Source organism: Variovorax sp. KK3, assembly GCF_001984055.1.
Classification (GTDB): Bacteria; Pseudomonadota; Gammaproteobacteria; order Burkholderiales; family Burkholderiaceae_C; genus Variovorax.
This window is the reverse complement of the sequence record NZ_LYVO01000009.1, coordinates 1-55105: the sequence shown is the minus strand read 5'-3', so window position 1 is coordinate 55105 and position 55105 is coordinate 1. Positions and strand designations below refer to the sequence as shown.

The 55105-nt window shown below is 64.7% G+C and carries 58 protein-coding genes and 1 tRNA gene (1 of these 59 cut by a window edge); 31 read left to right on the top strand and 28 right to left on the bottom strand.

Features of this window, described 5'->3' with window-relative positions; genetic code table 11:
* The 8 genes from B0W80_RS06670 to B0W80_RS06635 all read left to right on the top strand — a co-directional run.
* Positions 1 to 1193, top strand: the 3' portion of a protein-coding gene (locus tag B0W80_RS06670) for a porin (RefSeq protein WP_076998335.1). 52 nt of this gene lie to the left of the window's left edge; 1193 of the gene's 1245 nt are visible here — the last part of the coding sequence; its start codon lies beyond the left edge, outside the window; it ends in the stop codon at positions 1191 to 1193.
* Between the two features lie 186 nt (positions 1194 to 1379).
* Complete coding sequence (locus B0W80_RS06665; protein ID WP_076998334.1) at positions 1380 to 2960, top strand: ABC transporter substrate-binding protein; 1581 nt, start codon at positions 1380 to 1382, stop codon at positions 2958 to 2960.
* A 116-nt stretch (positions 2961 to 3076) separates the two neighbouring features.
* On the top strand, positions 3077 to 4057 hold the full coding sequence (locus B0W80_RS06660) for an ABC transporter permease (RefSeq protein WP_076998333.1): 981 nt from the start codon (positions 3077 to 3079) through the stop codon (positions 4055 to 4057).
* Positions 4057 to 5310 carry a M20 aminoacylase family protein gene (locus B0W80_RS06655; RefSeq protein WP_076998332.1) on the top strand — a complete coding sequence of 418 codons (1254 nt, stop codon included), beginning with the start codon at positions 4057 to 4059 and terminating at the stop codon, positions 5308 to 5310. The genes B0W80_RS06660 and B0W80_RS06655 overlap by 1 nt, the downstream gene beginning before the upstream one ends.
* A gap of 26 nt (positions 5311 to 5336) precedes the next feature.
* Positions 5337 to 6932, top strand: coding sequence for an ABC transporter substrate-binding protein (locus tag B0W80_RS06650; protein WP_076998331.1), 1596 nt, complete (start codon positions 5337 to 5339; stop codon positions 6930 to 6932).
* 61 nt (positions 6933 to 6993) lie between these two features.
* Positions 6994 to 7905 carry an ABC transporter permease gene (locus B0W80_RS06645; RefSeq protein WP_076998330.1) on the top strand — a complete coding sequence of 304 codons (912 nt, stop codon included), beginning with the start codon at positions 6994 to 6996 and terminating at the stop codon, positions 7903 to 7905.
* 132 nt (positions 7906 to 8037) lie between these two features.
* On the top strand, positions 8038 to 9036 hold the full coding sequence (locus B0W80_RS06640) for an ABC transporter ATP-binding protein (RefSeq protein ID WP_076998329.1): 999 nt from the start codon (positions 8038 to 8040) through the stop codon (positions 9034 to 9036).
* Positions 9033 to 10028, top strand: coding sequence for an ABC transporter ATP-binding protein (locus B0W80_RS06635; protein ID WP_076998328.1), 996 nt, complete (start codon positions 9033 to 9035; stop codon positions 10026 to 10028). Before B0W80_RS06640 ends, B0W80_RS06635 begins: the two co-directional genes overlap by 4 nt.
* A gap of 28 nt (positions 10029 to 10056) precedes the next feature.
* Here the strand turns inward: B0W80_RS06635 and zwf are convergent, their stop codons facing one another.
* Positions 10057 to 11526 carry a glucose-6-phosphate dehydrogenase gene (zwf, locus tag B0W80_RS06630; protein WP_076998327.1) on the bottom strand — a complete coding sequence of 490 codons (1470 nt, stop codon included), beginning with the start codon at positions 11524 to 11526 and terminating at the stop codon, positions 10057 to 10059.
* Between the two features lie 147 nt (positions 11527 to 11673).
* Between zwf and B0W80_RS06625 the strand changes: the two genes are divergently transcribed.
* Positions 11674 to 12309 carry an HAD family phosphatase gene (locus B0W80_RS06625; RefSeq protein WP_076998326.1) on the top strand — a complete coding sequence of 212 codons (636 nt, stop codon included), beginning with the start codon at positions 11674 to 11676 and terminating at the stop codon, positions 12307 to 12309.
* On the opposite strand, the gene B0W80_RS06620 is transcribed toward B0W80_RS06625, so the two are convergent.
* Complete coding sequence (locus B0W80_RS06620) at positions 12285 to 12962, bottom strand: lipocalin family protein (RefSeq protein ID WP_256856507.1); 678 nt, start codon at positions 12960 to 12962, stop codon at positions 12285 to 12287. The two genes, B0W80_RS06625 and B0W80_RS06620, sit on opposite strands and share 25 nt — an antisense overlap.
* A 107-nt stretch (positions 12963 to 13069) precedes the next feature.
* Between B0W80_RS06620 and tal the strand changes: the two genes are divergently transcribed.
* The 3 genes from tal (at position 13070) to B0W80_RS06605 (ending at position 15989) form a co-directional block, all read left to right on the top strand.
* Complete coding sequence (gene tal, locus B0W80_RS06615) at positions 13070 to 14023, top strand: transaldolase (RefSeq protein ID WP_076998324.1); 954 nt, start codon at positions 13070 to 13072, stop codon at positions 14021 to 14023.
* The gene (gene pgi, locus B0W80_RS06610) at positions 14020 to 15573 is read left to right on the top strand and encodes a glucose-6-phosphate isomerase (protein ID WP_076998323.1); all 1554 of its coding nucleotides are present in this window, start codon (positions 14020 to 14022) and stop codon (positions 15571 to 15573) included. The genes tal and pgi overlap by 4 nt, the downstream gene beginning before the upstream one ends.
* Before the next feature lie 77 nt (positions 15574 to 15650).
* A complete protein-coding gene (locus tag B0W80_RS06605) occupies positions 15651 to 15989 on the top strand; it encodes a DUF805 domain-containing protein (RefSeq protein WP_076998322.1) in 339 nt (112 codons plus the stop codon).
* A 74-nt stretch (positions 15990 to 16063) separates the two neighbouring features.
* Here B0W80_RS06605 and groL read toward each other — a convergent pair whose 3' ends face one another.
* Together groL and groES are read right to left on the bottom strand one after the other, a co-directional pair.
* Positions 16064 to 17716, bottom strand: a complete 1653-nt coding sequence (gene groL, locus B0W80_RS06600; RefSeq protein WP_076998321.1) for a chaperonin GroEL — start codon at positions 17714 to 17716, stop codon at positions 16064 to 16066.
* 32 nt (positions 17717 to 17748) lie between these two features.
* A complete protein-coding gene (groES, locus tag B0W80_RS06595; RefSeq protein WP_076998320.1) occupies positions 17749 to 18039 on the bottom strand; it encodes a co-chaperone GroES in 291 nt (96 codons plus the stop codon).
* A gap of 298 nt (positions 18040 to 18337) precedes the next feature.
* Here groES and B0W80_RS06590 point away from each other — a divergent pair, with 298 nt between their 5' ends.
* Positions 18338 to 18856, top strand: coding sequence for a YgjV family protein (locus B0W80_RS06590; protein WP_076998319.1), 519 nt, complete (start codon positions 18338 to 18340; stop codon positions 18854 to 18856).
* Positions 18857 to 18869: 13 nt separating this feature from the next.
* On the opposite strand, the gene B0W80_RS06585 is transcribed toward B0W80_RS06590, so the two are convergent.
* A complete protein-coding gene (locus B0W80_RS06585; protein ID WP_076998318.1) occupies positions 18870 to 20459 on the bottom strand; it encodes a phospholipase D family protein in 1590 nt (529 codons plus the stop codon).
* Positions 20460 to 20670: 211 nt separating this feature from the next.
* On the opposite strand from B0W80_RS06585, the gene B0W80_RS06580 reads away from it, so the two are divergent.
* The 3 genes from B0W80_RS06580 to B0W80_RS06570 are packed head-to-tail and all read left to right on the top strand — an operon-like array spanning position 20671 to position 24171.
* Entirely contained in the window at positions 20671 to 22713 is a 2043-nt protein-coding gene (locus tag B0W80_RS06580) for a TonB-dependent siderophore receptor (RefSeq protein ID WP_256856506.1), read from the top strand.
* Positions 22714 to 22753: 40 nt separating this feature from the next.
* Positions 22754 to 23959, top strand: a complete 1206-nt coding sequence (locus B0W80_RS06575; RefSeq protein WP_076998384.1) for a PepSY domain-containing protein — start codon at positions 22754 to 22756, stop codon at positions 23957 to 23959.
* Entirely contained in the window at positions 23956 to 24171 is a 216-nt protein-coding gene (locus B0W80_RS06570; RefSeq protein ID WP_076998316.1) for a hypothetical protein, read from the top strand. The genes B0W80_RS06575 and B0W80_RS06570 overlap by 4 nt, the downstream gene beginning before the upstream one ends.
* 55 nt (positions 24172 to 24226) lie before the next feature.
* Here the strand turns inward: B0W80_RS06570 and B0W80_RS34765 are convergent, their stop codons facing one another.
* From B0W80_RS34765 to B0W80_RS06480, 17 genes are read right to left on the bottom strand one after another with little or no spacing between them, the layout of a single operon-like run.
* Positions 24227 to 25345, bottom strand: coding sequence for a hypothetical protein (locus tag B0W80_RS34765; protein WP_143684509.1), 1119 nt, complete (start codon positions 25343 to 25345; stop codon positions 24227 to 24229).
* 2 nt (positions 25346 to 25347) lie between these two features.
* Positions 25348 to 27288 (bottom strand): GNAT family N-acetyltransferase, encoded by a 1941-nt coding sequence (locus B0W80_RS06555; protein WP_076998313.1) that lies wholly within the window; start codon positions 27286 to 27288, stop codon positions 25348 to 25350.
* A complete protein-coding gene (sctC, locus tag B0W80_RS06550; protein WP_076998312.1) occupies positions 27285 to 28958 on the bottom strand; it encodes a type III secretion system outer membrane ring subunit SctC in 1674 nt (557 codons plus the stop codon). The genes B0W80_RS06555 and sctC overlap by 4 nt, the downstream gene beginning before the upstream one ends.
* Positions 28959 to 28972: 14 nt before the next feature.
* Positions 28973 to 29374 (bottom strand): CesT family type III secretion system chaperone, encoded by a 402-nt coding sequence (locus B0W80_RS06545; protein WP_076998311.1) that lies wholly within the window; start codon positions 29372 to 29374, stop codon positions 28973 to 28975.
* Positions 29371 to 30432: a type III secretion system export apparatus subunit SctU gene (gene sctU / locus B0W80_RS06540; protein ID WP_076998310.1), complete on the bottom strand. Its 1062-nt coding sequence runs from the start codon at positions 30430 to 30432 to the stop codon at positions 29371 to 29373. Before sctU ends, B0W80_RS06545 begins: the two co-directional genes overlap by 4 nt.
* Positions 30429 to 31232 carry a type III secretion system export apparatus subunit SctT gene (gene sctT / locus B0W80_RS06535; RefSeq protein ID WP_083745224.1) on the bottom strand — a complete coding sequence of 268 codons (804 nt, stop codon included), beginning with the start codon at positions 31230 to 31232 and terminating at the stop codon, positions 30429 to 30431. Before sctT ends, sctU begins: the two co-directional genes overlap by 4 nt.
* Before the next feature lie 7 nt (positions 31233 to 31239).
* Positions 31240 to 31509, bottom strand: a complete 270-nt coding sequence (sctS, locus tag B0W80_RS06530; protein ID WP_076998309.1) for a type III secretion system export apparatus subunit SctS — start codon at positions 31507 to 31509, stop codon at positions 31240 to 31242.
* An 8-nt stretch (positions 31510 to 31517) separates the two neighbouring features.
* Entirely contained in the window at positions 31518 to 32165 is a 648-nt protein-coding gene (gene sctR, locus B0W80_RS06525) for a type III secretion system export apparatus subunit SctR (RefSeq protein ID WP_076998308.1), read from the bottom strand.
* A gap of 43 nt (positions 32166 to 32208) precedes the next feature.
* Positions 32209 to 33231: a type III secretion system cytoplasmic ring protein SctQ gene (gene sctQ / locus B0W80_RS06520; protein WP_083745223.1), complete on the bottom strand. Its 1023-nt coding sequence runs from the start codon at positions 33229 to 33231 to the stop codon at positions 32209 to 32211.
* The gene (locus B0W80_RS06515; protein WP_076998306.1) at positions 33228 to 33782 is read right to left on the bottom strand and encodes a hypothetical protein; all 555 of its coding nucleotides are present in this window, start codon (positions 33780 to 33782) and stop codon (positions 33228 to 33230) included. The genes sctQ and B0W80_RS06515 overlap by 4 nt, the downstream gene beginning before the upstream one ends.
* Entirely contained in the window at positions 33779 to 34267 is a 489-nt protein-coding gene (locus B0W80_RS06510; protein ID WP_076998305.1) for a YscO family type III secretion system apparatus protein, read from the bottom strand. Before B0W80_RS06510 ends, B0W80_RS06515 begins: the two co-directional genes overlap by 4 nt.
* A gap of 13 nt (positions 34268 to 34280) precedes the next feature.
* Positions 34281 to 35672 carry a type III secretion system ATPase SctN gene (gene sctN / locus B0W80_RS06505; protein ID WP_083745222.1) on the bottom strand — a complete coding sequence of 464 codons (1392 nt, stop codon included), beginning with the start codon at positions 35670 to 35672 and terminating at the stop codon, positions 34281 to 34283.
* Entirely contained in the window at positions 35659 to 36282 is a 624-nt protein-coding gene (locus B0W80_RS06500) for an HrpE/YscL family type III secretion apparatus protein (protein WP_076998304.1), read from the bottom strand. Before B0W80_RS06500 ends, sctN begins: the two co-directional genes overlap by 14 nt.
* Positions 36249 to 36905, bottom strand: coding sequence for a SctK family type III secretion system sorting platform protein (locus B0W80_RS06495; protein ID WP_076998303.1), 657 nt, complete (start codon positions 36903 to 36905; stop codon positions 36249 to 36251). Before B0W80_RS06495 ends, B0W80_RS06500 begins: the two co-directional genes overlap by 34 nt.
* Positions 36902 to 37744, bottom strand: coding sequence for a type III secretion system inner membrane ring lipoprotein SctJ (sctJ, locus tag B0W80_RS06490; RefSeq protein ID WP_076998381.1), 843 nt, complete (start codon positions 37742 to 37744; stop codon positions 36902 to 36904). Before sctJ ends, B0W80_RS06495 begins: the two co-directional genes overlap by 4 nt.
* Before the next feature lie 8 nt (positions 37745 to 37752).
* Positions 37753 to 38169, bottom strand: a complete 417-nt coding sequence (locus B0W80_RS06485; protein WP_076998302.1) for an EscI/YscI/HrpB family type III secretion system inner rod protein — start codon at positions 38167 to 38169, stop codon at positions 37753 to 37755.
* A 53-nt stretch (positions 38170 to 38222) separates the two neighbouring features.
* Complete coding sequence (locus tag B0W80_RS06480; RefSeq protein ID WP_076998301.1) at positions 38223 to 38816, bottom strand: RNA polymerase sigma factor; 594 nt, start codon at positions 38814 to 38816, stop codon at positions 38223 to 38225.
* 357 nt (positions 38817 to 39173) lie between these two features.
* Between B0W80_RS06480 and B0W80_RS06475 the strand changes: the two genes are divergently transcribed.
* The 4 genes from B0W80_RS06475 (at position 39174) to greB (ending at position 40879) form a co-directional block, all read left to right on the top strand.
* Positions 39174 to 39632, top strand: a complete 459-nt coding sequence (locus tag B0W80_RS06475) for a hypothetical protein (RefSeq protein WP_143684508.1) — start codon at positions 39174 to 39176, stop codon at positions 39630 to 39632.
* Positions 39604 to 39855 (top strand): hypothetical protein, encoded by a 252-nt coding sequence (locus tag B0W80_RS34760; protein WP_143684507.1) that lies wholly within the window; start codon positions 39604 to 39606, stop codon positions 39853 to 39855. Before B0W80_RS06475 ends, B0W80_RS34760 begins: the two co-directional genes overlap by 29 nt.
* Positions 39856 to 39862: 7 nt before the next feature.
* Positions 39863 to 40219 (top strand): hypothetical protein, encoded by a 357-nt coding sequence (locus tag B0W80_RS06470; protein ID WP_076998299.1) that lies wholly within the window; start codon positions 39863 to 39865, stop codon positions 40217 to 40219.
* Positions 40220 to 40309: 90 nt separating this feature from the next.
* The gene (gene greB, locus B0W80_RS06465) at positions 40310 to 40879 is read left to right on the top strand and encodes a transcription elongation factor GreB (protein ID WP_076998298.1); all 570 of its coding nucleotides are present in this window, start codon (positions 40310 to 40312) and stop codon (positions 40877 to 40879) included.
* A 9-nt stretch (positions 40880 to 40888) separates the two neighbouring features.
* Here greB and B0W80_RS06460 read toward each other — a convergent pair whose 3' ends face one another.
* The 4 genes from B0W80_RS06460 to B0W80_RS06445 form a co-directional block, all read right to left on the bottom strand.
* A complete protein-coding gene (locus tag B0W80_RS06460; RefSeq protein WP_076998297.1) occupies positions 40889 to 43144 on the bottom strand; it encodes a bifunctional (p)ppGpp synthetase/guanosine-3',5'-bis(diphosphate) 3'-pyrophosphohydrolase in 2256 nt (751 codons plus the stop codon).
* A gap of 93 nt (positions 43145 to 43237) precedes the next feature.
* Entirely contained in the window at positions 43238 to 43441 is a 204-nt protein-coding gene (rpoZ, locus tag B0W80_RS06455) for a DNA-directed RNA polymerase subunit omega (RefSeq protein ID WP_076998296.1), read from the bottom strand.
* A 22-nt stretch (positions 43442 to 43463) separates the two neighbouring features.
* Positions 43464 to 44084 (bottom strand): guanylate kinase, encoded by a 621-nt coding sequence (gmk, locus tag B0W80_RS06450; RefSeq protein ID WP_076998295.1) that lies wholly within the window; start codon positions 44082 to 44084, stop codon positions 43464 to 43466.
* A 15-nt stretch (positions 44085 to 44099) separates the two neighbouring features.
* Complete coding sequence (locus B0W80_RS06445) at positions 44100 to 45014, bottom strand: YicC/YloC family endoribonuclease (protein ID WP_076998294.1); 915 nt, start codon at positions 45012 to 45014, stop codon at positions 44100 to 44102.
* A gap of 92 nt (positions 45015 to 45106) precedes the next feature.
* Here B0W80_RS06445 and B0W80_RS06440 point away from each other — a divergent pair, with 92 nt between their 5' ends.
* The 8 genes from B0W80_RS06440 to B0W80_RS06405 all read left to right on the top strand — a co-directional run bounded on the left by B0W80_RS06440 (position 45107) and on the right by B0W80_RS06405 (position 51683).
* Positions 45107 to 46114: a serine/threonine-protein kinase gene (locus tag B0W80_RS06440; protein ID WP_076998293.1), complete on the top strand. Its 1008-nt coding sequence runs from the start codon at positions 45107 to 45109 to the stop codon at positions 46112 to 46114.
* Positions 46115 to 46196: 82 nt separating this feature from the next.
* A complete protein-coding gene (locus B0W80_RS06435; protein WP_076998292.1) occupies positions 46197 to 47102 on the top strand; it encodes a PP2C family serine/threonine-protein phosphatase in 906 nt (301 codons plus the stop codon).
* A 28-nt stretch (positions 47103 to 47130) separates the two neighbouring features.
* Positions 47131 to 47859: a ribonuclease PH gene (gene rph, locus B0W80_RS06430; RefSeq protein ID WP_076998291.1), complete on the top strand. Its 729-nt coding sequence runs from the start codon at positions 47131 to 47133 to the stop codon at positions 47857 to 47859.
* Between the two features lie 22 nt (positions 47860 to 47881).
* Entirely contained in the window at positions 47882 to 48481 is a 600-nt protein-coding gene (gene rdgB / locus B0W80_RS06425; protein ID WP_076998290.1) for an RdgB/HAM1 family non-canonical purine NTP pyrophosphatase, read from the top strand.
* Between the two features lie 5 nt (positions 48482 to 48486).
* Positions 48487 to 49749 carry a radical SAM family heme chaperone HemW gene (hemW, locus tag B0W80_RS06420; protein WP_076998380.1) on the top strand — a complete coding sequence of 421 codons (1263 nt, stop codon included), beginning with the start codon at positions 48487 to 48489 and terminating at the stop codon, positions 49747 to 49749.
* 10 nt (positions 49750 to 49759) lie between these two features.
* Positions 49760 to 50446, top strand: a complete 687-nt coding sequence (locus B0W80_RS06415; protein ID WP_076998289.1) for a TetR/AcrR family transcriptional regulator — start codon at positions 49760 to 49762, stop codon at positions 50444 to 50446.
* 39 nt (positions 50447 to 50485) lie between these two features.
* Positions 50486 to 50573 (top strand) — tRNA-Ser (locus tag B0W80_RS06410).
* Between the two features lie 12 nt (positions 50574 to 50585).
* Complete coding sequence (locus B0W80_RS06405) at positions 50586 to 51683, top strand: branched-chain amino acid aminotransferase (protein ID WP_076998288.1); 1098 nt, start codon at positions 50586 to 50588, stop codon at positions 51681 to 51683.
* A gap of 25 nt (positions 51684 to 51708) precedes the next feature.
* On the opposite strand, the gene B0W80_RS06400 is transcribed toward B0W80_RS06405, so the two are convergent.
* Complete coding sequence (locus B0W80_RS06400) at positions 51709 to 52725, bottom strand: 1-aminocyclopropane-1-carboxylate deaminase (RefSeq protein WP_076998287.1); 1017 nt, start codon at positions 52723 to 52725, stop codon at positions 51709 to 51711.
* Between the two features lie 157 nt (positions 52726 to 52882).
* Between B0W80_RS06400 and B0W80_RS06395 the strand changes: the two genes are divergently transcribed.
* Positions 52883 to 53413, top strand: coding sequence for an Lrp/AsnC family transcriptional regulator (locus B0W80_RS06395; protein ID WP_076998286.1), 531 nt, complete (start codon positions 52883 to 52885; stop codon positions 53411 to 53413).
* A gap of 188 nt (positions 53414 to 53601) precedes the next feature.
* On the top strand, positions 53602 to 53820 hold the full coding sequence (locus tag B0W80_RS06390) for a hypothetical protein (protein WP_076998285.1): 219 nt from the start codon (positions 53602 to 53604) through the stop codon (positions 53818 to 53820).
* Between the two features lie 28 nt (positions 53821 to 53848).
* Here the strand turns inward: B0W80_RS06390 and B0W80_RS06385 are convergent, their stop codons facing one another.
* Entirely contained in the window at positions 53849 to 54343 is a 495-nt protein-coding gene (locus tag B0W80_RS06385) for an Lrp/AsnC family transcriptional regulator (RefSeq protein ID WP_179106844.1), read from the bottom strand.
* Between the two features lie 64 nt (positions 54344 to 54407).
* Between B0W80_RS06385 and B0W80_RS06380 the strand changes: the two genes are divergently transcribed.
* On the top strand, positions 54408 to 55105 hold a 698-nt coding region (locus tag B0W80_RS06380; RefSeq protein ID WP_256856504.1), incomplete at its 3' end, for a thiamine pyrophosphate-binding protein.

Sequence of the window (55105 nt, the reverse complement as noted above, 5' to 3'; positions counted from 1 at the left end):
CGGCTCAGTCGTCGGTCACGCTGTTCGGCGTGGTTGACGCTGCTGTCAGCGGCTACTCGAACAAATCGGATAACTCGAACTTCTTCCTGGTCCCCCCGCTGGGCTATGTCGATAGCATCAAGGTCAAGCGCACCGTGCTGTCGAACTCGGGCTACAACTCCAGCCGTCTGGGCTTCCGTGGTACGGAAGACCTGGGTGGCGGTCTGGCTGCCAGCTTCTGGCTCGAAGCCCCGATCGGCAATGACGACGGCCAACAAGGTGTTGCCACCTTCGCTCGTCGCTCGACCGTGAGCCTGTCCGGTGGTTTCGGTGAAATCCGTCTGGGCCGTGACTACACCCCGACGTTCTGGAACGACACCGTGTTCGATCCGTTCGGCACCAACGGCGTTGGCACGAACCTGATCAGCACCGCCAACACCGGCTTCGGCGCTTGGCTCGGTGGCGCAACGACCAACGTTCCCGGCATCACCAACGTGACCGGCAGCAACTACGTCCGCGCCAGCAACACCGTCGGCTATTTCCTGCCCCCGAACCTCGGTGGTTTCTACGGCCAAGTGATGTACGGTTTCCACGAGCGTGACAAGTACGATCCGGGCACCGCGACCCCGACCGCGCTGAACACGCAGCGTACCGGCCGTTATGTTGGTGGCCGCTTCGGCTACGCCAACGGCCCGCTGGACGTGGCTGCTTCGTATGGCCAAAGCACCATCGGCGACAACTTCTACGCCGGCACCACGACCAACGTGAAGACCTTCAACGTCGGCGCTTCCTACGACTTCGGTGTCGTGAAGCTGTTCGGCGAGTACTCGAAGGCCAAGAACGAAGTCGACAACGAAGCCATCTTCTTCACGCCGACGACCGACGTGGACCTGAAGGGTTACCTGCTGGGTGTGACCGTGCCCGTCGGCCCCGGCCTGATCCGCGCTTCGTACTCTGCTGTGAAGTACGACCTGAACGTGCCGTTCACCCTGTTCGGCACCGCCGACGACCCGAAGGCGAACAAGTTCGCGATCGGCTACGTGCACAACCTGTCGAAGCGTACGGCTCTGTACGCGACGGTGGCTCGCGTTCGTAACAAGAACGGCGCTGCTCTGACCGTGGGTGGCCCGACGTTCGTGACCGGTTTCGGCGGCCAGGCGTTCACGCCGAAGACCTCCACCGGCTACGACTTCGGTATCCGTCACGCTTTCTGATCTGAAGCTGGCGTAAGCCAGCTTTGAACGGGAAGTTCTTAAAAGCCGTCCGACGAAAGTCGGGCGGCTTTTTTCTTTTTCCGGGCTTTCGCGGAGAGGGAAATCCCTGGGGTCAGCGTTCTTCCCCGTAGCAAGCTGGCGCGGCTGTTGCATAGTCCACTTTTTGACTTGTGACAAAGGTTAACCATGGCTTTCACGCATGCGCTCATCCCTGTTGCCATCGCCGTCGCCGCTTTGTCGGCCCCCGTTCTGCATGCCAAGACCTTCAAATGGTCGAGCGCCAGCGACATCCCGACCTTAGATGTCCACTCACAGAACAATGCGCTCGGTAATGGGGTTCATGCAGCGGTGTACGACTCGTTGGTCTACTACAACAGCAAGACTTTCAAGCCAGAGCCCCAGTTGGCCAGCAGTTGGAAAAATCTTTCGCCGACGCAGGTGCGATTCACCCTGCGCAGCGGCGTCAAGTTCAGTGACGGTTCTGCCCTCGTCGCTGAAGACGTTGTGTATTCGCTGATGCGCGCGATGACCAAGACTTCGAACTACGCTGTCTACGCCCAGGGCATCGACAAGGTGGTCAAGGTGGACGACAACACCATCGACATCATCCTCAAGGGCCCCAACCCGGTGCTTTTGAACCAGCTGACCGAACTGCGCATCATGAGCAAAGCTTGGGCAGAGAAAAACAAGTCCGTGGAGCCGAAGGACATCAAGACACCCGAAGAAAGCTACGCGCACCGCAATGCCATGGGCACCGGTCCCTACATGGTCAAGGAGTGGCAGCCTGACCAGCGCCTCGTGATGGTGAAGAACCCGCACCACTGGGGCAAGGACGAGTCCAACGTGACCGAGATCATCTACACGCCGATCAAGCAGGAGGCCACCCGTGCCGCTGCACTTCTGTCCGGCGAGGTCGACTTCGTGCTCGACCCCAGTCCGCAGGATCTGGGTCGCTTGCGCCAGAGCGGCAACCTGAAGGTTGTCGATGGCATCGAGAACCGCACCATCTTCTTCGGGATGGACCAGTTCCGCGACGAGCTGCCGGGTTCCAACGTCAAGGGCAAGAATCCGCTGAAGGACCAGCGCGTACGCAAAGCGCTCTATCAATCGATCGACAGCGCGAGCCTCAATCGGGTGACCATGCGCGGCTTGGCCCAGGCCACGGGCGCCCTCGTGGCCCCGCAAGTCAACGGCTGGACCGAAGCGGTGCACAAGCGCCATCCCTATGACCCGGAAGCCGCCAAGAAGCTCCTGGCCGATGCTGGATATCCCAGCGGTTTCGAAGTCGACTTCGCCTGTCCGAACAACCGCTACATCAACGACGAAGAGATCTGCCAGGCAGTGACCGCGATGTGGGCGCGCGTAGGCGTGAAGGCCAAGCTGCGCACGCTGCCGCTGGTGACGTACTTCCCCATGATCCAGCGCTTCGAGGCCAGCATCTACATGCTTGGCTGGGGCGTACCGACCTTCGACGCGTTGTACAGCCTGCAATCCCTCACGCGCTCGGTCGGCAGCGGTGGCGATGGCAACTACAACGTCGGGCGCTACAGCAATCCAAAGATGGACCAGATCGTCGACCGCGTGAAGACGGAAACCGACATCCCGGTGCGCGATCGCCTGCTGACCGAGGCACTGCAGTTGCAGAACGACGACGTGTCGCACATTCCACTGCACAACCAGATCATTCCTTGGGCGATGAAGAAGAACATCGAGGTGGTTCACCGGGCCGACAATCGGCTCGATTGGCGCCTGATCAAGGTCAATTGAAGCGCGTCCGGAGCGTGCCGCACTCGCTTCTGGCTTCGAGCAAACCGCAACCCCGGGGAAGCACCCCATGGGCACGCGGTTTGCTCTGCTAGCATCGTTGAAACGTGCTCTGCTGAATGATTGCTTTCGTACTGCGCCGCCTCATCCAGGCCGTGATCGTCATGGTCTCGGTCGCCTTCATCGCATTTCTTCTGTTCCAGTACGTAGGCGACCCGGTCGTGTTCCTGCTGGGGCAAGACGCGACGCCAGAGCAGATCCGCGAGCTACGCGCGGGCCTCGGGCTCGACAAGCCCTTCTTCGTGCAGTTCTGGCACTTCCTGGTCAATGCCTCGCAAGGCGAATTCGGCCTCAGCTTGCGTCAGGGTGCCAAGGTCTCCCGGCTGATCGGTGAGCGCTTCCCTGCGACGCTCGAACTCGCGCTGGTGGCCGCTTTGATGGCGCTCCTGGTCGGCATCCCGATGGGCGTCTATACGGCGCTGCGGCGAGGCACCTTCATGAGCCAGGTGTTCATGACCGTTTCGCTCCTCGGCGTCTCGCTGCCCACCTTCCTGATCGGCATCCTGCTGATCCTGGTGTTCGCCGTGGTGCTGGGCTGGTTCCCGAGCTTCGGCCGCGGCGACACGGTTCAGTTGGGGTGGTGGAGCACCGGCCTGCTGCGCGTCGACGGTTGGCACCACATCGTCCTGCCGGCCGTGACGCTGGCCATCTTCCAGCTCACGCTCATCATGCGTCTGGTGCGCGCCGAGATGCTCGAAGTGCTGCGCACCGACTACATCAAGTTCGCACGCGCACGTGGCCTGTCCGACCGCGTCATTCACTTCGGACACGCACTCAAGAACACGCTGGTACCGGTCATGACCATCACCGGCCTTCAGCTCGGCGGCCTGATTGCCTTCGCGATCATCACCGAGTCGGTCTTCCAATGGCCCGGCATGGGGTTGTTGTTCATCCAGGCAGTGACCTTCGCCGACATTCCCGTGATGGCGGCCTACCTCTGCCTGATCGCTCTGATCTTCGTGGTCATCAACCTCGTGGTGGACCTGTTGTATTTCGTGGTCGATCCGCGGTTGCGCATCGGCAAGGCGGGGGGGCATTGATGGACCGCCCGCGCTTTCAAGCCTCGGGCCGTGCCTTCGCGCACATCGCCCGCTTTCATCCCGAGATCACCGCCTTCCGCCGCGACTTGCACGCGCACCCCGAACTCGGCTTCGAAGAGATCTACACCTCCGGCAGGGTGCAGGAGTCCTTGCGCGCCTGTGGCGTCGACGAGATCCATCCGGGCATCGGCCGCACGGGCGTGGTGGGCGTCATCCGGGGTCGATCGAACGCGAGCGGCCGCATGATCGGCCTGCGCGCCGACATGGACGCCCTGCCGATGTGCGAAGAAAACGACTTCGGCTGGCGCTCGGAAAAAAAGGGCCTCATGCATGGCTGCGGCCACGATGGCCATACCGCCATGCTGGTCGGCGCCGCCCGCTACCTGGCCGAGACGCGCGATTTCGACGGCACGGCCGTTCTGATCTTCCAGCCCGGCGAGGAGGGCTTTGCCGGCGCCAAGGCCATGATCGAAGACGGCCTCTTCGCACGCTTCCCCGTCGATGCCGTCTACGCCATGCACAACTGGCCCGGCCTGCCCGCGGGCACCGTCGGCATCAACCGCGGCGCGATGATGGCCGCGGCCGATCGTGTCACGATCGAGGTCGAAGGTAAGGGCGGCCATGGCGCGCATGCCTACCTCACCATCGATCCGGTGCTGGTGTCGGCCCACATCATCACCGCCGTGCAGAGCATCGTCTCGCGCAACGTGCGCCCCATCGATGCTGCCGTCATCAGCATCTGCGCCGTACAGGCCGGCGACCTGGGCGCGATGAGTGTCGTGCCGGGCAAGGCGACCCTCGTGGGCACCGTTCGCACGTTCAGCACACGGGTACAACAGCAAGTCGAGCAGCGCCTCGGCGAACTCTGCAGCGCGGTCGCCGCTGGCTTCGGCGCAACCGCCAAGGTGAAGTTCGAGCGCATCTACCCCGCCACCATCAACACCGCGCCCGAGGCGATGTTCGCCGGCGACGTGGCGCAGGCCCTGGTGGGCGCGCACAACGTCGAGCGCAACATGGAGCCGAGCATGGGCGCCGAGGATTTTTCCTTCATGCTGCAGAAGAAGGCCGGTGCCTACTTACGCATCGGCCAGGACGCCCGCGGGGGCGCTTTCCTGCACAACAGCCGCTACGACTTCAACGACGAGATCCTGCCCCTCGGCGCCGCGCTTCATGCGGGTCTGATCGAGCAGAGCATGCCGCCGAGTGCCTTCGACCGAACCACCGTGGACGTCGCGGTCTCCGTGGCATCGTGAACCCAACCAACCTGAGGAGTGCTTTTATGAATCTGAGAAACAAGCTGGCCGTCGTGGCCACCCTGTGTGCGTTGGGTGCGCTGGGAATGCCGCTCCATGCGCAGACCATTCGCATCGCGAACCAGGGGGATTCGCTGTCGCTCGATCCGCATTCGCTCAACGAATCGCTGCAGCTGTCGGTGACTTCCAACGTCTACGAAAGCCTGGTGGGCCGCAACAAGGACCTGAGCCTGGCTCCGCTGCTGGCCAGTTCCTGGAAGCAGACCTCGCCCACCGTCTGGCGCTTCGAGCTGCGCAAGGGCGTGCAATTTCACGATGGCACGCCCTTCACGCCCGAGGACGTGGTGTTCAGCTTCCGCCGCGCCGCCGGCGAAGGCTCGGACATGAAAGCCCACGTGAGCGAGATCAAGGAGGTCCGCAAGGTAGGCGACGCGGCGGTCGAGATCGAAACGCAGGCGCCGTTCCCCATCCTGCCCGACGTGATCACGCAGATCATGATCATGAGCCAGAAGTGGTGCGAGGCCAACCAGGCGGTCAACCCGGTCGATCGCCGCAAGGGCATCGAGAACACGGCGTCCTTCAAGGCCAACGGCACCGGCCCGTATCGCGTGCGCGAGCGCCAGCCCAACGTGCGCACCGTGTTCGTCCGCAGCGGCAACTACTGGGGCAAGATCGACGGCAACGCGCAGGAAATCGTGTTCACGCCCATCGCCAATCCGGCGACGCGCGTCGCAGCCCTGGTATCGGGCGAAGTCGACGTGATGGAGCCGGTGCCCGTGCAGGACGTCGCGCGCATCAACAGCAGCCCCAACGCCCGTGTGATCACCGGCCCCGAGCTGCGCACCATCTTCCTGGGCATGGACCAGAAACGCGACGAGCTGCAGTACTCGAGCGTCAAGGGCAAGAACCCCTTCAAGGACAAGCGCGTGCGCCAGGCCTTCTACCAGGCCATCGACATCAACGGCATCCAGCGCACCGTCATGCGCGGGGCGTCGCGGCCCACGGCGCTGCTGGTCGGCCCCGGCATCAACGGCTGGACCGAGGCACAGGACAAGCGCCTGCCCTACGACGTGGAAGGCGCGAAGAAGCTGCTGGCCGACGCCGGCTATCCCAACGGCTTCGAGGTCACCATGAACTGCCCGAACGACCGCTACGTGAACGACGGCCAGACCTGCCAGAGCGTGGCGGCCAGCCTCGCCCGCATCGGCGTGAAGATCAATCTTGCTGCCGAGACCAAGGGCACGTACTTCCCGAAGATCCTGCGCCGCGACACCAGCTTCTACCTGCTGGGCTGGACCCCGACCACCTACGACGCGCACAACGCGCTGAGCTCGCTGACCGCCTGCCCTGACGACAAGGGGGCAGGGCAGTTCAACCTGGGTGCCTACTGCAACCCCAAGCTCGATGAGGTCACCAAGAAAATCCAGTCCGAGACCGACAAGGGCAAGCGCACCGAGCTCATCAAGGAAGCTTTCAAGATCCACGCCGACGACATCGGCCACCTGCCGCTGCACCAGCAGTCGCTGGCCTGGGGTGTCAGCAAGAACGTCGAGCTGACGCAACTCGCGGACAACTTCATGTTCTTCAAGTGGATGAGCATCAAGGCGGCGCCGAAGCCTTGAGCTTCGCGATGCCACATGACTCCGCGGGCCTGCCATGCAGGCCCGCTTTTCAAGCCCCCCGATGAATAAAACCCTGGCCCGCTGGCTCGACAGCGACATCGGCCACAGCTTCCGTACCTCGCCGGTCGCCATGGCGGCGGCCGCGATCGCCTTCGTTTGTGTCTTCTGTTCGGTCTTCGCCGGATGGGTGTCGCCGCACAACCCCTTCGACCTGGCCGCGCTCGAGCTCGGCGATGCACGCCTGCCGCCGGCCTGGGAAGCCGAAGGCACCCGCAAATACCTGCTGGGCACCGACGACCAGGGACGCGACATCCTGTCCGCGCTCATCTACGGGGCGCGCATCTCGCTGGTGGTCGGGCTGGTGTCGGTGGCAATGTCGGTGCTGGCCGGAGTCGCGCTCGGCCTGCTGGCCGGCTTCTGGGGCGGCTGGCTCGACGCCTTCCTGATGCGCGTGTGCGACGTGATGCTGTCGTTTCCGCCCATCCTGGTCGCGCTGCTGATCGCCGGCGTCGGGCGGGCCCTGTTCCCCAATGCACACGACTCGGTGGCCTTCGGCGTGCTGATCCTGTCGATCTCGCTCACCGGCTGGGTGCAGTACGCGCGCACGGTGCGCGGCTCGACGCTGGTGGAGCGCAACAAGGAATACGTGCAGGCCGCGCGCGTGACGGGCGTTTCGCCCTGGCGCATCATGCGCCGCCACGTGCTGCCCAACGTACTCGGGCCGGTGCTGGTGCTGGCCACCATCCAGGTCGCGACCGCCATCATCACCGAGGCCACGCTGTCGTTCCTGGGTGTGGGCGTGCCGCCCACCTCGCCCTCGCTGGGCACGCTGATTCGTGTCGGCAACGACTACCTGTTCTCGGGTGAATGGTGGATCACGGTCTTCCCGGGCCTGATGCTGATCATCATCGCGCTGAGCGTGAACCTGCTGGGCGATTGGCTGCGCGATGCCCTCAATCCACGCTTGAGATGACCACCCCCGTTGCTTGCTCGCTTCGCGTAGCCGCCTCCCCCCTCAAGGGGGCAACACCAGCGGCCCAGCAAAGCCGGTTCCGCGGTGTTCCCCGAACAGGCCGCGCTTCGCGGGCCGAATTGGAAGAATGACATGAGTCTTCTGCAAGTTCAGAACCTGGTGGTCGAGTTCCCGCATCGGCGCGGCACGCTGCGCGCGCTGGACGACATCAGCTTCGAGATCGCGCCGGGCGAAATCCTCGGCGTGGTCGGCGAATCGGGTGCCGGCAAGTCGCTGACCGGCGCCGCCATCATCGGCCTGCTCGAGCCGCCCGGCCGCGTGGCCGCCGGCCGCATCGTGCTGGAGGGCCAGCGCATCGACAACCTGGGCCACGAGGCCATGCGCCACATCCGCGGCCGCAAGATCGGCGCGATCTTCCAGGACCCGCTGACCTCGCTCAATCCGCTCTACACCATCGGTCGGCAGCTCACCGAAACCATTCGCACCCACCTGCCGGTGAGCGAAGACGAGGCCCGCCGGCGCGCCATCGGACTGCTGCAGGACACCGGCATTCCGGGCGCCGAGCAGCGCATCGACCATTACCCGCACCAGTTTTCCGGTGGCATGCGCCAGCGCGTGGTCATCGCGCTCGCGCTGGCTGCCGAGCCCAAGCTAATCGTCGCCGACGAGCCCACCACCGCGTTGGACGTGTCCATCCAGGCGCAGATCATCACGCTGCTGAAGCGCATCTGCAAAGAGCGCGGTGCGGCCGTCATGCTGATCACCCACGACATGGGCGTCATCGCCGAAACCTGCGACCGGGTGGCCGTGATGTACGCCGGCCGCATCGCCGAGATCGGCCCTGTGCAGGAGGTCATCCACCAGCCCGCGCACCCCTACACCTCGGGCCTGATGGCCGCCATCCCCGACATGACGATGGACCGCGAGCGCCTCAACCAGATCGACGGCGCCATGCCGCGGCTCAACGCCATTCCGCGCGGCTGTGCCTACAACCCGCGCTGCCCGCGCGTGTTCGACCGTTGCCTGGTCGATCGCCCCGACCTGCTGAACGCCGGGGCCACCCGGGCCGCCTGCTGGCTGCACGACGCGCACAGCCAGAGCCATTCGGCCATCGACGGTATCGCCGCATGAACGGCACCCTCGTCCAGGCAAACGACCTCGCCAAGGTCTTCGACGTTTCGCCGCCCTGGCTCAACCGCGTGCTCGAGCGCAAGCCTCGCCTGCTGCTGCATGCGGTGGATGGCGTGAGCTTTTCCATCGAGCGCGGCAAGACGCTGGCGCTGGTGGGTGAATCCGGCTGCGGCAAGAGCACCGTCGCGCGCCTCTTGGTGGGCCTGTACGAGCCCACCCGCGGCGGCATGCATTTCGATGGACTGGATGCCCATGCGGGCTTCAAGAGCGCCGAAGGCCGCAAGCTGCGCCGGCGCATCCAGATGATCTTTCAAGACCCGTACGCCAGCCTCAACCCGCGTTGGCTGGTGCGCGACATCGTCGGTGAGCCGCTGCGCGAGCACGAAATCCTGCAGGAAGGTCCGGCACTGCGCACACGCGTCGGCGAACTGCTGCAGTCGGTGGGCCTGAGCCCGCTGGACATGGCCAAGTACCCGCATCAGTTTTCCGGAGGCCAGCGCCAGCGCATCTCGATCGCCCGGGCACTGGCCACGCAGCCGGAATTCCTGGTCTGCGACGAGCCCACCTCGGCGCTCGACGTCAGCGTGCAGGCGCAGGTGCTCAACATCATGAAGGACCTGCAGCGCCAGCGAGGCCTGACCTACCTGTTCATCTCTCACAACCTGGCGGTGGTGCGCCACGTGGCCGATCAGGTCGGTGTGATGTACCTGGGCCGGCTGGTGGAGGTGGCCGACAAGGCGAAGTTGTTCGAGACGCCGCAGCATCCGTATACGCGAATGCTGCTGGAAGCGATTCCGAAGATGAAGCACACCGGGGAGGCGCGCACGCCGGTGCAGGGCGAGGTGCCGAACCCGCTGAATCCGCCCACCGGCTGCACCTTTCATCCGCGCTGCCCGCATGCCAATGCGCGCTGCAAGGCCGAGCGGCCGCCGCTGCAAGTGCTGCGGGGCGTGCAGGTCGCCTGTCACGCGGTGGAAGAGGGGCGGATCTAGTTCCTGCCCTCTTCGCGGCGTCGACGCCCTACTGCTCTTCGCTCCAGGAGAAGCCGTCGCGCGCGATCATCGCGCTCGACGCGCTCGGCCCCCAAGTGCCGGCCGCATACGACCGCGGCGCGCCGTCCGAAGCCCAGCTGTCGATCAGCGGCTCGACCCAGCGCCAGGCTTCTTCTTGCTCGTCGCTACGCACGAAGAGGTTGAGCCGCCCGTCGATCACGTCGAGCAGCAGGCGCTCGTAGGCACCCACGCGCTCGGAGCCGAAGCGCTTGTCGAAGTCCAGGTCGAGCTGCACCGGCGCCAGCTGCGGGCCGGCACGGCGGTTGCCGTTGCGCTGGCGGCTGTCCTGGGCCTGGGCGAGCATGTGCAATTCCAGGCCGTCCTTCGGCTGCAAGTTGATCACCAGCTTGTTGGCGGCCCCGGTCGGCGCGCGGAAGATGGCGTGCGGCGTCGGCTTGAAGTTGACCTCGATGCGGGCGTCGCGCGAGGCCAGTCGTTTGCCGGTGCGGATGTAGAGCGGCACCCCGGCCCAGCGCCAGTTGGCGATCTCGGTGCGCAGCGCCACGAAGGTCTCGGTGCGGCTGTTCGGGTCGACGCCGGGTTCGTCGCGGTAGCCTTGCACGCGCTCGCCGTAGGCGGTGCCGGCCGCGTACTGCCCGCGGATGGCGTGCAGGCCGATGGACTCCGCGGTCCACGGCTTGAGCGCGCGCAGCACCTTGAGCTTCTCGTCGCGGATGGCGTCGGCATGGGCATTGATCGGCGGCTCCATGCCGAGCGCGCAGACCAGCTGCAGCGCATGGTTCTGCACCATGTCGCGCAAGGCGCCGGTCTGGTCGTAGAACGCGCCTCGCTTCTCCACGCCCAGGTCTTCGGCAATGGTGATCTCGATGCTCGCGATGTGCTCGCGGCGCCAGATGGGTTCGAACAGCGCATTGCCGAAGCGCATCGCGAACAGGTTCTGCACCGAGGGCTTGCCCAGGTAGTGATCGATGCGAAAGACCTGGTGCTCGGCCAGCACCTTGCACACGGCCTTATTGATGGCGCGGTTCGAGGCGAGGTCGTGGCCCAGTGGCTTTTCGAGCACGACGCGCGTCTTCGGTCCGTTGAGGCCCGCTTCGGCGATCTGCTCCACCACCTGGGTGAAGAGGCCCGGCGCGGTGGCAAGGTACATGACGACCGTGCTGGCGTCGCGGCGCTGCAGCAGCTCGGCAAGCTTCGCATAGTCGTCCGGTTTGGACAGGTCCATCCGCAGGTAATGGAGCATCGAAGCGAACTTCTTGAACTCCTCCGCGCTCGGCCGCTTGGCGCCTTCCACCGCGGCGAAGCGCGACTGGATCAGCTCGCGGTAAGCATCGTCGGACAGGTCGTCACGCGCCACGCCGATGATGCGGCCGTCTTCGGGCAGGCTGCCGTGCCGGAAGGCCTGGAACAGCGCCGGCATCAGCTTGCGCCACGCGAGATCGCCAGTGCCGCCAAAGAGGACGAGGTCAAAACTCATGAATGCAAACCCGTGTTGGAGTCGTGGTGAGGCCGTGCGCTCGGCACGCCTGCGAATGGTAACGGAGCCTGTCCTCTCGGCGACTTCGACTTCGCTTAAGCTCGCGGCCGGTCCACAGCGGACCGATTCTTTTCTCGACGGAATGCAATGAAGAACGTGGTCTTCGATCTGGGTGCGGTGCTGCTGAACTGGGAGCCGGTGTCGCTCGTGCATGCGGCCGTGGCGCCGCGCACGATGACGGCGCAAGCTGCGCACGCGCTGGCCCGCGAGATGTTCGGGCATGAAGACTGGCTGGGCTTCGACCGCGGCACACACGGCATGGACGATGCGATCGGCCGCATGGCGCTGCGGCTCTCACTGCCCGAGCCGCAGTTGCAGAAAACCTTGGCAACGCTGGGTGAGCGGCTGGAGCCGATCCAGGTCACGCTCGAACTGCTCGACCAGCTGCGCGCGCGCCGCGAAGAGGGTGAGGCCCTGCGGCTCTACTACCTCTCGAACATGTCGGTGCCGTTCGCGCGCGCCCTCGTGGAGCGCCATGCCTTCTTTCGCTGGTTCGATGGCGGCATTTTTTCTGGCGACGTGCGCATCCTCAAGCCGGACCGCGGAATCTACGAAATGCTGAGTGCGCGCTATGCGCTGAGGCCGGAGGAAACCGTCTTCATCGACGATTCCGCCGCCAACGTCGAGGCGGCCCAGGCGCTGGGATGGGCCGCCATCCACTGCACGGCACCGAGCGCGCTGCCCGCGCAGCTCGCGGCCTACCTGCCTGTGCGCTCGACCTGACTCACGTCGAAGCCCAGCGAACCGGCATAGGCCAGTTCGGCTTCGAGCGCGGCATCGTCCAGGCGCGGAACGCGTGACAACACCCACAGGTAGCGGCGGTCGGGCGTGCCGACCAGCGACACCTGGTAGTCGCGATCGAGCTTGAGGATCCAGTAGTCGCCCCACACCGCAGGCAGCCATTGCAGCCATGCCGGCGCGAAGCACACTTCGAGCCGGCCAGCGCCGGGTTGCCCAGCGACCGGCAAGGTGCGCCCCACACCCACCGTCTCGTCGAAGCTCCCGTCGGGCAGGATGCAGCGATTGCGCACCTCCAGCGTGCCATCGTCCAGCAGCGAATACTCGGCCGTCGCAGGGCCTGCGCAGCTCTTTTCGAACCGGTTGGGCAGGCGTGCCTGCTCGTGCCACAGACCCACGTAACGCTGCAGGTCGACCGGGGCCACCACCTGCAGTGGCGCGCGCATGAGCGGCGCACCGTCAGCCGGGCCGGCGAGGCGGGCATTGCGCGAGGCACGAGCGCTATTGAAGGCCAGCAGGGTCAGCAGGCCGCCGACGCAAAAAGCGGTCGTCAGCGTGCCGATGGACGCACTGTGGACGCGGTCGTCGAAGACGACGCGTGGCGGCGGCGGCGCAGGCGCTTGGCTCCGAGAGAACATGGGCATTCCTCCAATCTGGAAAGACTCAAACCGTAGCGCCGGGTCGTTTTTCGGCCCGTCAGCCGGGGACGACACGACCTGTAGTTGTGCGGCGGGATAATGGCCGGATGAACCAACTCGATGCCCTCAGACAGTGGACCACCGTGGTGGCCGATACCGGTGATTTCCGCCAGCTGGCCCAGTTCAAGCCGCAAGACGCGACCACCAACCCGTCGCTGATCCTCAAGGCGGTGCAGAAGGCCGAGTACCGGCCGCTGCTGGACGAGGCCGTCAAGCAGCACGGGCACCTCCAGACCGACGAAGTCATCGACCGCCTGCTGGTGCGCTTCGGCACCGAGATCCTCTCGCTGATCCCGGGGCGCGTGTCGACCGAAGTCGATGCCCGGCTGAGCTTCGACACGGCGGCCACCGTGGCGCGCGCGCAGCGCATCGTGGCGCTCTATCGCGCTGCGGACATCGACGTCGGCCAGCGCGTTCTGATCAAGATCGCCGCCACCTGGGAAGGCATCAAGGCCGCACGGCAGTTGGAGGAGCAGGGCATCCATACCAACCTCACGCTGCTGTTCTCCTTTGCCCAGGCGGTGGCCTGCGGTGCCGCAGGCGTACAGCTCATTTCGCCCTTCGTCGGCCGCATCTACGACTGGCACAAGAAGACGGCGGGCACCACCTGGGATGAAGCCGCCCGCGCGGGTGCCAACGACCCCGGCGTGAAGTCGGTGCGCCAGATCTTCGACTACTACAAGAAGCACGGCATCCGTACTGAAGTGATGGGCGCGAGCTTCCGCAACGTCGGGCAGATCGCCGCCCTGGCAGGCTGCGATCTGCTGACCATCAGCCCCGACCTGCTGGCCGAACTGGCTGCGAGCGACGCGCCGCTCGCGCATGCGCTCGACGCGGGGGCGGCGCAGTCGCTCGACATTCCGCGGCTCGTGCTGGACGAGCCTGCCTTCCGTTTCGCATTGAACGAGGACGCCATGGTCACCGAGAAGCTGGCCGAGGGCATCCGCGCCTTCGCGGCCGATGCCGTGAAGCTCGAGAAACTGATGGAGGACATCGAATGACGCCCAACCGCACCCGCTGCGACCGCACCGCTGCCTGGGGACGCCTGCAGGCCCACTACGAGGCCGCGGGCCGCGGCTTCGATCTTCGCCGCGCCTTTGCCGACGATCCGCAGCGCTTCACGTCCTTCAGCCAACAGGGCCCGCACCTGTTCGCCGACCTGTCGAAGAACCTGATCGACGCCAAGACCGAAGACCTGCTGCTGGCGCTGGCCCGCGAGGCGGGGCTCGAAGCCCATCGGGACGCGATGTTCGCCGGCGAGCACATCAACGCGACCGAAGACCGGGCCGTGCTCCACACGCTGCTGAGGGCGCCTGCCTCGATGCCGGTGCCGGCGGCGCTCGCCGGTCCGCTGTCCGACGTGCATGCCACGCTCGACGCGATGCTGGCCTATGCCGAGCGGGTGCGTGCCGACCACACGATCACCGACGTGGTCAACATCGGCATCGGTGGCTCCGACCTGGGCCCGCAGATGGTGGTGCGCGCCCTCGACGCCTTCGTGGCGCCCGGCAAGCGCTTTCACTTCGTATCGAACGTCGATGGCCACGAACTGGCCGGCGTGCTGCGCGGCCTGGCGCCGGAGCACACGCTGTTCCTGATCGCTTCCAAGACCTTCACCACGGCCGAGACCATGGCGAATGCGCACTCGGCCAAGCGCTGGTTCGAGCAGTCGGGCAACGCCGACATCGCCCATCACTTCGCCGCGCTCACCACCAATGTCGAGGCGGCACGGGCGTTCGGCATCGAAACCACCTTCGGCTTCTGGGACTGGGTGGGCGGCCGCTACTCGCTGTGGTCTTCCATCGGCCTGCCGATCGCATTGGCCATCGGACCCGAGGGCTTCCGCCGCCTGCTGGCCGGCGCGCATGCGATGGACGAGCATTTCCGCACGGCCCCGCTGGCACAGAACCTGCCGGTGCGCCTCGGGCTGCTCGACGTTTGGTACCGCAACTTCCTGGGCTTCAGTAGCCGTAGCATCGCGCCCTACCACAGCGCCCTGCAGCGCCTGCCGGCCTACCTGCAGCAATTGGAGATGGAAAGCAACGGCAAGCAGGTCGACGCGAGCGGCGCAGCGCTGCCGCTGGGCACCTCGCCGGTGCTGTGGGGCGAACCCGGCACCAATGGCCAGCACGCCTACTTCCAGATGCTGCACCAGGGCACCGACGTGATTCCGCTGGAGTTCATCGCCGTGCGCCAGGCTTCGCACGACCTGGAAGGGCATCACCCCAAGCTGCTGGCCAACGCGCTGGCGCAGGCTCAGGCGCTGATGGTCGGCAAGGAAGACGCCGGCGGACACCGCAACTTCCCGGGCAACCGGCCGAGCAGCTTCTTCGTCTTCGACGAGCTGAGTCCCGAAGCCCTGGGGGCCTTCCTCGCGATGTACGAGCACCGCGTGTTCACCAGTGGCGCGCTGTGGGGCATCAACAGCTTCGACCAGTGGGGCGTGGAGCTGGGCAAGGTGCTGGCCAAGGACATCGAGCCGCGCCTGGCTTCGGGTGAAATCGGCGGTCTGGATGCTTCCACGGCCGGGTTGCTGCAGCGCCTGCGCTAGTCATCAAATGCCGGCGGATGGCCCCTTATGATGGCCCCGGGAGCTTACCCGTGGGAACTATCAAGAGGAGTTGTTCAATGAATTTTCAGGAAGCCGTCAAGACATGCTTCAGCAAGTACGTGGACTTCAGCGGCCGTGCTTCGCGCTCGGAATACTGGTGGTTCGTGCTGGCTTATGTGATCCTGGTGATCGTGGCCGGCCTCATTCATGAGGTGGTCTATGGCCTGGTCATCCTTGCGTTCTTGCTGCCGCTGCTGTCGGCTGGCGCACGCCGGCTGCACGACATCGGCAAGAGCGGCTGGTGGCTGCTGCTGGGGCTGATCCCGCTGGTCAACCTGGTGCTGCTCTACTTTTCGGTTCAGCCCAGCCAGCCGGAGAGCAACGAATACGGGGCACCGCCTTTCGTCGCAGCCTGAGCGATTGACCGGTCCATAAAAAAACCCGCGGCTCACACCGCGGGTTTTTTTGTTGGCTGAAGGGCCGGGGCTGATTACATGCCCATGCCGCCCATGCCACCCATGCCGCCCATGTCGGGCATGCCGCCGCCGGCAGGCGCGTCGTCCTTCGGCGCTTCGGCGACCATGGCTTCGGTCGTCAGCAGCAGCGAGGCCACCGAGGCGGCGTTCTGCAGCGCGGTGCGGGTCACTTTGGTCGGATCCAGGATGCCCAGCTCGAGCATGTCGCCGTAGCTGTCGTTCTGCGCATTGAAGCCATAGTTGCCCTTGCCGGCCAGAACGTTGTTGACCACCACGCTGGCTTCGCCGCCGGCGTTGTAGACGATCTCGCGCAGCGGCGATTCGACGGCCTTGAGCACCAGCTTGATGCCGGCGTCCTGGTCGACGTTGTCACCCTTGAGCTTGTCGCCCACGGCTTGCTTGGCGCGCAGCAGTGCCACGCCGCCGCCAGCCACGACGCCTTCTTCCACTGCAGCGCGGGTGGCGTGCAGGGCGTCTTCGACGCGGGCCTTCTTTTCCTTCATTTCGACTTCGGTCGCGGCACCGACCTTGATCACCGCCACGCCGCCGGCCAGCTTGGCCACGCGCTCTTGCAGCTTTTCACGGTCGTAGTCGCTGGTGGCTTCTTCGATCTGCACGCGGATCTGCTTCACGCGGGCTTCGATGTCGCCGTTGGCGCCGGCGCCGTCGATGATGATGGTGTTTTCCTTGCCCACTTCGATGCGCTTGGCTTGGCCGAGGTCGGCCAGCGTCACCTTCTCGAGGGTCAGGCCCACTTCTTCGGCGATGACCTTGCCGCCCGTCAGGATGGCGATGTCTTCGAGCATGGCCTTGCGGCGGTCGCCGAAGCCAGGCGCCTTGACGGCCACGACCTTTAGGATGCCGCGGATGGTGTTGACCACCAGCGTCGCCAGGGCTTCGCCTTCGACTTCTTCAGCGATGATCAGCAGCGGACGGCCGGCCTTCGCCACTTGCTCCAGCGTGGGCAGCAGGTCGCGGATGTTGCTGATCTTCTTGTCGAACAGCAGCACGAACGGGTTCTCGAGGATCGCGCTTTGCTTGTCGGGGTTGTTGATGAAGTAGGGCGACAGGTAGCCGCGGTCGAACTGCATGCCTTCGACGACGTCGAGTTCGCTGTCGAGCGACTTGCCGTCTTCGACGGTGATCACGCCTTCCTTGCCGACCTTGTCCATCGCGTCGGCGATGATCTTGCCGATGGTTTCATCGCTGTTGGCCGAGATCGAGCCGACTTGTGCGATTTCCTTCGAGGTGGTGGTGGCCTTCGAGGCCTTCTTCAACTCTTCGACCAGGGCGGCAACCGCCTTGTCGATGCCGCGCTTCAGGTCCATCGGGTTGATGCCGGCGGCAACGTACTTGAAGCCTTCGCGAACGATGGCCTGGGCCAGCACGGTCGCGGTGGTGGTGCCGTCACCGGCGTTGTCGGACGTCTTGGAAGCCACTTCCTTCACGAGCTGGGCGCCCATGTTCTGAAGCTTGTCCTTGAGTTCGATTTCCTTGGCGACCGACACGCCGTCCTTCGTCACCGTGGGGGCGCCGAAAGAGCGCTCGAGCACCACGTTGCGGCCCTTGGGGCCCAGCGTGACCTTGACCGCGTTGGCCAGGATGTTCACGCCTTCGACCATGCGTGCACGGGCTTCGCCGCCGAACACTACGTCTTTTGCTGCCATGAGTTTTCTCCGAATTCAGAAAAGGGGATTGATTACTTGACGACGACCGCGAACAGGTCGTCTTCCTTCATGACCAGCAGTTCCTTGCCATCGACCTTGACGGTCTGGCCGCTGTACTTGCCGAAGATCACGAGATCGCCGACCTTCACGCTCATGGCGCCGAGTTCGCCCTTGTCATTCTTCTTGCCTGGGCCGACGGCCAGCACTTTGCCTTGATCGGGCTTCTCGGCTGCGTTGTCGGGAATCACGATGCCCGAGGCAGTCTTGGTTTCGCTTTCAATGCGCTCGACGATCACGCGATCGGCCAAAGGTTGAAGGTTCATTGCATCTCCTGGATAGAAACGGGGGTTTTTGGCGCCGGACTGGGGTTGCCGGCTGGCCTGTCACTGGAAGCGAGGTGTTAGCACTCCTCTTCAGCGAGTGCTAATCATAAGGGCAAATTTTTGGCTTTCAAGGCGGGCTTGCCATTCGCTGGGTATCGACGAGCAGGCAAGCCGCGCCCGCGGTCGGCGAAGCGATGGGCTTGGTTCGTGACGGACTTCTCTTCTAATTCAGGGTTAACCCTGAGCGGGCTCGGTAGAATCCACGCCTCGATGGGCGCTTCGTCCTTCTGCATCTCCAATGGACGCCACCCACCTCATTCACGCGACCGGACTCGTCGCACTTTCCCTCAATGTTCGCGGCTTGGTCGGCACCAACGACCGGTCGCTTCGCGCCTCGACCGGCATCGCGTCGGCGATCTGGGCGGTCAACAATTTGCTGATCGGGGCTCACACGGCCGCTGCACTCAGCGCGATTTCCGTGGGGCGCCAAGCCTCGGCCGAGGCCGTACAGAACCGGAGCAACCGCATCCGGTTGGCCGCGTTCCTCGCGATGGTGTCGATCACCCTGGTGGCCAGCGCCCTGACTTGGAACGGATGGACCACCGTCTGCACGGGCGCAGGCTCGCTGGTCGGCACCTGGGCCATGTTCTACCTGCGGGGCACCGGCCTGCGGCTGGCCATGGTGCTGGTGGCTTCCCTCTGGATGTACAACGCCTGGGCCTACAACTCCTGGTGGCAGATGATCGCCAACACCGCCGGCGGCGCGGCAGCACTGCTCGGCGCCTGGAAGGCCCGTCGCCCGCTCGGCGCGGCTTGAGCCTCCTGCAAAGCTACAACTGGTCCGTGGGCACGAACCACGAGAACAGGAGCAGTTGCAGCCGCGTGAGCAGACTGGAGTCTGGCTCGTCGTCGAGCACCTCGTTGTGCTCGTCGCCCGTGCCGACCCACTGCACGTTCTGCTTGTCCGGCTGCAGCTCGACGCGGTAGACACCCTCCAACGAGTCGAGCGAGTAGGCGATGCGCAGCGCGTACGCCAACTCGAAGCTGTGCACCTTGACGCCGAACTCGGTATTGAGCCGCTCCGATCGCGGGTCCAGGTTCATCGAACCGAGCAGCACCCATTCGTTGTCGAGCAGGGCCAGCTTGGCGTGCAACCGGCCGCGCGCCTGCCGCAGCAGCCGGCGGATCTGCGCGCTGCGCCTGAGCTGGCGCGTGCTGACTTCGAGCAGTTCCACACCTTCCTGAAGCATGGCCACGCGGTAGCGGTTGTAGTTGACGTTGACCAGCGGCTCGTCGCTGTCGGCCAGCGAGTTGGTGACCACCGTGATGCGGATGCCGCGCTCGCGCGCCGCGCGGATGCGCGCCATGCCTTCGTCGCCGGGGATGAAGTAGGGCGATATCACGAGTACCTGCGACTGCGCGGTGGTCCCCAGCGTGGCGTGAAATTGCTGGGCCAGCGTTTGCACGCCTGGCGGCCGAATCCCCAGTGCCTTGTTCGGGCTGTCTGCCACCGCATGAGCGTCGGCGCGCATCCACTTCAGCTCGCCACGCGCCAATTGTGTGGCCAACGGTGGCTCGCCGAAGACGTCGGTCGCCGGTGGCGGCTCCGGCCGAGGCGCTTCGCGTTCCGAGGTGGCTGCCTCGAAAGCGGCGGCGAGCTGCGGCGCCGGCTCGGCCGCGTGTGCCACGCGCTGCACGGGGTAGACCACGTCGCTGTTCCAGTAGCTGTCGAAGATGCTCGCGGATTCCTGTACCACCGGGCCCGCCATCAGCAGCTCGAAATCGATGAAGTTGGCGAGGTCGCTGCGCAGGAAATACTCGTCTGCGAGGTTGCGCCCACCCGCGATGGCGATGGCGCCGTCGGCGATGAACAGCTTGTTGTGCATCCGGTGGTTGAGCCGGCGGAAGTCGGTGAAGAAGTCGAGCCAGCGCGTGGCCATGTGCCCGCGGCCGTTGGCGAAGGGATTGAACAGGCGCACCTGTGCCCCGGGCTCGGCGGCCAGCGCCAGCAGCAGCGGGTCGAGGCCTGCGGTATAGAAGTCGTCCAGCAGCAGCCGCACCCGCACGCCGCGGCGTGCGGCGTCGCGCAACTCGCGCAGGATCAGGCGGCCCGTCTTGTCGTTGCCGATCTGGTAGGTCTGCACGTCCAGCGACGATTGGGCGCGGCGCATCAACTCCAGGCGCGCGTCCAGTGCCACGCCGGCCTGGGGCACTGGGCGAACCGCCGAAAGTCCCGTCGCCTGCGCATAGAACGGGGCCGTCACGCGACCGAGTTCGGTCGCCGGCGAGCCGGGGATTGCGCTCTGCGGTGGCTGCGGCTCGGGCGGCGGCAGGCTCGCACAGCCGGCGGCCAGGCCGGCGAGCGCAATGAGGGCGACGCGCAGGAGCGGCAACAGAAGCTGGGTCAAGGTGTGGGTCATGGAGCACGAGCCGAATGCACTTGCCGGCGCAGGCGTTGCGCATCGTAGCCTTGCCGTACCAGCACCGGAAACACGTTCATGAGGGGTAATCGTTTCAGAACTGAACGATCAGACTGTAAAATGCGAATCACTCTCAACAACATCCAGAGGGCGGGTTTTGATTTCTGGCTTCTCCGGGCGGCACAAGGCCGTCTCTTTTTTTGCGGGTTGCGTGGCCATTTCGGCGTCAACTCATGTGTTCGGCCAGACGGGCGGTTCGTTGCCCGAAGTCCGGGTCGATGCGAATGCCGAGCGTGAGTCCGCCACCACGCCCGTGATCGGCTACCGCGCGAAGAACGCCGCCACCGCCACGAAGACCGACACGCCATTGGCAGAGACACCGCAGGCCGTGACCGTGATCACCCGCGACCAGATCGTCGACCAGGGCGCCACCAACCTGCAGGACGCGCTCAACTACGCCGCCGGCGTTCGCTCGGACGCCTACGGCCTCGATGCGCGGACCGACTCCGTGCGCGTGCGCGGCGCCTATCCCGACGTGTACCTGGACGGCCTGCGCCAAGCCTATGGCTACTACACCAGCACCACGCGCACCGAGCCCTACACGCTGGAGCGCCTCGAAGTCTTGCGCGGCCCCTCCGGCATGCTGTTCGGCTCCGGCACGGCGGCCGGCATCGTCAACATGGTCAGCAAGCGGCCGCTGCAGGAAACGCAGCGCGAAGTGGGCGTGCAGCTGGGCAGTTGGAACCGCCGCCAACTCCAGGCCGACCTGACAGGCCCGTTGACGGCCGACGGGGCGTGGTCGTATCGCCTGATCGCCGTTGAGCGCCAGGCCGACACCCAGGTCGATTTCGTGCCGGACGACCGCCGCCTGATTGCGCCTTCGCTGACCTGGCGCCCCAATGCCGCGACCTCGCTGACGCTGCAAGGCCTCTACCAGAGGGACAAGAGCGGCTCGACGTCGCAGTTCTTCCCCTGGGAGGGCACGATCCTGCCCAACCCCAATGGACGCCTTCCCACGAGCCGCTTCATCGGCGAGCCGGGCGACTACTACGACAGCGAGCGCAAGACCTTCGGCTGGCTGTTCGAGCACAGGTTCGACGACAGCCTCACCTTCCGCCAGAACTTCCGACACGCTCGCAACGAGAACGACAACAGCTACCACTACGGTGATTTCTTCGGGATCACCGGCGGCTGGAGCCTCGACCCGATCTTCAAGCGCCGCCTGGGACGCGTCCTCGACAGCTCTCTCACGCGCAACCGCATCGACACGCTTGACAACCACCTCGAAAGCCACTTCGACACCGGCGTGCTCAAGCACACGGTGCTGGTCGGCGCCGACTATTCGCGGCAGCGCGAGAACGTATGGGGTGGCGCTTCCTACAGCGACATCGACGCCTACGCGCCGTTGTACGGGTTCCGCCAGGAGCCGGAGCGCACGGCGCTGCCGCGCACCACGCAGCGGGCCACCGGGTTGTACGTGCAGGACCAGATGAAGCTGGGCAACTGGAACTTCATCGCCGGGCTGCGCCACGACCGCGTGGTCTCCGGCGCCGAAGGCAGCGACAACGCGCGCGACAGCGCCACCAGCAAGCGATTCGGCGTGCTGTATGCCTTCCCGTCGGGCTGGTCGCCTTACATCAGCTACGCCGAATCGTTCACGCCCCAATCGCCGCAACGAGGCAACGTGTTCAAGCCGCTGCAGGGCGAGCAGTGGGAGGTCGGCGTCAAGTACGAGCCGGCAAGCCGCGCCATGGCTTTCAGCGCTGCCGCCTACGACCTGCGCGAGAAGAACCAGATTTCGCAGCCGCTGCCCGGCATCTACCAGCAGCTCGGCCAGACCAAGACCCGCGGCCTCGAACTCGAGGCCAAGGGCTCCGTCACGCCGAACCTCGACATCACGGCGCACTACAACTACACCGATCTCGATGCGCAGCTCGAGGGCCTGCCGCGCCACCAGGCGGCCGTGTGGGCGAAGTACCGCTTTTCGATCGCCGGCACGCCGGGGTTCTCGGCCGGCGCCGGCGTCCGCTACATGGGCTCCTTCCGCGACGTTTCCTTTGGCGGCTACGGCCCGCGCATCCCGAGCGTGACGCTGCTGGACCTGGTCCTCGCCTACGAAACGGCGAGCTGGCGCTATGCACTCAACATCAACAACGCGACCGACAAGGAGTACTTCAGCACCTGTCTGGCCCGCGGCGATTGCTGGTGGGGCACGCGACGCAACATCGTGGCGAGCGCCACCTACCGCTTCTAGCCCCGGACACCATCGAAGGGCCTTTTAGACTATGACCACGATGAATAGCCGACGAATCAAGACCTGGGCCTGGGTGCACAAATGGAGCAGCCTGATCTGCACCGTGTTCATGCTGCTGCTATGCATCACGGGCCTGCCGCTCATCTTCCACCACGAGATCGGGCACCTGCTGGGCACCGAGGTCGAAGCGCCGAAGATGCCGGCCGACACGCCGCGCGCCAGCCTGGACAAGGTGATCGAAGTCGCACATGCGCTGCATCCCGAGCGCGTGGTGCAGTTCGTCTCGAAGGCCGAGGACGACGACGCCATCTGGTTCGTCACGCTGACGCCCACGCCGGCGCCGACGGACGACTTCAAGTCGGTGGCGGTGGATGCGCGTACGGGCCAGGTGCTGGCGACGCCGAAGTTCGACGAAGGCTTCATGTACGTCATGTTCAAGCTGCATGTCGACCTGTTCGCGGGCCTGCCGGGCAAGTTGTTCCTGGGCTTCATGGGCTTGCTGCTGCTGGTGGCCATCGTCAGCGGGGTGGTGCTGTACTCGCCCTTTATGCGCAAGCTCGAGTTCGGCACGGTGCGGCGAGAGCGCCGTCCTCGGCTGAAGTGGCTGGACCTGCACAACCTGCTGGGCATCGTGACGCTGGTGTGGGCCTTCACGGTCGGTGCCACCGGCATGATCAACACCTGGGCCGACCTGATCATCAAATACTGGCAGCACGACCAGCTCAGCAGTCTGCTGGCACCCTACAAGGGTCAGCCCGAAACGCCGAAGGCCGAGCGCGGGTCGGTGCAACGCTCGCTCGACGTCGCGATTGCGCAGGCGCCCGGCATGAAGCTGTCCTTCATCGCCTTCCCGGGCACGGCCTTCTCGAGCCCGCACCACAACACGATCTTCCTGCGCGGCAGCGAACCCCTGACCTCGAAGCTCCTGCAACCGGTGCTGGTCGATGCCAAGACCAACGAAGCCACCGCCAGCCCGAAGCTGCCCTGGTACCTCACCGCATTGCTGGTGTCGCAACCGCTGCACTTCGGCGACTACGGCGGCATGCCGATGCAGATCATCTGGGCCTTGCTCGACATCGCCACCATCATCGTTCTGGGCAGCGGACTGTATCTGTGGCTCAAGCGAGGCAATCCGGTCCCGTCCGCCAAGGCCAGCGATGCGGACAAAGCGGAAGGGACGGACCCGCGGGGCTCGGACGGCACCATCGGGCGGCCTGCCGTCACCACGGCCAAGGCGAGCTCATGACGACCAAGCATCAGCATCGGCATTCGTTCTGGCGCCTCTGGGGCTGGCCCTTGGCAATGGGCGTGCTCACAGCCGTCGGCTTGGTCTCTGCGCTCTTCAGCGACGGTGGCTTCGGCGACATGCTGGCGTGGGTGACGCTGGGCATTCCATGCGTCGTGTGCTTCTGGTACGGCTGGCGGCGGCCACGCAACGCTTCCAGCGAATCACACTAGCAACTCGGTCGTGGGCAGCGATGCTCGCCCAGGGCTTCGCTCCTCGATGGCTTCTTCAGGTGCCGCGAGTGACGCGCATGGCCAGGGTTTCCGCGTCGCGTCGTTCATCCATCGCAGCCTGTGCGGCGTGCGTATGGGCCTTGTCGGATTCGCTGTCGGCGGACGCTTTGGCTGAGGTCCGCGGCGAGGCCGAAGCTCCCGCGCGATCATCGATGCGCGATGTTCGGTCGCCCGCGGCTGCGGCGTGGTGAAGCGAAAAGTCGTGCGCGTGCGCCAGGACTGCCGTCGACGCTTGAGGCGGTAATGGGGTGGACAACGGAGCGAGGTCCAGTTCCGGCGAATGGCGCGCGATCGTCGGACCTAGCTGATCGAATTTGCTTCTCAGGCTGGACAGCATGGAGTCCAACTCGGAATGAGTCTGGCCGTCGTCAGCAGCAAGCATCGCGTCGCTGCTGCAGTAGCCCTCCAGAAAAGACAAGGTTCCTTCAGCGGAGGCCCGCAAGGCACCGAGATTGCCAGGCCCTTCTGCTGTCGACCTTTGCGCCGACAACAGTTCGGCAATCTCGCAGAGTCGCTGCAGCGATTCACTTACCTTGCGCGGAAGACTTGCATCGATTTCAGAAGTGGCTGCTCGACGCCCGTCCGATTCGGCTTCGACCGGCGTCGCAGGTGGCAACGACGCATCATGTCCATGGCGAGAAAGCAGGGCGTCTTCTTCCGCCGTCGGAAGTATTAGCGCAGGTGCCGATCCATTCTGTTCGTCTCCAGCATCGCGCCAGCCGAGTTGGAATTCGCTGGCAGGAAGTGAACGGCGAAGGGCCGCGTCCTGTTGCAGTGCGCGCTCGGTATGGGCATTCGCGACATCCACCGCGGGCGAGGGTCGATCGTCTGTCTCCGATGCTGCTGCCGCACTGGGCGACGTCTCTTCCGATTGCAGCTCGTCCAGTTGACGCAGTGCCACTTCCACGCTGTGTACAGGACGGCCGACGGCTTCATTCGCATGCTGGCGCTTCAGCATCGAGTCGAACATTTGCCGATCCCTGACCTGCTCGGACTGCTGGCGCTTTTTCTGAACACGTTCGCGGGCGAGCCTCTCTTCCTGAAGTCTTCGCTCTTGATCATGATGCGAGTCGGGGCCAAATGAATCTGCGGCGTTCACGCGAGGTATCAACATGGTCAGTCCAGCGTGGTGACTTCATCGGCGCCGACGACTTCGAAGTCCATAGGCAAGTCGCGCTCTGTGTAGTAGCCCTCCAGGGCAGCGAGGGCCTCTCTCTCCGAGCCCGACGGCGGCGTGATGAGCAGGCACGTACGGGGACTTTCCGGCTTGGTCGAGCGCAGCGGAAGACGGCGAAAGCCGATCCGGGCCAAGGCGCGCAAGGAGCGGCAGTTGTCGTCATAGGCGGTGGTGAAAATCCACTGAACGCCGAGCGCTCGAGCATGTGCGCACAGCAGACGTCCGGCCTCGACGGACAAGCCGCGTCCCTGAAAGTCCACGCCGATCCAGAACATGAACATCGCAGCGGAGGCCGTGACGTCGAGCGCGACATGACCGACAAAGCCATGGTTGCGATGCATCACCGCATAGTCGCGGCGGTCCGCGCCTAGAAAATGCTCGGTGAACCAGTCTGCAGTGTCGTCACCTGCCGGCCAGACCGGCATCGCAGCCATGGCGGCGATCTGCGGGTCACGATACTGATGCTTCATTGCATCCTTGTGCAGCATGTCGAGTGGCTCCAGCGTCAATGGTCCGCAAGGTGGGACGATGGGTTTGCGCCAGGGGTCGTCCATTGCAGCCAAGCGGTGCTGAATGCTGCGGCGGATCTGCACGACGCCGGGGTCGCCAGGACCGAGCAACTCGGCGCATTCGATGTCGGACATCGCCTTGGCATGGTCACCGGTGTGGACGTGGCACCAAGCCAGTTGGCACAGGTCGCGAGCATCTCCGCCACCGATCGCGAGCCTGTTTCTCCACACCTTCTTCGCCAGCGACCATTCGGCAATTCCCATGGCGCAGTAAGCCAGGTCGCGCTGTACCTGCAGCGTCCTGGCGTCTTCGGCGCATTGCGCCCAGACGGCATGAAGTGCTTGCGACCAAGCGGGCCTGTCGATGTTGCGGCCGCCTTGCCAGCGGCGATGGAGCTGCGGGCATGCCGCAGCAAAGACTTCCAGATCGAAGTGGGCGCGTCGCAGCAGTGCCAGGACGGCTGCAGGACCGTCTTGACGCACGACGGCGCGCATGGCTGCGACCAGCTCGGGAATGTCACCGTGGTCGCCCCCATCCAGTGGCACGACGCATCGTTCAACCATTGCCTTCGCATCGTCGGCGCCTGCCACCACTGCCTGCAGTGACCACCCGTGCATGATCTCGCGCTGCCACACGGCGGCGCCGTGTCGCTCCCAGCGTCTGAGCATGAGTTCGAAGTTGACGGGCAGCGTCCGGTCTTGCGCGTACCGGCCGATGACGGCGCCTGTATCGAGCATCCGGACCGCGTGGCGCGAGCAAGTCCCTGGTGCGCCGACAAGCACCAGATATCCATGTCCGGCATGGGCATGAATGGTGTCTATGAGCGCCAGCGCCATCGTCGGCAGACAGAGCGGCGCGCTGTTGAACTCCTGCAAGTATTCGCGGCTGAGCTCGGCGATTTCAGGCTCTTGCGCATCTACGGTTGCAGGTTGCCACATCGTTTCGTTGTGAGTGGCTTGTGGTTGCAATGCCGCGCGCAAATCGGCCTCTAGAAGCCTTCCGTAGTGCACGGCGAGCAAGCGCTGCGGCAAGCGGTGCAGCACGTCGTGCAGCAGAAAGACTGTGGGGTTGCCCGTCGGTTCCAATGCGAGCAGCGCCTTGTGGGGCGCATCCGGCGCCAAGCTTGCATAGCGGATGCGCGCGGGGAATCCCAGGACCGACGTGGCGCGTGCATTGAGTGTGTCGAGCAGCGGCCGGAACGAGACGTCCCCGGGTGGGAGCACGCCCACGATGTCCAGTGCTTGCGAAAGGTCCAGACGGCCAGTGGCGCGCAGTTTCTGCCAGTACCGGAGGATCGCCTCGGACCACGCAGCGCAGCGCGGCGCGTTGAGGCGAATGCTCGCCGGGGCCTCGTGACTCGTGGAAGTCATGGCAGGCGCGCTTGAAATGTGGCTGGCACGATGACACGCGGGGTCAGCACGAACATGCGTTCGCGACGCTCATTGTTGGTGTCCTTCTTGCCGAACAGCGACCCTACGACCGGAAGGTCTCCCAGCACAGGAATGCGATCGTGCTTCTGCGATTCGCTTTCCGATTGAAAACCGCCGACGAGCAGGCTTTCGTTTTCGGCCATCACACCCTGCGTGCTGACGGAACTGCGGCGCACCGTCGGCAGGCCTTGCACTTGCAACTCGCCGACGCCGCCGTCTTCGATGTCGACGGTCAATTCCACGGCGCGCTTTCCTCCTTGCTCGATGACGTGAGGCGTCACCTTCAGCGAGATGCCTACGGAAACCGGCACGACGTTGGCGACGCGCTCTCCGATGGCGGACAAATACAACGTCTGGGACAGATCGATGAGCGCGCCGAGGTTGTCCACCGTCACGACCGATGGCCGGGAGACGACACGTGCATCGCCGCTGCTCTCCAAGGCGTGGATGCGCGCCTTCAGCAAATTACCGCCGCTCGCGAGCGAAATGACAGCCGTTGTCGAGTCCGCCGCCGCGTCCGGCAGTCCGAAGCCTGCGGTCGTGTTTCCGAACCTGGCTTGCCAGTCGACACCGAGTTGCGCGACTTTGGTCTTGTTGACGTCGATGATCATGGCCTCGATCTCGACGAGGTACGAAGGCACGTCGAGTGAGGCGATCAGGCCTTCGTACATCTGCATCCGGTTGGGACGGTCGCGAATGATCACTGCATTGAGGCGCGAATCTGCCTGAACGACCGGGCGACCGCTGTTGTCCAGTACGCTGCCGCCCGCGGTGTCGGACGAAGCGCCCGTGCGCGCGGTGTCGTCGCGCGACGCGGGGCGTGTCGACGCACCATTGCTTGCCTTGGTGGCGGTCTCGGAGGAATCTTCCTTGGCGATGCCCGCCGCCCCGGCCATGGGCGAAATCGGTGGAGGCGGTGGCGCGAATTGCATGACGGTGCCTGTTCGGCCGCCGCTGTTCGACAACAGGCTGCGAAGCATCGACGCGACCCCGAAAGTCGTGATCTGCTTGTCGCGGTATTGGATGATGCGGTCGTCCACGGCAGCGTGGCGCAAGCGGAAGACGCGTACTTCCAACTCCGCGGGAGATGGCGGCAGCGCAGCCAACGTGGACGCCACCAGCTCGACATAGGCAGGAGGGCCGACCAGCACCACCCCTGCCCGGTCGGGCAATTCGGCCCAGCCGAATCGATCGTCGACCACACCGAGGTCGATCAATGCCTTGCGCAGATTGGGACCGCCCGCTGAGGGAAGGGCCCGGGTGACGGCCTCGGTCGCTCTGCTCACGTACAGGGTGCCGCCGTGCTGGAACCACTGCAGTCCGTGACTGGCCGCCAGTCGGTTCAGGAACTCGTCGGGCGTGGCGGTCGTGATGGTGCCGTTGACGGGCATCGACTGATCCGTGATGCCCTGAGTCAGTTGAACGCGAATTCCGAATATGCGGCCGAACTCGTTCAGGACGCCGGTCAGCCGCTCTTGCGCGGCGACGTAGCTGAAGCTCGAGGCGGGCCAGGGTGATGGGGCGGCTGAGGCAGAAGTTGCGCACAGCAGGTGCAGTATCACCGCCGTGATCGGCAGCAACGAGGAAAAGAAATTGTTCCTGAACAGCATCGCAGGGTCTCGTACTAAAGCTCTCCGGTGGCGCGACGCCAGTCGCCCAGGGCGTGGAGAAAGGCCTCGAGCGCGTTGCTGAACGCAAGTCGGTCGGCGTCCGGCGCGACCCATCGCTGCAAGCACAGCTCGCTTTCATCTTCGGTCAGTACAAGCGCTTCGGCGACGTGAGGCAGACCTTGTCCAGCCAACTGCATGACCTTGAGAAGCAATGCGTCGGCCTGCCTGTGATCGATGGGCATCTCCGAGATTCGCGCATGCAGCACGACCGCCCCTTGCGGTGCGGAACGCACGTGGACGCGATAGCGCTCGTTGCACAAGATGACTGCCGCCCCGTCGACGCGGGCTGAATCCCACTCCAGTCCACGTTGCGTGGCAAAGGCCATGAAGCCTTGGTGTGCGGGTCCGCTGTTCACATCGGGTCTCCTTGTCGCTCCTGCGCAAGATCGCGTACGGCACGCAGAACTTCGGCCACAGGCTCCACCAACTCGGCAGGTATGTACTGATTGACGTGTGCAGTGCGCATCAGCGCGCGTGCGACCGGGATGTTCTGCATCACCGGGATGTCTTCCTGCTTCGCGATCTGCACCATGCGTGCTGCCATGGCGCCTTTGCCCTTGGCCAGTACGATGGGAAGCGGCGTTTCTTCTTCTTCATAGAACAGCGCGATGGCAAGATGCGTGGGATTGGTGACCACCACGGACGCCTTCGCGGTTTTCTGTACGCCATCTCCCATGGCGAGTTCTTTCGCCAGTTCGCGTCGATGCTGCTTGACGTGGGGGTCTCCCTCCATCTGCTTGAACTCTTGCTTGATCTCCTCCATGGACATCATCAAGCCCTTGATGTAGCTGTAGCGTTGGTAGGCGAAGTCGAGCCCTGCGATCACTCCGTAGGCGATGAAGGTCTTCACGACCAATGTCGTCATCACGTCGTAGAGCGCGTGCCCGACCGCTTCGATCCCTGCGGCCGGCACTTTGACCAGGGCGTCCAGAGCGTCGTGGATGACGAAGTAAACGATGGCACTCAGCAACGCCACCTTCACGCACGACTTGACGAACTCGACGAGGCTCTTCATCGAGAACATCTGCTGAAGATTCGTGACCGGGTTGAGCTTGTCGCCTTTCGGAACGAGCGCCTTGAATGAGAAGAGAATGCCGGTCTGGATCGTCTCGGCGAAGATGCCCACGACGATCACGAGAAGGACGTAGGGCATGAGAACAGCAAGCATGCTGCGCGTGGCCTGGCCGGCCAGCATCGAGACAGCGGCGCGGAAATCGGCGTCGTACAGGCGAGCCGATGCGAGCAGAAGTCCGGAGATCTCCCGGGTGATGTCGTCAGCGGCAAACAGTGTGTAGCCAAGAAGGGAGCCGAGCAGGAGGACCTGGGTGAAATCCTTGCTCTTGGCCACCTGCCCATCTTTGCGGGCTTCGCGCAACCGGTGATCGGTCGGGCGCTCTGTCTTTTCGCTGCTCATCGCGCCGGCTCCTGTTGCAGCATGGCACGGAATGACTTGACGACGGCGGGGAAATCGTTGATCTCTTTCCCTCCTTGTTCGATCAGCGTGACTGCATACACGGCGAAGACGAACATGCCGATGCCGCTCTTGATCGGCATGGCGAGAAAGAAGACTTGCAGTTGCGGCGCAAAGCGGCTGATCAGCGCGAGTCCGATCTCGGCAATCAGCATGGCGACGATCACGGGTGCGCCCAGCAGGACGGCGAGATTCAGAAGCCGATCGAGTTGCCCCAGCAGGATCCGTGGTGCATCCGCATTGAGGCGGGGCCAGAACTCGAACACCGGCCAGAATTCGTAGCTGCGGTAGGCCGTGTCGAGAAGTAGCAGCAGGCCGCCGCTGATCACGAGATATGTCACAGCGGCCTGGCTGAAGAGCTCACCCAAGGGCGAGGAGTCATGGCCCGTCATCGGGTTGAGCGTTTGCGCGATGCTCGCACCACGCTGGTTGTCGACGATGGAGCCCATCGCGTCGAACGCCCAGATCGGGATCGCCATCATGAAACCGAGGATGAAGCCGAGCGCGGCTTCCTTGCCGGCGAGCAGTATCAGCTGCGGCGCGCTGAACGCACGGACGCCTTGGTGATCGACGACCGTCGGCATGATCATCAATCCCAAACCGAACACGACGGCGATCCGCAGCATGCCCGGCAAGGCCTGGCGTGACAGGACGGGTATGGAAGCGAACATCGCAAGCAAGCGCGGGAGCAGGCAGGCGATAGCCAACAACATGTCCAGCGGCCTTTCGACGATCGTGTCCATGGATCGCTCACCGCGGCAGCGCCGGGATGGCGTCGAGCAGTGCCGCGGTGTAGTTGAAGATCTCCCCTCCCACCCAACGCGCGGTCAGGTAGATGGTCAGACCGACCGCGATCAGCTTGATGGCGAAGGAAAGCGTCTGTTCCTGGATCTGCGTGAGGGCCTGCAACAGGCTGAAGAGCGTGCCAACGACGGAGGCTACGACGATTGGCGGAAGGGAAAGCCACACCGTCAGCAGCAGCGCTTGGATGACATAGGAGGTGAGGTCCGCGATATCCATGCTGTGCCTTACAGGGTGTAGGTCTGAACAAGGCCGTGAAGCAGGCGTGACCAGCCGTCGATCATCACGAAGAGAAAGAGCTTCAGCGGCAGCGAGATCGTGACCGGCGAGACCATCATCATTCCCATGGCCATCAGGATGTTGGAGATGACGAGATCGATGACGATGAAGGGCAGGAAGAGAAGAAAGCCAACCTGGAACGCCGATGTCAGTTCGGACACGAGAAAGGCGGGCGTCACGATGAGGAAGTCTTCGTCGGTGGTCCCTGCGGAAAACTTCTCCGGCCACATGCGATTGGCCGTGGAGTGAAAGAAATCGCGTTGCTCCGGCTTGCTGTTGGCGACAAGAAAGCGCCGCAGCGGTTCGGCGGCCTTGCGAACCTCTGCAATGATGGCCCTGACGTCGTTGGTGGGTGGCGTCCGGGTGACCGCATCGGCCATCTGGCTGCCGACGGGCGCCATCACGAAGAGCGTCAGCATCAATGCAAGGCCATAGATCGCCATGTTGGGCGGAATCTGTTGCACGCCCAACGCGTTGCGCACGATCGACAGCACGATGGCAATCTTCAGGAAGGCGGTCATCGTGACGAAGAGCAGAGGGACCAGGCTGAGCAACGCCAGCGCGATCGTGAGCGAGATCGGATCGAAGCTCGTCATGCCCCGTCTCCTGGGCAATGAGGTCGACAGAGCGCGAGGGTGCTCATGTGCGCGTGCCGCTGATCTTGATGATGGAGACGCCGACACGGCCATCGATCTCGACCAGTTCGCCTTCACCGATTGCACGGCCATTCGCATGCACGATGACGGCGTGTCGAAGCTCGCGCCCGAGGTTGAAGGTGTGGCCGGGTTCCAGTTCGCGCAATTCGGCCAACGTGAGCTCACGTTGGCCCAGGTCGAAACTCAGGCGTACCGGAAGCTCGTTGAGCAGCTCGTCGTCGAACGCGCCTTCGGTCGGGGAAACGGTGGTGTCGGACATGATTCGTTCAAGGCTTCCTGTGATTTCCAGGGTCGATCGGTTCACTCGGCACGGCATCGACAGGGTTCTGCCGAGGAGCAGCACGAGTCGGTCTTCTGCAAGCCAGCATTCGTCGAGCAGCACGACGTCGCGCGCCTGGAGTGACACGAGCGCGTGGGCGTCGATGTCGGTCCATCCGATGGCGAAGCTGAAAGGGATGGGCAGTTCGGCCCACGCTTTGGCATCGGCGGGCGGATTCGTGTCCTCGATTGCGTTCAAGCGCCAGGACTCGGCCAGGAATGAAAGCGCAAGTGCGTCGACCCAGAGTTCGCCGCAGATGAGGGATTCGCCGTCGCCGAGCTCCCACGGTATGCCGTGTAGCCCATTGCGAGCGGCATCTGCGTCGTTGCGAATGGCTCGCAGCCGGCGCTGCGTTGAAAGTTCGATGGCTGCCGTCACGTCGCCGAGCGCTGCTTCTGCCACGGCCGCCACCAGATCGGGCGGTGTTTCGAGAGCCAGATGCATGCCCAGGGTGTGGGCCGCTGCTCGGTCGAGGCATGCCGCATCGATACCGAGCACCACGCGGGCCCCTCCCCAGTCGAAGTCCAGATTCATCAGGCCGTCTCGCAAAGGGGCGTCCGGGGTCCACCGGAACGACCATTGGCGTTCCAGCCATTCGAAGACGAGGATGCGCCGCCTGCGGGCCAGCAGGTTGCGGTACGCAAGCTCTTCACGAGCCATCCGCCGCATGACCAAGGATCGACTCATGGCGCGGCGTCCTCTGGCCAGAGAGCGCGTAGAAGGGGCTGAGTGTCGAAATCGACTTCGTGCAGAGACACGCAGACCGAGCGCTGGAGCCGTGTGCCCAGATGCTGCCCCAGCGACGCCAGCCGCTCTGCGAGCCAGCGTCGGGTATCTTCGCAGCCGATGGCCAACTGCACTTGCAGCCGACCACCGTCCTCGAAGATGCGCAGCCCGGTCTGCGGCAAAAGTCGCGCCGACACCGCAGCCCGCACCTCGCGGTCTCCGCGTCGAACATCGGCGACATACAGCCTCGCAATCTCTTCTCCCAGCTCGTGCATGCCAGGCCGAGCGCCGTGCTCGCCGAAGGCCAAGAGATCGAAAGGCGATGCCGGTCGCGAATGCCGTTCGCCGTCACCCGACATCAGATCGGGTCGCGGCGCCAGCCCCGAGCGGAACGCCCGGATCGCTTCATCCGAGTGTTCATTCGGGCCCGGACCCTGGTTTGACCCGACGCTGTCCTCGCCGACGTGCAGGCTCATTGCACCGTAGTCGACGTTCATGCTCTTCTTGTTCATGCCGCGAGCTCCTCGCTCAACGCAGAAGGGCGAACCGGGACCTCTTCGAGTTCCGCGTCTTCGGCTCGGGCTTGGGCCGCCTTTTCTTCGGCCTCCGACGTCTCGCACAGGTCGACGTACTTCAATCGTGCCTGTACCGCGAGCTGATATTGCTGTCGCGCGTGGCTCAGTGTGTCGGCGGATTGCTGGCGATGCTCATGCGCTTCGGCGAGTCGGCCCTCGTGATCGGCAATGGATTGCTTGAACCCGTCGACCTTCATGGCGACGTCTTGCAGATCGGACAGCTGCACGACGCGCGTGCAGAGTTCGGCGTACATGGCTTGCTCCTGCCGCGTGCAATCTTCTCGCCGCGCCTCGAGAGAGATGCTCGCTTCGATCACCTCTCGATCAGCCGCATCGAGCGCGCGCGTGGCGTCGGCGAGCTGCATCTGCGCCTTTTCCTCACGGACTTCCTTGATCTGCAAGAGCTTGACGAGCACTGTCATCTTTGTCGTCTCGTCAAGCAACCAGCCCGGAAAGCGAATCGAGCGTTTCGTCGAAGTCCGCCCGTTCGTCTGTCTTCTGCTTCAGAAAATCGCGGATGGCGCCGATGCGCTCGATGGCGCGGTCCGACAAAGGCTCCGAGCCGCGCTTGTATTCGCCGATTTTCACGAGAAGTTCGACCTCTTGGTACTTCGCCATCAGCTCGCGTAGCCTGCCTGCGTCTTCCTTGTGCCGAGGCGTGACGATCGCGTTCATGACGCGTGACGCTGACGCGAGGATGTCGATCGCCGGATAGTGATTGGCTGCGCCCAGTTTTCGTGACAGCACGATGTGGCCATCGAGGATCGACCTGCTCTCATCGGCGACGGGCTCGGTCATGTCATCGCCCTCGACCAGCACGGTGTAGAGCGCGGTGATCGAGCCCTTGTCGTTCATGCCGGTACGCTCCATCAGCTTGGGCAATGTCGCGAACACGCTTGGAGGGAAGCCGCGACGTGTGGGCGGCTCGCCGGCGGCAAGCCCGATTTCACGCTGCGCGCGGGCGAAGCGCGTGACCGAGTCCATGAGAAAAAGCACCTTCTTGCCTTGGTCGCGAAAGTACTCCGCGATGGCCGTGGCAACATAAGCGGCCTTTGCTCGCTCCATGGCGGACTTGTCGGAGGTCGCGCATACGATCACCGACTTGCGCCGCCCTTCCTCTCCCAACTCGTGCTCGAGGAACTCACGCACTTCGCGCCCGCGCTCGCCGATCAGGGCGATGACGGTGATGTCGACGGAGGCCCCCTTGACCAGCATGCCGAGCAACGTGGATTTGCCTCCGCCTGCGGCGGCGAAGATTCCCATGCGCTGCCCTTCGGCGCAGGTGAGCAGGCCGTCAATTGCGCGCACGCCCAGCGGCAGCGCGTTGGTGATCAGCCGCCTCTTCATCGGGTCCGGCGCGTCAGCCACAACGGGCGCGAGTGCGACGGTTTCAAGAGGGCCGTGCGTTCCGGTATCCATCGGATGACCCAGTCCATCCAGCACGCGGCCCAGCAAGGCCGGGCCGACGCCGACCATATGGACTCGCCCGGTCGGTACGACTTCGGTGATGCTCGAGATGCCTAGCGTGTCGCCAATGGGTGTGAGAAGCGCCGCGCCGCGCGTGAGCCCGACAACCTCGGCCTTCATCTCGCCGACGGAGCCCGGATTGCGCAGCAGACAGATCTCGCCGACCACCACCGAAGGCACCACCGCCTTGATGATGGTGCCCGTGACCTGCGTGACACGTCCACGAAGGTGTATGGCTCCCGCGCCCGCCAATGCACCGCGCAGCCTTTGCGTGATGTAGTCGAACGGCGCTGTATCGGCACCTTGCCGCCGAAGCGCTCGTTCTGCCCGTTCGGCCAGGGGGAGGTCAAGCGGATTCATCGAACGCGGTCCGTAGGGCTTGCTTCAGGGCATCGATCTGTCCGGTCGCGCTGGCCTCGACGATGCCGATGTCGGTTTCGACGGCAACGGCGTCGACCGGGATTCTCACGTCGGCGACGACGTCGACACATTCGATGGCGGGATACGTCCGGATCAGGTCCGCCACCTGCTCGCGAATCGCCGCTGCATGGTCCGGGTGGACGCGAACGGTGACCTGCTTTTGCGAACGCACTTCTGCCAGCGAGCGGGCAACGAGCGAGGCCACGCAATGGCGATCGCCGAAGTCGCTGATGACGCTCTGCACGCCGCTCACGACCAGGTCGACCATGCGCTGCTCGACCCTTGCGAAGTAGGTTGACGTGCGTGCCACCAGTTCGACCATTCGACCGGACTGGTCGAGCCGCGCAAGCTCCGAGCCTTCGTCATAGCCCTTTCGCTTTTCCGCCTCGAAGGCGGTGCGAGCGTCCGACAGGATTTGGTCGCGGCAGCGCAATGCTTCCGCGATGACCTCCTCGGCTTCGCGGTACGTCCATACCTGATGCGCCTTCACGACCTTCTGTGACGGCTCGGGACGGGTCAGTGCCGAGCTGTCACGAACGATGAACACCATCTCGGTTCCAGTGCACAAAGGATGCGATTCACCAACGGGATCGCGGCGGCTGGCTGCGCCTGGCCACGGCGGGCGTCAGCCGGGAGCTTGAGCAGGGCGCGCAGGCGCAGCTCCGCTGGCTCGTCCTCGAGGCTCGCCGCAATCCAGTCGTACCCCACCTGCAGCGAAGGAGCATCTTCGGGATCGGACGGCAAGAGGTCGTGGAGGGCGAGCAGCGAAGTGCCATGCATCGCAAATTCATAGGCGCGCGGTGTCAGCTGCTGCCGCCATGCCAATACCTCGTCGCGGGCGATGCTGCGCCGCAGGCGGGCTGATTGCGCAACGGCGCCCACGGTAAGCGCGAAGTCGGGCATGCGCGCGGCGTCGAGCAACGCCAGCGGCAGTACAGCGCGACTTGGTTCCATGCAAGGCCGGTCGTGAAGGTCGAGCGCGCGAAGGATCATGTCGGACAACGCGACCTGCGCGCGCGGATGGCGCCAGAGCGTTTCGCACTGCGGAGCCGCTTGCGAAGGGCGTCGTGTCGGATGGGTGTACGGCGCAGGGCAGTAGTTGAACGCGTACAGTTTTTCGAACAGCCATGGCTGCTCGAGGGCGAGCGGTCCGGATTCGGCCCGCGCGCTCATGGCGTGCCGCCCGTGCCGCCCACCGTCGCACCTGTTGGTGCTGCAGGCGCCGAGGTCCGCTTGCCCAACTTGAACCTGTGCCGGAATACGAAGGCCAGTGCTGCGAGGAGTGACGCGGCCAGCATGGCGCCACCAAGGGCAATGCTTCTCCAATTGCCGATACGGGTGGATTCTGCGGCTGGCGCTGCAGCGACCGGCGCCGTCGCCACGCGTGTGTCGGTGGCCGTGGACTCTCGGCGCTGCGCAGAGACGAGCACCACTGTGACGCGGTCTTCTGTGAGGCCTGGAATGCTGTTGGAGACCAGGCGCTTGACTTGCGGTATGACCGACTGAAGGTTGTACGCGGGCTTGTGTTTGATGAAGACCGCCGCCGAGGATGGCAGTGCGGGCGTCGAACCCGACGCTCGCTCAGGTAGAACCAAATGAACTCGAGCCTTCAACACGCCATCGATCTGGCTTACCGTCTCGCTCAGTTCCTGGGACAGTGCCCAGAGGAATCGGGCCCGCTCTTCGAGAGGGGAGGAGATCAGTCCTTCCTTGCGAAAGACCTGGCCCATGTGTGAGTGGGCTTCACGAGGAAGGCCGTTGGCCTGCAACGTGGCCATGGCAAGCGACACCTTGGAAGCTGCGATCACGACGCTGGCCATGCCGTCCTTGCCCGCCTGCTTGCGGGCGTCGATCTGTGCATCGCCCAGCGCAGCGACGACTGCGTTCACTTCAGATTCGGGAACGTTGGACAGAAGCTCGATGTCAGGATCGCATGCGGAGAGCAGAAAGCACAGCACGAGCGCTGACGTGAGTCGAATCACTGAGGTTATGGGCCGAATTGCGAACAGCATGGAGCGACTCATTGCAGCTTCGTCAGCGTGTCGATGTGCTGGACCGCTTTGGACACTGCCTTGGTCACGACGTCGAGGTGAAGCGACATCTCGTTGATGTTCACCTGAAGACGCATCAATTCGAGGACGCCAGGGCTCTGTCCTTTCGAATGGTTCAGCGAGTTCACGACCGTGTCGTGCCGTACGCGGTAGTTGTCCCCCATGGCCTGGATGCTGTCCAGGATCGCGCCGCCCAAACCTGTCTTTCGCGGATCGCCCACATGGACGGCCGGGATGTGCGCGGCGGCAACGGCCGATTCCGGCTTGAGGAGTTCGATGAACCTCTGAGCGAGTGCGTTGGATGACAGCGGTGCAGGCTGCGCCGCCGGAGCGGCTGCGGCCTCTTCGATCAATGCGGCCGCTGTCGAGGCGAGGACGGGGTCCATGAGGTTCCCTTGAAGAGATATCGTCGCGATGGGGTTGGCGGCGTGAGCCTCGGCTAGCTGAGGAAGCGGGAGTCGACTCCGGCCTCGGCCAGCTTGCTGCGCAAGACCGAGCGCGCACGTGAGAGCCGGCTGCGAACGGTGCCGACCGGCACACACAGAACGGCCGCGGCTTCCTCGTAGGGCATTTCGTCCACTGCAACGAGCATCAGGACCTCCTGCATGCTTTTCGGCAGCTCTGCCATGGAGTTGGCAAGTTCACGCAACAATTGCTGGCGTGCCAGGGCAGCGGAAGGCTCTTCGTGCTCGACGCCCGGCACGCCTTCGAGCTTGTCATCGCTCTCGAATGTGTACCTGCGGTTCGGTGAACGGCTGAGGTAGTTGCGCACGAGATTCATCGCAATGCCGTACAGCCACGTCGACAGCTCTGCCTCGCCTCGAAATCGCTCGATGGCCTGTGACGCGGCGACGAACGCCTGCTGGACGATATCGTTGGCGTCCTCGTAGTGGCCGATGTGACGCCAGATGAAGCGGTGCAACCGCGCCCTGTGCTCGCGCACGAGGGCGACGAAAAGAACGTCGCGCTCTGCTCGTGGCAACTCGTCGCCGTCGGGCTGTTCCGACGCCAGCGCGACTTCTTGTTTGTTCATGCAGGTTCCCAACACGTCTCACTCAACCTTGCAGTGCCGAAGATCGGGTCATGGCTTGTGTGGCTCCCTTGTTCTCGACGGGCTGGATGCTATTCAGGGGGATGTCGTTGGCTCTGCTGGTCGCGACAAAACGCGAGATTGTTTAGAGGTGTGTGTGAACCTATTGCGCAGATCGCCGTGCGCTGACTTGAGAACGTCGCGCGGCGACCGTCCCGGGAACTCCCTACGCGCCGCGAGTTACTCAGGCGCCGACGGGGTACTGGCGTTGTGGCTCAGATGGATGACACCGATCACTCGGATCACACAGATCACACAGATCACACAGATCACACAGATCACACAGATCACACAGATCATTTGAACTTTCAAGCAATATGCCGCGAGGCCGGTGTATTGCTTGGCTTGGTCGATGTGAACGCCATTGCTGACGGACGCGCAGTGGCCGTCGACGGCGTGCTGGTGGAACTTGCGCAGAATTGGCGCAGCGGTTGTCTCGATGCCTATTTGTTCGTCGACGCCGGCGTGCCGCACGAGGACAGGGGCGCCGAGGTGTGCCAAGCCTTGCTGAGCCTGCAGTTGTTGCAGCTCGGCGAAATCGAGGGCATGTTCGTCCACGACGCGGTGAACGACCGGCTCATGTTCGGAGCACGCATCACGCTCTGGCGGTGCCTGGATGGCGCAGCGCTGGCAATCCTCATGCGTGCATTGGCAAGCCGGGCGATGACATGGCGTCGCACATTGCTCGCTCAGAAGTTGGAGCAAGCGCTCGATCCGCGCAACGCCGCGGGTGCAATCGGCTTTCGAGATATTGTTTGACGAGTCAGCACTGCGCGCGTGCCTGTCGATCGCTTCGTGGAATGCGCAAGATGGAAATATCGGCTTTCATGCGGCCGACCTAGAATTCCGGCCGGTGATTGGCGCGGGCAAAAGCCTTGCCCTCGTCGATGAAGACTGCGTCATCGAACTTCTGATCGGCTCGCGTTACTCAAGAGGCCAGACTGTGCGTCCGATAGGCGGACGCGCGCGCCAGACACAGTAGCAACAAGATGAATATCTCCATTCGCCCGAATTTTTCAATCGGCCTGCAGCCGGGCCCCGGTGAGGCGGTCACACGTGGTTCGGCAGGCTCTCCAAGCGAACTTGCGGCGACCGACGACGAAAAGAACGTCCTCGACGAACTGCAATTCCAAGCCCGGCAAGACGGAACAAGTGCTTTGCTCGACGAGGTCCTGAAAGCGCTGGAAATTGCTCCCGAAGAGGTCTCGCGGCAGAACGTTGGTGAGATCCATCGGGCGCTGGGAATGGCGTCGCTGGCCATGCAGGGGTGTGCGGAGATGGACGCATGGCGGTTGCTCACCGCTTCCCGTCAATTCGGCGCGCACACCAAGGCCATCAAGGCTTAGCAACGGTTTCCGTACATCAGTCCATTTGCGCTTCGCGCCACAATGCCCGCACCGAAGGTCGCGGGCATTTTTCCTTTGTAGGATGCGCTGATGAGCAAGGCATTCACCAAAGAAACCGATGCGGACGACGACGATGACGCTGCCGGAGGTCTTCCGGCGTTGCCGCCGGGAGCCAAGAACTACATCACGCCCCGCGGTCATGCCCGCCTTCGCAGCGAGTTGATTCAGCTGATGGATCTCGACAGGCCGAAGGTGGTCGAGGCGGTTCACTGGGCCGCGAAGAATGGCGACCGCTCGGAGAACGGCGACTATCTGTACGGCAAGAAGCGCCTTCGCGAGATCGATCGGCGCATCCGATTTCTGACAAAGCGCCTCGAGGTGGCGGAGGTCACTGACCCCACGATTCACCACGGCCGAGACCAGGTATTTTTCGGCGCGACGGTGCGTTACGCCGATGAAACGGGCGACGAGCGCGAGTTGACCATCATGGGCATCGACGAGGCCGATAGCGCGCGTCAGCAAGTGAGTTGGATCTCGCCGATCGCGCGGGCCTTGCTCAAACATCGCGAGGGCGACGTGGTCAGGCTCTCGACGCCCGGCGGCGTGCATGACATCGAGATTCTCTCGGTGAGCTATCCGGCGACCCCCACGGAGAATTGAACCGCAGCCTCAGGGCGCAGGAACGGTGCGAGACGCCGCGAGCACAGAGGGCGTGCGCCGGGCGGCTCGCAGCACCGCTTCGAGATGCGTCCGGTCCCGTACCGCGATGACGAAACGCAAGTCGGTCGAGTCTTGCGGTGTTTCGTCGGCCATCTCCACATGTGTGATATCGGCCTCCGCTTCCGCGAGGGTGGCGGCGACGCGCGCCAACACGCCCTTGTCGTTGCGCACGGTGATGACCACGCCCGTCTCGAATGTCCGGACGGGCTCGTCGGCCCATTCCACGGCGAAGAAACGCTCGCTGTCCTTGTGCCGCAGCCGCTGGCCGACGCCGCAAGCCTCGGTGTGAACCACAAGCCCTTCACCGTGGCCCAGATAGCCCACGATCGGATCGTCGGGAATCGGCCTGCAGCAGAGCGCGAAGCGCACCGATGAGTTTTCGCTGCCGTCCAGGGTGACGGCGCCTTGCGAGACGGCGTCGTGCGCCGCGAAGCGCTCGCGGCTGAGCATCAGCGCGTCAGGCTTCTCGCCTCGCTCGGCGAGCAGGGCCATCAGGCGTTTGGCGACGATGCTCGCGATGCGCTTGCCCAGGCCGATGTCGGTCAGCAACTCCGAGCGGGTTCGGTTTCCGGTGAAGCGCAGCAGCTTGTCCCAGATCTGCTGATGCTCGTCGTCGTCGCCAGGCAAGGTGCCAAGGCCCTCGGCGCGCAACGCCTGCGCCAATAGTTTTTCTCCCAAGCCCTCGGACTCGGCGTGGGCCAGGGTCTTGAGGTAATGGCGAATCTTCGACCGGGCGCGGCCGGTGCGCACGAAGCCTAGCCAAGCGGGGTTTGGCGTCGACACCGGCGCGGTGATGACCTCCACAACGTCGCCGTTCTTGAGCTCGGTGCGAAGCGGAACCTGGTCGCCGTTGATGCGTGCAGCGGAGGTGTGATCGCCGATGTTGCTATGAATCGCGTAGGCAAAATCGACGACGGTGGCGCCACGCGGCAGCGCCAGGATCTGGCTCTTGGGCGTGAAGACATACACCGCATCGGGAAAAAGGTCGACCTTGACGTGGTCCCAGAACTCCGCGGCGTCGCGCGTCTCGTCCTGGATGTCCAGCAGGGATTGCAGCCACTTGGTGCCCAGGCGATCGCCGGTGGGTGCGCTCGGCTCGGCTGCCTTGTAGAGCCAATGGGCGGCCACGCCCGACTCGGCGACTACGTGCATGGCCTCGGTGCGCAACTGGAACTCGACGCTCACACCGGCCGGCCCCACCAGGGTGGTGTGCAGCGACTGGTAGCCATTGAGCTTTGCGATCGCGATGTGATCCTTGAACTTGCCCGGCAGCGGCTTGTACATCTGATGCAGGATGCCCAGGCCGGTGTAGCAGGCGATCACCGAAGGCACGATCAAGCGGAAACCGTAGATGTCGGTCACCTGGGCAAAGCTCAGGTGCTTCTCTTCCATCTTGCGGTAGATGGAGTACAGCGTTTTTTCCCGACCGGCGATGCGCACGCTCATGTTCGCGCCGGCAAACGCGGCTTCGAGCTCCTGCTGGACCTTCTGGATCAGGTCGCGTCGCCGACCGCGGGCCTTGGCCACTGCCTTGGCGAGGATCGTGTAGCGCCAAGGGCGCGAGTGGCGGAACGAGAGGTCCTGCAGTTCGCGGTAAGTCTGGTTGAGGCCGAGCCGATGCGCGATCGGCGCGTAGATCTCGAGCGTCTCGCGGGAGATGCGGGCCCACTTTTCCCGCGGCGCATCTTCGAGAGTGCGCATGTTGTGCGTGCGATCCGCCAGCTTGACCAGGATGACGCGCACGTCTCTCGCCATCGCCAGCAGCATCTTGCGGAAGGACTCGGCCTGGTTCTCCTCGCGTGTGTTGAAGCGCAGCTTGTCCAGCTTGGTGAGGCCATCGACCAGTTCGGCTACCGGGGCGCCAAACCGTTCGATCAGCTCCACCTTGGTGACGCCGCAATCCTCGATCGCGTCGTGAAGCAGGGCGGCCATCAAGGCCTGCGCATCGAGCTTCCATTCTGCGCATTGCGCGGCCACGGCGATCGGATGCGTGATGTAGGGCTCGCCGCTGTTGCGCAGCTGCCCCAGATGCGCTTCGTCCGCGAAGCGATAGGCGCGACGCACCTGCTCCACATCGTCGGCGCCCAGGTAGTCGAGGCGGTCGGTCAGCGCGGCAAAGCTGGCCGCGGCCGCATTCAGCGCCGCAGGGCTGGGCCGGGGCGTTCCTTTTGGAGCATCCGACGGGGACTTGACAACCGCACTCATTCTTACCACTGTAGCTTGGCAGCCGGTTCGATGTCTTTGCGCAACAAAAAAGCACCGCGATGCGGTGCTTGTTTGTTGCAGCTGTGCGTCAGCTCAGCCGGGGACCTTCTTGAGCATTTCCAGTCCGATCTTGCCTTCTGCAATTTCGCGCAGGGCAGTGACGCCCGGCTTGTTCTTGCTCTCGATCTTGGGCGCATGGCCCTGGCTCAACATGCGAGCGCGGTACGTGGCAGCCAGCACGAGCTGGAAGCGGTTGGGAATGTGCTCGAGGCAGTCTTCGACGGTGATGCGGGCCATGGAGGTCTTTCGGCGTACGAGATCAGGGAATGTTCAGGGCGGCAAAGGTGTCGGCACGTGCGCGGCGCTGTGCGGAATACCGAAGCCGCTGAGCGTGGACAATCGCCTTCAGGTCGAAAAGTGCGCGCTCAAATAACTCGTTGATTATAACGAAGTCGAATTCGTTGGCGCGTGCCATCTCTTCGCCAGCGTTTTGCAGGCGCAGCTCGATGATTTCGGCGCTGTCTTCGCCGCGCCGTTCGAGCCTCGACCTGAGTTCTTCCCAGCTGGGCGGCAGGATGAAGATGGTGACCGCATTGGCGAAGGTCTTGCGGATCTGGGTCGCCCCCTGGAAATCGATCTCCAGGATCACATCCGCCCCTTTGGCAATGCGGTCTTCGATCGCTTTCTTGGAAGTACCGTAGCGCTGCCCGTGGACGTGCGCCCACTCGACGAAAGCGTCGGCCTCGACCATCGCGTCGAAGTCGCCGTGCGGCACGAAGAAATACTCGCGCCCATGCTTCTCCTGGCCCCGCGGCGGCCGGGTGGTGTGCGATACCGAAGGCTGCACCGCCGAATCGAGCTCCATGAGCGCCTTGACCAGACTCGATTTGCCGGCGCCGCTGGGAGCGGCGACCACGAAGATGTTGCCGGGGTAATCCATTCTTGCCTGCCCTGCCTATTCGATGTTCTGGACCTGCTCGCGCATCTGCTCGACCAGGACCTTCATGTCCACGCCGATGCGCGTGAGTTCGAGCGTGGCCGACTTCGACCCCAGCGTATTCGCTTCGCGATGCAGCTCCTGGATCAGGAAATCAAGGCGCTTGCCGATCTCGCCCCCCTTCTTGACCAGCCTTTCGATCTCGTCCAAGTGCGACCCCAGCCGCGTCAGCTCTTCCGCAACGTCGATCCGGATCGCGAAGGCCGTGGCTTCGGTCAATGCGCGGTCTTGCGCAGCTTCGGGCGGCGGGCCGCCCGTCGCACCCATGGCGTCCTGCCAGCGCTCGAGAAAGCGGTTGCGCTGCTGCTCGACCAGTTGCGGCACCAAAGGGCGCGCCTGCTCGACCAGGGCGCGCAGCTGGGCCAAATGGTCCTGGAGCATCGTGGCCAGTCGTGCGCCCTCGCGCTCGCGAGCGGTCACGAGTCCCTCGAGCGTCCTCGTCGTCAGCTCGGAGAGGTCGGCGCTCCAGTCGCTCTTGCCGCTCGTGTCACCGGCTGCGAGCCGTAGAACGTCCGCCACGCTGAGTTCGCGCGCACCTGGCAGCCATGCGAGAACGTGGTCCTGCAGTCCATTGAGGCGCTGCAGCAGCTTGGTCGAAGGATCGCCCACGTTGCCTGCGGCCCCGCTTTCGATCGCCGCACGCAGCTCCACCTTGCCGCGCTTGAGCTGCGCCGTGAGCAGTTCGCGCAGCAAGGGTTCGTGCTGTCGAAGCTCTTCCGGCAGCTTGAAGGTGAGGTCGAGAAAACGGCTGTTCACCGAACGGATTTCGACTCCGAGCCGGCCCGTCGCGACGGCTTTGGCCTCGGCGTCCGTGTGTCCGCCGCCTGCGCCGCTTTGGCCGCTGGCATAGCCGGTCATGCTGTAAACTGGCATTGCGCCTCGCTCTTGATTTCGTGTCCACGCGCCGAGACGGCGGCGGCGCCTTTGCTTGCCGCACCCCTGTCTTCGGGCGAAACTCCCGGATTATGTCAAAGGTCAAACCTTCGCCCTTGTTGCCTGACACGGTCATCGGCGGATACCGCGTCGTGCGCCGTATCTCCGCCGGTGGTTTCGGCGTCGTCTACCTCGCCGTCGATCATTCGGGGCAGCAGGTCGCGATCAAGGAATACCTCCCATCTTCGCTGGCCACGCGCGGCACCGGTGAGTTGGCGCCGCAAGTGTCGCCCGAGAAGCTTTCTCTGTATCGCCTGGGCCTGAAAAGCTTCTTCGAAGAGGGCCGTTCGCTCGCACAGATCTCGCATGCTTCGGTCGTCAGCGTGCTCAACTTCTTCCGCGAGAACGAAACCGTCTACATGGTCATGAACTACCTGGAGGGCGCGACCCTGCAGGACTTCATCGTGACCGCACGCGATCTCAAGAAGCAGAAGGTGTTCCGCGAGTCCACCATCCGTTCGCTCTTCGACGAGATCCTGCGCGGCCTGCGCATCGTGCACCAGCACAAGATGCTGCACCTGGACATCAAGCCCGCCAACATCTTCGTGACCGACGACGACCGCGCGGTGATGATCGACTTCGGGGCCGCGCGCGAAGTGCTGTCGAAAGAAGGCAACTTCATCCGCCCCATGTACACCCCCGGCTTCGCCGCCCCCGAGATGTACCGCCGCGACTCATCCATGGGCCCGTGGACCGACATCTACGCCATCGGCGCCTGCATCTATGCGTGCATGCAGGGCTACCCGCCCAACGACGCGCCTCAGCGCATCGAGAAAGACAGGCTCGGCCTGTCGCTGTCGCGCCTGCGCGGCATCTATTCCGACAACCTGATCGAGGTGGTCGAATGGTGCATGTCGCTCGACCCGCTCTCGCGTCCGCAATCCGTGTTCGCCCTGCAGAAAGAGCTGAGCCGCGAAGGCGAGCGCCGCTACACCAAGCTCACCGTGAGCGAAAAAGTGCGCCTGTCGATCGACAACATGCGTTCTTTCGAGAAGAAGGGCCTGCCCAAGGCCGCAGCCCCAACGACACGCCCGGCATGACGACTCCCCACGCTTCTCACTCCGTGTTTGCGCTGCCCCGCTCGGGGAAGTTCGCTGCCCATCGGGCGCTTGGGGGGGCGCTGTGAAGTTCTCCGTCTTCCAGGTCAGCCGCAAAGGCGGCCGTCTCAAGAACGAAGACCGCATGGGCTATTGCTACACGCGCGAATCGGGCCTGTTCGTTCTGGCCGACGGCATGGGCGGGCATCCCGAAGGCGAGGTGGCGGCGCAAATGGCGCTGCAGACCATCGCAGCGCTCTACCAGCGTGAAGCGAGGCCGCTCCTGAAGGACGTGAAAGCCTTCCTCACTTCCGCGGTGATGGCGGCGCACCAGCAGATCATGCGGTACGCCGGCAACAAGGGCATGCTCGACACCCCGCGCACCACCGTGGTAGCGGCGGTCATCCAGGGCAATGCGGCCACCTGGGTTCATTGCGGCGATTCGCGGCTCTACGTGATCCGCGACGGCGCCATGCTGATGCGCACACGCGACCATTCCCATGCCGAGCGGCCGCGGCCCGGCGGCGGCAACGATGTCGTCAACCGCAACCTGCTGCTGACCTGCCTCGGTTCGCCCACCACGCCGCTCTTCGACATCTCCGCGCCGCTGCCGTTGCAGCGCGGCGACCGCATCATGCTGTGCTCCGACGGCCTGTGGAGCGTGCTTGACGAAAACCTCGTCGTGCGGACGCTCTCGTCCGGCAAGCCGGTTTCCGATGCCGCCCCCGACCTCGCCGAAATGGCGCTGCGCAACGGCGGCACGCACAGCGACAACGTGACGCTGATCGCGCTCGAATGGGAAACGCCCGACGCACCCGGCCAGGCGCGTGGCGTCTCCACCGACAGCATCAGCGACGGCGTGTTCGCCTCCACCATCCAGGCCGGCATGCCCTCCGACAGCGAGCTCGACGATCTCGACGAGGATGCGATCGAGCGCTCCATCGCCGAGATCAACGAAGCCATCAAGCGTTCGGCTGCCCGCAAGTCCTGACTTTCCTTCTTTCTTTTCCGGGTTCGACATGACAGATTTCGTACGAAGCGGCGCACGTGCCGCCGACCAGCTGCGGCCGGTCCGCATCACGCGCGGCTTCACCATCCACGCCGAGGGCTCGGTGCTGATCGAGTTCGGCCAGACGCGCGTGCTGTGCACCGCGTCGGTCGAAGAAAAGGTGCCCCCGCACAAGCGTGGCAGCGGCGAGGGCTGGGTCACGGCCGAATACGGCATGCTGCCGCGCGCCACGCACACGCGTAGCGACCGCGAGGCCGCGCGCGGCAAGCAGAGCGGCCGCACGCAGGAAATCCAGCGCCTGATCGGTCGCTCGATGCGTGCCGTGTTCGACCTGGCAGCGCTCGGCGAGCGCACCATCCACCTCGATTGCGACGTGCTCCAGGCCGACGGCGGCACCCGCACGGCCGCCATCACCGGTGCCTTCGTCGCGGCCCAAGATGCGGTCAACAAGCTCCTGGCCGCAGGCACCCTGGCGGCATCGCCGATTCGCAGCCACGTGGCTGCCGTGTCGGTCGGCATCGTGCAGGGCACGCCGCTGCTCGACCTCGAATACGTCGAAGACTCGGCCTGCGACACCGACATGAACGTGGTCATGACCGGCGCCGGCCATTTTGTGGAAGTGCAGGGCACAGCCGAAGGGGCCGCCTTCTCGCGCGACGAGATGAACGCGCTGCTGGGGCTGGCCGAGAAGGGCATCGCCGAACTCACCGCGCTCCAGGCGCAGGCCTTTGCCGGGTAATGCCGCGGGCCTTGGATCGACGATGAAACTGGTCCTCGCCTCCAACAATGCCGGCAAGCTCGCCGAGCTGCAGCAGCTGTTCGCCCCGCTCGACGTCGCCCTGGTGCGGCAGTCGGAACTCGGCGTGGGCGAGGCGGACGAGCCTTTTCACACCTTCGTCGAGAACGCGCTTGCCAAGGCCCGTCACGCCGCCCAGGCGACGGGCCTGCCCGCCATCGCCGACGATGCCGGCCTGTGCGTCGAAGCCTTCGGTGGGCTGCCCGGCGTCGCCACCGCCTACTATGCGACGCAGTTCGGCTACGAGAAGGGCGACGGCAACAACGTGCGCGCCTTGCTCGAGCAGATGGCCGACGTCGAAGACCGCCGCGCCGCGCTCGTCAGCACACTGGTGGCGCTGCGCAGTCCCAACGATCCGGAGCCGCTCATCGCGGTCGGTCGTGCCGCCGGTTTGATCACACGCGAGCCCATCGGCGACAACGGCTTCGGCTTCGACCCGGTCATGTGGCTGTCCCAGTTCGGCAAAACCTTCGCCCAATTGCCGGCCGAGGTGAAAAACGCGCACAGCCACCGCGGCCAGGCGGCGCGTGCCATGCTGGCCCTGATGCGGGAGCGCTGGCTGTGAGCGTGATCGTCCCGATCGTCGACGACCGCACGCAGGGGCGCGCAGGCGCAGCGGAGCGAGCCAACGACGTATTGCACTGGATGCGCCCCGGCCCGCTGCAGCTCACGGCCTTGCCGCCCTTGTCGCTGTACGTCCACATGCCGTGGTGCCTGCGCAAATGCCCGTACTGCGACTTCAACTCGCACGAATGGCGCGGCGGCAGTGCAGAGGGCGATGCGCCCCTGCCCGAGCAGCGCTATCTCGACGCCCTGATCGCCGACCTCGATGCGGCGCTGCCGCTGATCTGGGGCCGCAGCGTGCACAGCATCTTCATCGGCGGCGGCACGCCCAGCCTGTTCTCGCCGGCCGCCATCGACCGCCTGCTGGGTGACCTGCGAGCGCGGCTCAAGCTGGCGCCCGATTGCGAGATCACGCTCGAGGCGAACCCCGGTACTTTCGAGCGAGACCGCTTCCGTGGCTACCGCGCCGCCGGCGTCACGCGGCTGTCCGTCGGCGTGCAGAGCTTCGATGATGCGCACCTGAAGGCCCTCGGCCGCGTGCATGACCGCGCCCAGGCCATCGCAGCGGTGGAAGAGGCTGCACAAGCCTTCGACACTTTCAACCTCGATTTGATGTACGCGCTGCCGGGCCAGACGCTCGAGCAGCTCGATGCCGACCTCGACCAGGCGCTGGCCCTCGCGCCGCCGCATCTGTCGGTCTACCACCTGACCATCGAGCCCAATACCTACTTCGCCAAGTTTCCGCCGGCGCTGCCCGAAGACGACATCGCCTACGACATGCTCGACCGCATCACCGAGCGCACAGGCCCGGCCGGCTTGGGTCGCTACGAGGTCTCGGCTTATGCGCGGGCCGGACACCAGTGCCTGCACAACGCCAACTACTGGCAGTTCGGCGACTACCTCGGCATCGGTGCCGGTGCGCATAGCAAGCTGAGCTTCGCCCACCGCATCGTGCGCCAGGTGCGTTTTCGCGAGCCGCGCCTCTACATGGACAACGCGCTGGCTGCCCGAGCGGTCGCGCAGAGCGACGAGGTCGGCATCGCCGAGTTGCCTTTCGAGTACATGCTCAACACGCTGCGCCTGAAGTCGGGCTTCACGCTGGCTCAGTTCGGCGAGCGCACCGGCCTGGCCATCACATCGATCCAGCGCGGGCTCGAGGAAGCGGAACGCAAGGGCTTGGTCGAACGCGATTTGTCGCGTGTCTGGCCCACCGACCGTGGCTTCGATTTCCTGAGTGACCTGCAGGCCATTTTTCTCCCTGATCGTTGAGAGTGCTCTCATGTCCACCCCCACCATGCCGGAAGAAGTCAAGCGTCGCTCCCGCGGACGTCCCAGTCCGGAGCAGGCTGCGGCCTTGCGCGAATCCTTTTTGTCCGCGGCGCTGAAGTCCTTTCTGCAGCAGGGCTACGCGGCCACCAGCATCGAGGCGATCGCGCGCGACGCCGGCGTGGCCAAGATCACCATCTACCGCCAGTTCGAGAACAAGGAAGCCTTGTTCCGCGAGGTCGTGCACCGGGCGGTGACCAATGCCCGCGACAACATGCAGGCCACCCTGGTGCGCTCCGATGCGGACGCGCGGCAGGTGCTGCTGGACCTGGTCGAGCGCATGTACCTGGGCGCCACGGAAACGCAAACCTTGGCGCTGCTGCGCCTCGTCATCGCCGAGGCCGTGCGTTTCCCCGAGCTCGCCAAATCGCTCTACGCGGAGAACAGCTTCGTCCTGGCGCCGGTGGTCGACTACCTGACGGAGGCGCAGCGCACCGGCAAGCTTCATGTGCCCGATCCCGAACTGGCGGCCGTGCAACTGTCCACGCTCGCCTTCGGCGGCGTGCGCTTCTTCATCTCAAAACCGCTGGCGGGGCCTGAAGAACGGCGCGCCTGGGCCGAAGGCATCGTGGGCCTGGTGCTGCGCGGCTGGACGCCGGCCCCTGCCACGGGAGAAAAAGCCGAAGGCGGCCCGGACTAGAATCGTGCCCCCATGTCCCGCGCCCTGCGGGCAGGTTCCGGAGAGTTGGGTGAGTGGTTTAAACCAGCAGTCTTGAAAACTGCCGACGGGCAACCGTCCGTGAGTTCGAATCTCACACTCTCCGCCAGGAGCAGCACACATGAGCAACGACGGCAAATCGACCTTCTCGATCGAACGAAACACCCAGCCTGTCGCAGCCGCCGAACGCGCGCAGCTGTTGCAGGATCCGGCATTCGGCAGGGTCTTCACCGACCACATGGCCACCGCGCGCTATTCGGCAGAGCGTGGCTGGCACGACGCGAAGATCGAGGCGCGGCGCGACTTCACGCTCAACCCCGCGACGCTGGTGCTGCACTACGCGCAGGAGATCTTCGAGGGACTGAAGGCCTACCGCCTCGCCGATGGCGGCGCCGCCTTGTTCCGCCCCGACGCCAACGCGCGGCGCTTCCGCAATTCGGCCACGCGCCTTGCGATGGCGCCGCTGCCCGAAGAGCTCTTTATCGAATCGGTGCGCGAGCTGGTGCGCATCGACCGGGACTGGATCCCCAGCTCCGATGGCGCCGCCCTCTACCTGCGGCCCTTCATGATCGCGACCGAGGTGCTGGTCGGCGTGAAGCCCTCTTCCGAGTACCTGTACTGCGTCATCGCGTCGCCGGTCGGCTCCTACTTCAAGGGCGGGGCGCCGGCCGTGACGATCTGGGTGTCCGACAACTACACCCGCGCAGCGCCCGGCGGAACGGGCGACGCGAAGTGCGGCGGCAACTACGCCGCGAGCCTGGCCGCGCAGGCCGAGGCTTCGCGCGAGGGATGCGACCAGGTGGTGTTTCTCGACGCCGTGGAGCGGCGCTGGGTCGAAGAGCTCGGCGGCATGAACGTGTTTTTTGTCTTCGACGATGGCTCGCTGCAGACGCCGCCGCTGGGCGGCACCATCCTGCCGGGCATCACGCGCGAATCGCTGATCGTGCTGGCCCGCGACATGGGCCTCACGGTGCGCGAAGAGCCCTACGCCATCGATCAGTGGCAGGCCGATGCCGCGAGCGGCAAGTTGCGCGAAGCCTTCGCCTGCGGCACCGCCGCGGTGGTCACGCCCATCGGCAAGGTGAAGGGGCGCCGGCACGAGATCACGATCGGCGACGGCGGTGCCGGTCCTGTCACGGGCCGGCTCAAGGCGGCGCTGCTGGGCATCCAGCAAGGGCGCACGCCCGACCCGCACGGCTGGATGACGCTGCTTTCCTGATGTCCCCGGCCGCCGCCCGGCGGTCTCAGCCGTTCCGGAACAGAAAGCTGTAGGCGTTCAAGGCCGGCACGCCGCCCAGGTGCGCGTACAGCACCTTCGAGCCGGGCTCGAATTCGCCGCGCCGCACCTTGTCGATCATCCCGTGCATCGACTTGCCCTCGTACACGGGGTCGGTCAGCATGCCTTCCTGCCGCGCACACAGGCGGATGGCTTCCAGCGTGCCCTCGCTGGGTAAGCCGTATTCAGGTCCGCCGTAGCGGGTGTCGAGCACCACGTCGCGCTCTGCGATGTCGCGGCCCAGTTCGACCAGCGACGCGGTGTTGCGGGCGATGCGCAGGATTTGCGCATGCGTCTGCTCCGGCTTGGCCGAGGCGTCGATGCCGATGACCCGGTCGGCCCGTCCGTCGGCCGCAAACCCGACCACCATGCCGGCTTGCGTGCTGCCCGTCACGGAGCAGACCACGATGTAATCGAAGCGAAAGCCGAGCTCGGCTTCCTGCTGGCGCACTTCTTCCGCGAAGCCGACGAAACCCAGGCCGCCGAGCGGATGCTCGGAGCAGCCGGCGGGAATCGGAAAAGGCTTGCCCCCGGCGCGGCGCACGTCGTCCATCGCCTGTTCCCAGCTCGGGCGGATGCCGATGTCGAAGCCAGCCGCATCCAGGCGCACGTCGGCGCCCAGGATGCGCGACATCTCGATGTTGCCGACGCGGTCGTACACCGCGTCTGAATAGTTGACCCAGTTCTCCTGCACCAGCACGCACTTCATGCCCAGGTGCGCGGCCACGGCGGCCACCTGGCGCGTCTGGTTCGACTGGATGCCGCCGATGGAGACCAGCGTGTCGCAGCCCTGTGCCAGGGCCTCCGGGATCAGGTATTCCAGCTTGCGAGTCTTGTTGCCGCCGAAGGCCAGTCCGCTGTTGCAGTCCTCGCGCTTCGCGTAGAGCTCGACCTTGCCGCCCAGGTGCTTGCTCAGGCGATCGAGGCGATGGATCGGCGTCGGACCGAAGGTCAGGCGATGGCGGGGAAAGCGATGGAGTTGCATGGCAGGTCCTTGGAATGGATCGAAGGGATGGATGGGAGTGATGGTGGGAAGGGTTCGATGCTAGAAAAAATGCGATGTCATAGGGTTGCGAAGATGGTCCCGTTTGCGCACGATTCGGCATCCAAGTTTCCCAATCAAGTTGAGGAGTTGCACGAACATGGCATCCAACACAACAAAAGTTCGCCGCACCTCGGCATCGGCGGCACCCCCACCGCCGCCACTCCCATCGCCCGCACTGGACCGCACCGACAAGGCCATCCTCCGCCTGCTGCAAGCCGACGCGTCTCTCTCCAACGTGGCCCTGGCTGCCAAGGTCCACCTGAGTGCGCCTGCCTGCTTACGCCGCGTCGAGCGCCTCCGGCGTGCCGGGCTGATCGGCGCCACGGTGGCGCTGCTCGACGCCCAGGCGCTGGGCGCGGGGATGTTGGTGATGATCGGCGTGGTGCTCGACCGATCGACGCCCGAATCCTTCACCGCCTTCGAGAAGGCAGCGGTCAAGATCTCGGGCTGCATGGAATGCCACGTCGTCACCGGCGAGTTCGACTACTTCATGCTGGTTCGCACCCGCGACGGCGAGAGCTTCAACCGCCTGCATGCCGAGCAGTTGCTCTACCTGCCCGGCGTGCGGCAGATCCGGTCCTTCATCGTGCTCAAGCAGGTGCTGTCGACGACGCAGATCCCTTTGTGAAGCCCTGGGCCCGAAAGGCCAAAGGTCGTGCCGGCATCAGGCCCTTTGGCTGGCGCCCGGCGCGCAGCGCGGCCCATAATGCCCGTCCGCGGTCGCGCCGGGGCCGCATTCTCCAGCGATGAATGGCCGCGTCGCACCGACGTGGCGTTGCGTGTCTTCGTTTTCCGGCGACCAGGAGGACGACCCAGATGAGCTCATTGCAGAAGGTGCTGCCGGCCTGTGAACCGGCCCGCAGCCAGGCCTTGGCATTGCTTGCGAAGACGCACCATGTGCCACGGCACCTGGTCAAGGGAATCGCGAAACACGGCCTGGTGGTCGGTGGCGTGCCGCAACATCAGCAAGAAGAGCCGCAGGCGGACGCGCAGGACGCCGGGCTCCTTCCGAAGGCGCCGATCCAGCCCGGCTGACACCGAGCTTCCTGTACGCGCCCGCATCTCAGATCAGCGGCGCGCTCGCCTCCTTGAGCACGCGCAGCACGAAGTGCGACTGGCTGTGCCGGATGCCGGGAATCTTGTAGAGCTTCTCCCGCAGGAGGCGCTCGTAGTCGCGCGTGTCGCGCACCGCGATGCGGATGTAGTAGTCGTAGTCGCCTGACACGAGGTATGCCTCCTGGATCTCCGGGATGGCGGCCAGCGTGCGGCCGAACTCGTAGAGCGTTTCGTCGCTGTGGCTTTCCAGCGTGAGCTGCACGATCACCGAATCGTGGTAGCCCAGCTTGCCCGCGTCGACGTCGACCGTGTAGCGCTTGATGACGCCATTGGCCTCCAGCTTCTTGATCCGGCTCCAGCAGCTGGTGGCGGCCAAGCCGACTTCCGCGCCGATCTCCTGCAGTGTCTTGCGCGAGTCGTGCAGCAGCACGCGAAGGATCGCCAAGTCGATCTTGTCGAAAGAATCTTCGGTATCGGATTGCTTTTTGCGATTGTTCTTCATCAGATGAGCCCAATGCGTCTGAAAAACGAAGCACATTCTGCAGGAAGGCCGGAAGAATCGACGCATGCAAACCCTCGCCCCCACGCCTGCATTGCTCGCCCTGCGCAATGGCGCGCAAGCCCTGCTCCAGACCCTCGTCGACTGCGGCGTCGACACGATCTTCGGCTACCCCGGCGGTGCCGCACTGCCGCTGTACGACGCACTGCACGGCGAACCGCGGCTGCGCCATGTGCTGGTTCGGCACGAGCAGGCTGCCGTCCACGCGGCGGAGGGCTATGCGCGCAGCACCGGGCGCGTGGGCGTGGTGCTGGTCACTTCGGGGCCGGGTGTGGGCAACACCATCACCGGGCTGCTCGACGCCATCAGCGATTCGGTGCCACTGCTGTGCATCAGCGGCCAGGTGGCCAGTGCGGTGATCGGCACTGACGCTTTTCAGGAAAGCGATGCGCTCGGCATGTCGAGGCCGGTGACCAAGTGGAACCACCAGCTGCGCGCGGCCGACGCCATCCCGGCGCGCGTCCGGCAGGCGCTGGAGATTGCCGCCTCGGGCCGGCCGGGCCCGGTGCTGCTGGACGTGCCGAAGGACGTGCAACTGGCGCTGACCGGCAGCGAAGCCGAGGCGTCGCCCTCGCTTGCCCGTGCACGGCGCAACGTCCCCGCGCCCCTTTCGCAGGCGAGCCTCGAACGTGCGGCAGACCTGCTCTCCACCGCCCGCAGGCCGGTGTTCTACGGCGGTGGCGGCCTCGTCAACGCCGGGCCCGC

Coding starts and splice junctions, on each gene's coding strand:
- B0W80_RS06665 (WP_076998334.1), top strand. CDS start 1,380: ATGGCTTTCACGCATGCGCTCATCCCTGTTGCCATCGCCGTCGCCGCT.
- B0W80_RS06660 (WP_076998333.1), top strand. CDS start 3,077: ATGATTGCTTTCGTACTGCGCCGCCTCATCCAGGCCGTGATCGTCATG.
- B0W80_RS06655 (WP_076998332.1), top strand. CDS start 4,057: ATGGACCGCCCGCGCTTTCAAGCCTCGGGCCGTGCCTTCGCGCACATC.
- B0W80_RS06650 (WP_076998331.1), top strand. CDS start 5,337: ATGAATCTGAGAAACAAGCTGGCCGTCGTGGCCACCCTGTGTGCGTTG.
- B0W80_RS06645 (WP_076998330.1), top strand. CDS start 6,994: ATGAATAAAACCCTGGCCCGCTGGCTCGACAGCGACATCGGCCACAGC.
- B0W80_RS06640 (WP_076998329.1), top strand. CDS start 8,038: ATGAGTCTTCTGCAAGTTCAGAACCTGGTGGTCGAGTTCCCGCATCGG.
- B0W80_RS06635 (WP_076998328.1), top strand. CDS start 9,033: ATGAACGGCACCCTCGTCCAGGCAAACGACCTCGCCAAGGTCTTCGAC.
- zwf (WP_076998327.1), bottom strand. CDS start 11,526: ATGAGTTTTGACCTCGTCCTCTTTGGCGGCACTGGCGATCTCGCGTGG.
- B0W80_RS06625 (WP_076998326.1), top strand. CDS start 11,674: ATGAAGAACGTGGTCTTCGATCTGGGTGCGGTGCTGCTGAACTGGGAG.
- B0W80_RS06620 (WP_256856507.1), bottom strand. CDS start 12,962: ATGTTCTCTCGGAGCCAAGCGCCTGCGCCGCCGCCGCCACGCGTCGTC.
- tal (WP_076998324.1), top strand. CDS start 13,070: ATGAACCAACTCGATGCCCTCAGACAGTGGACCACCGTGGTGGCCGAT.
- pgi (WP_076998323.1), top strand. CDS start 14,020: ATGACGCCCAACCGCACCCGCTGCGACCGCACCGCTGCCTGGGGACGC.
- B0W80_RS06605 (WP_076998322.1), top strand. CDS start 15,651: ATGAATTTTCAGGAAGCCGTCAAGACATGCTTCAGCAAGTACGTGGAC.
- groL (WP_076998321.1), bottom strand. CDS start 17,716: ATGGCAGCAAAAGACGTAGTGTTCGGCGGCGAAGCCCGTGCACGCATG.
- groES (WP_076998320.1), bottom strand. CDS start 18,039: ATGAACCTTCAACCTTTGGCCGATCGCGTGATCGTCGAGCGCATTGAA.
- B0W80_RS06590 (WP_076998319.1), top strand. CDS start 18,338: ATGGACGCCACCCACCTCATTCACGCGACCGGACTCGTCGCACTTTCC.
- B0W80_RS06585 (WP_076998318.1), bottom strand. CDS start 20,459: ATGACCCACACCTTGACCCAGCTTCTGTTGCCGCTCCTGCGCGTCGCC.
- B0W80_RS06575 (WP_076998384.1), top strand. CDS start 22,754: ATGAATAGCCGACGAATCAAGACCTGGGCCTGGGTGCACAAATGGAGC.
- B0W80_RS06570 (WP_076998316.1), top strand. CDS start 23,956: ATGACGACCAAGCATCAGCATCGGCATTCGTTCTGGCGCCTCTGGGGC.
- B0W80_RS34765 (WP_143684509.1), bottom strand. CDS start 25,345: ATGTTGATACCTCGCGTGAACGCCGCAGATTCATTTGGCCCCGACTCG.
- B0W80_RS06555 (WP_076998313.1), bottom strand. CDS start 27,288: ATGACTTCCACGAGTCACGAGGCCCCGGCGAGCATTCGCCTCAACGCG.
- sctC (WP_076998312.1), bottom strand. CDS start 28,958: ATGCTGTTCAGGAACAATTTCTTTTCCTCGTTGCTGCCGATCACGGCG.
- sctU (WP_076998310.1), bottom strand. CDS start 30,432: ATGAGCAGCGAAAAGACAGAGCGCCCGACCGATCACCGGTTGCGCGAA.
- sctT (WP_083745224.1), bottom strand. CDS start 31,232: ATGGACACGATCGTCGAAAGGCCGCTGGACATGTTGTTGGCTATCGCC.
- sctS (WP_076998309.1), bottom strand. CDS start 31,509: ATGGATATCGCGGACCTCACCTCCTATGTCATCCAAGCGCTGCTGCTG.
- sctR (WP_076998308.1), bottom strand. CDS start 32,165: ATGACGAGCTTCGATCCGATCTCGCTCACGATCGCGCTGGCGTTGCTC.
- sctQ (WP_083745223.1), bottom strand. CDS start 33,231: ATGAGTCGATCCTTGGTCATGCGGCGGATGGCTCGTGAAGAGCTTGCG.
- B0W80_RS06515 (WP_076998306.1), bottom strand. CDS start 33,782: ATGAACAAGAAGAGCATGAACGTCGACTACGGTGCAATGAGCCTGCAC.
- B0W80_RS06510 (WP_076998305.1), bottom strand. CDS start 34,267: ATGACAGTGCTCGTCAAGCTCTTGCAGATCAAGGAAGTCCGTGAGGAA.
- sctN (WP_083745222.1), bottom strand. CDS start 35,672: ATGAATCCGCTTGACCTCCCCCTGGCCGAACGGGCAGAACGAGCGCTT.
- B0W80_RS06500 (WP_076998304.1), bottom strand. CDS start 36,282: ATGGTGTTCATCGTTCGTGACAGCTCGGCACTGACCCGTCCCGAGCCG.
- B0W80_RS06495 (WP_076998303.1), bottom strand. CDS start 36,905: ATGAGCGCGCGGGCCGAATCCGGACCGCTCGCCCTCGAGCAGCCATGG.
- sctJ (WP_076998381.1), bottom strand. CDS start 37,744: ATGCTGTTCGCAATTCGGCCCATAACCTCAGTGATTCGACTCACGTCA.
- B0W80_RS06485 (WP_076998302.1), bottom strand. CDS start 38,169: ATGGACCCCGTCCTCGCCTCGACAGCGGCCGCATTGATCGAAGAGGCC.
- B0W80_RS06480 (WP_076998301.1), bottom strand. CDS start 38,816: ATGAACAAACAAGAAGTCGCGCTGGCGTCGGAACAGCCCGACGGCGAC.
- B0W80_RS06470 (WP_076998299.1), top strand. CDS start 39,863: ATGAATATCTCCATTCGCCCGAATTTTTCAATCGGCCTGCAGCCGGGC.
- greB (WP_076998298.1), top strand. CDS start 40,310: ATGAGCAAGGCATTCACCAAAGAAACCGATGCGGACGACGACGATGAC.
- B0W80_RS06460 (WP_076998297.1), bottom strand. CDS start 43,144: ATGAGTGCGGTTGTCAAGTCCCCGTCGGATGCTCCAAAAGGAACGCCC.
- rpoZ (WP_076998296.1), bottom strand. CDS start 43,441: ATGGCCCGCATCACCGTCGAAGACTGCCTCGAGCACATTCCCAACCGC.
- gmk (WP_076998295.1), bottom strand. CDS start 44,084: ATGGATTACCCCGGCAACATCTTCGTGGTCGCCGCTCCCAGCGGCGCC.
- B0W80_RS06445 (WP_076998294.1), bottom strand. CDS start 45,014: ATGCCAGTTTACAGCATGACCGGCTATGCCAGCGGCCAAAGCGGCGCA.
- B0W80_RS06440 (WP_076998293.1), top strand. CDS start 45,107: ATGTCAAAGGTCAAACCTTCGCCCTTGTTGCCTGACACGGTCATCGGC.
- rph (WP_076998291.1), top strand. CDS start 47,131: ATGACAGATTTCGTACGAAGCGGCGCACGTGCCGCCGACCAGCTGCGG.
- rdgB (WP_076998290.1), top strand. CDS start 47,882: ATGAAACTGGTCCTCGCCTCCAACAATGCCGGCAAGCTCGCCGAGCTG.
- B0W80_RS06415 (WP_076998289.1), top strand. CDS start 49,760: ATGTCCACCCCCACCATGCCGGAAGAAGTCAAGCGTCGCTCCCGCGGA.
- B0W80_RS06405 (WP_076998288.1), top strand. CDS start 50,586: ATGAGCAACGACGGCAAATCGACCTTCTCGATCGAACGAAACACCCAG.
- B0W80_RS06400 (WP_076998287.1), bottom strand. CDS start 52,725: ATGCAACTCCATCGCTTTCCCCGCCATCGCCTGACCTTCGGTCCGACG.
- B0W80_RS06395 (WP_076998286.1), top strand. CDS start 52,883: ATGGCATCCAACACAACAAAAGTTCGCCGCACCTCGGCATCGGCGGCA.
- B0W80_RS06390 (WP_076998285.1), top strand. CDS start 53,602: ATGAGCTCATTGCAGAAGGTGCTGCCGGCCTGTGAACCGGCCCGCAGC.
- B0W80_RS06385 (WP_179106844.1), bottom strand. CDS start 54,343: ATGAAGAACAATCGCAAAAAGCAATCCGATACCGAAGATTCTTTCGAC.